At 44.3% G+C, this 57,671-nt stretch carries 41 protein-coding genes (2 of these 41 cut by a window edge); 21 read left to right on the top strand and 20 right to left on the bottom strand.

The genetic code is table 11. The annotated features are described in order from the left end of the window. The 6 genes from GWR56_RS18485 to GWR56_RS18460 all read right to left on the bottom strand — a co-directional run. On the bottom strand, positions 1–247 hold the 5' portion of the coding sequence (locus tag GWR56_RS18485) for a CDP-alcohol phosphatidyltransferase family protein (protein ID WP_162432679.1). The gene continues 467 nt to the left of window position 1, outside the view; the window shows 247 of its 714 coding nt (coding positions 1–247); it begins with the start codon at positions 245–247; its stop codon lies beyond the left edge, outside the window. A gap of 31 nt (positions 248–278) precedes the next feature. Next, positions 279–2,825 carry a DUF5686 and carboxypeptidase-like regulatory domain-containing protein gene (locus tag GWR56_RS18480; protein WP_162432678.1) on the bottom strand — a complete coding sequence of 849 codons (2,547 nt, stop codon included), beginning with the start codon at positions 2,823–2,825 and terminating at the stop codon, positions 279–281. Positions 2,826–2,838: 13 nt separating this feature from the next. Then, complete coding sequence (locus tag GWR56_RS18475) at positions 2,839–3,213, bottom strand: GtrA family protein (protein ID WP_162432677.1); 375 nt, start codon at positions 3,211–3,213, stop codon at positions 2,839–2,841. 280 nt (positions 3,214–3,493) lie between these two features. After that, positions 3,494–4,816 (bottom strand): inositol-3-phosphate synthase, encoded by a 1,323-nt coding sequence (locus GWR56_RS18470; RefSeq protein WP_162432676.1) that lies wholly within the window; start codon positions 4,814–4,816, stop codon positions 3,494–3,496. Positions 4,817–5,039: 223 nt separating this feature from the next. Then, positions 5,040–6,158 carry a hypothetical protein gene (locus GWR56_RS18465; protein ID WP_162432675.1) on the bottom strand — a complete coding sequence of 373 codons (1,119 nt, stop codon included), beginning with the start codon at positions 6,156–6,158 and terminating at the stop codon, positions 5,040–5,042. 60 nt (positions 6,159–6,218) lie between these two features. After that, positions 6,219–7,430 carry a pyridoxal phosphate-dependent aminotransferase family protein gene (locus tag GWR56_RS18460; RefSeq protein ID WP_162432674.1) on the bottom strand — a complete coding sequence of 404 codons (1,212 nt, stop codon included), beginning with the start codon at positions 7,428–7,430 and terminating at the stop codon, positions 6,219–6,221. A gap of 340 nt (positions 7,431–7,770) precedes the next feature. Here GWR56_RS18460 and GWR56_RS18455 point away from each other — a divergent pair, with 340 nt between their 5' ends. From GWR56_RS18455 to GWR56_RS18440, 4 genes are all read left to right on the top strand, one after another. Then, positions 7,771–9,123: a TolC family protein gene (locus GWR56_RS18455; RefSeq protein WP_162432673.1), complete on the top strand. Its 1,353-nt coding sequence runs from the start codon at positions 7,771–7,773 to the stop codon at positions 9,121–9,123. A 62-nt stretch (positions 9,124–9,185) separates the two neighbouring features. Beyond that, complete coding sequence (locus GWR56_RS18450; RefSeq protein WP_162432672.1) at positions 9,186–10,313, top strand: efflux RND transporter periplasmic adaptor subunit; 1,128 nt, start codon at positions 9,186–9,188, stop codon at positions 10,311–10,313. A 68-nt stretch (positions 10,314–10,381) separates the two neighbouring features. Next, the gene (locus GWR56_RS18445; RefSeq protein ID WP_162432671.1) at positions 10,382–13,561 is read left to right on the top strand and encodes an efflux RND transporter permease subunit; all 3,180 of its coding nucleotides are present in this window, start codon (positions 10,382–10,384) and stop codon (positions 13,559–13,561) included. 341 nt (positions 13,562–13,902) lie between these two features. Further along, positions 13,903–14,457, top strand: coding sequence for a hypothetical protein (locus GWR56_RS18440; RefSeq protein WP_162432670.1), 555 nt, complete (start codon positions 13,903–13,905; stop codon positions 14,455–14,457). 127 nt (positions 14,458–14,584) lie between these two features. On the opposite strand, the gene GWR56_RS18435 is transcribed toward GWR56_RS18440, so the two are convergent. After that, positions 14,585–15,778 carry a pyridoxal phosphate-dependent aminotransferase gene (locus GWR56_RS18435; protein ID WP_202925344.1) on the bottom strand — a complete coding sequence of 398 codons (1,194 nt, stop codon included), beginning with the start codon at positions 15,776–15,778 and terminating at the stop codon, positions 14,585–14,587. Positions 15,779–15,956: 178 nt separating this feature from the next. On the opposite strand from GWR56_RS18435, the gene GWR56_RS18430 reads away from it, so the two are divergent. The 4 genes from GWR56_RS18430 to GWR56_RS18415 are packed head-to-tail and all read left to right on the top strand — an operon-like array spanning position 15,957 to position 19,239. Further along, complete coding sequence (locus GWR56_RS18430) at positions 15,957–16,931, top strand: cation diffusion facilitator family transporter (protein ID WP_162432669.1); 975 nt, start codon at positions 15,957–15,959, stop codon at positions 16,929–16,931. Then, positions 16,924–17,370 carry an NUDIX domain-containing protein gene (locus GWR56_RS18425; protein ID WP_162432668.1) on the top strand — a complete coding sequence of 149 codons (447 nt, stop codon included), beginning with the start codon at positions 16,924–16,926 and terminating at the stop codon, positions 17,368–17,370. Before GWR56_RS18430 ends, GWR56_RS18425 begins: the two co-directional genes overlap by 8 nt. Continuing rightward, on the top strand, positions 17,367–18,632 hold the full coding sequence (gene bioA, locus GWR56_RS18420; RefSeq protein ID WP_162432667.1) for an adenosylmethionine--8-amino-7-oxononanoate transaminase: 1,266 nt from the start codon (positions 17,367–17,369) through the stop codon (positions 18,630–18,632). The genes GWR56_RS18425 and bioA overlap by 4 nt, the downstream gene beginning before the upstream one ends. A gap of 1 nt (position 18,633) precedes the next feature. Further along, complete coding sequence (locus tag GWR56_RS18415) at positions 18,634–19,239, top strand: hypothetical protein (protein ID WP_162432666.1); 606 nt, start codon at positions 18,634–18,636, stop codon at positions 19,237–19,239. A gap of 50 nt (positions 19,240–19,289) precedes the next feature. Here the strand turns inward: GWR56_RS18415 and GWR56_RS18410 are convergent, their stop codons facing one another. The 3 genes from GWR56_RS18410 to GWR56_RS18400 all read right to left on the bottom strand — a co-directional run bounded on the left by GWR56_RS18410 (position 19,290) and on the right by GWR56_RS18400 (position 22,485). Next, complete coding sequence (locus GWR56_RS18410) at positions 19,290–19,937, bottom strand: DUF4412 domain-containing protein (protein WP_162432665.1); 648 nt, start codon at positions 19,935–19,937, stop codon at positions 19,290–19,292. A 68-nt stretch (positions 19,938–20,005) separates the two neighbouring features. Then, positions 20,006–22,090 carry a ComEC/Rec2 family competence protein gene (locus GWR56_RS18405; protein ID WP_162432664.1) on the bottom strand — a complete coding sequence of 695 codons (2,085 nt, stop codon included), beginning with the start codon at positions 22,088–22,090 and terminating at the stop codon, positions 20,006–20,008. A gap of 59 nt (positions 22,091–22,149) precedes the next feature. Further along, the gene (locus GWR56_RS18400) at positions 22,150–22,485 is read right to left on the bottom strand and encodes a MerR family transcriptional regulator (protein ID WP_162432663.1); all 336 of its coding nucleotides are present in this window, start codon (positions 22,483–22,485) and stop codon (positions 22,150–22,152) included. Between the two features lie 137 nt (positions 22,486–22,622). On the opposite strand from GWR56_RS18400, the gene alaS reads away from it, so the two are divergent. Next, the gene (gene alaS, locus GWR56_RS18395; RefSeq protein WP_162432662.1) at positions 22,623–25,310 is read left to right on the top strand and encodes an alanine--tRNA ligase; all 2,688 of its coding nucleotides are present in this window, start codon (positions 22,623–22,625) and stop codon (positions 25,308–25,310) included. 69 nt (positions 25,311–25,379) lie between these two features. Here alaS and GWR56_RS18390 read toward each other — a convergent pair whose 3' ends face one another. Next, a complete protein-coding gene (locus tag GWR56_RS18390) occupies positions 25,380–26,006 on the bottom strand; it encodes a hypothetical protein (protein WP_162432661.1) in 627 nt (208 codons plus the stop codon). Positions 26,007–26,310: 304 nt separating this feature from the next. Here GWR56_RS18390 and gatB point away from each other — a divergent pair, with 304 nt between their 5' ends. The 3 genes from gatB (at position 26,311) to GWR56_RS18375 (ending at position 29,687) form a co-directional block, all read left to right on the top strand. Then, entirely contained in the window at positions 26,311–27,780 is a 1,470-nt protein-coding gene (gatB, locus tag GWR56_RS18385; protein ID WP_162432660.1) for an Asp-tRNA(Asn)/Glu-tRNA(Gln) amidotransferase subunit GatB, read from the top strand. Between the two features lies 1 nt (position 27,781). Continuing rightward, positions 27,782–28,897, top strand: a complete 1,116-nt coding sequence (locus tag GWR56_RS18380; RefSeq protein WP_162432659.1) for a TlpA disulfide reductase family protein — start codon at positions 27,782–27,784, stop codon at positions 28,895–28,897. Positions 28,898–29,000: 103 nt separating this feature from the next. Next, on the top strand, positions 29,001–29,687 hold the full coding sequence (locus GWR56_RS18375; RefSeq protein WP_162432658.1) for a response regulator transcription factor: 687 nt from the start codon (positions 29,001–29,003) through the stop codon (positions 29,685–29,687). A 48-nt stretch (positions 29,688–29,735) separates the two neighbouring features. On the opposite strand, the gene GWR56_RS18370 is transcribed toward GWR56_RS18375, so the two are convergent. Next, positions 29,736–30,284, bottom strand: coding sequence for a hypothetical protein (locus tag GWR56_RS18370; protein WP_162432657.1), 549 nt, complete (start codon positions 30,282–30,284; stop codon positions 29,736–29,738). A gap of 148 nt (positions 30,285–30,432) precedes the next feature. On the opposite strand from GWR56_RS18370, the gene GWR56_RS18365 reads away from it, so the two are divergent. Beyond that, a complete protein-coding gene (locus GWR56_RS18365; protein ID WP_162432656.1) occupies positions 30,433–31,152 on the top strand; it encodes an RluA family pseudouridine synthase in 720 nt (239 codons plus the stop codon). A 39-nt stretch (positions 31,153–31,191) separates the two neighbouring features. On the opposite strand, the gene GWR56_RS18360 is transcribed toward GWR56_RS18365, so the two are convergent. Then, positions 31,192–31,431: a hypothetical protein gene (locus GWR56_RS18360; protein WP_162432655.1), complete on the bottom strand. Its 240-nt coding sequence runs from the start codon at positions 31,429–31,431 to the stop codon at positions 31,192–31,194. Between the two features lie 166 nt (positions 31,432–31,597). Here GWR56_RS18360 and GWR56_RS18355 point away from each other — a divergent pair, with 166 nt between their 5' ends. Beyond that, entirely contained in the window at positions 31,598–33,109 is a 1,512-nt protein-coding gene (locus tag GWR56_RS18355; protein ID WP_162432654.1) for a lipopolysaccharide assembly protein LapB, read from the top strand. A gap of 149 nt (positions 33,110–33,258) precedes the next feature. Here the strand turns inward: GWR56_RS18355 and GWR56_RS18350 are convergent, their stop codons facing one another. Both GWR56_RS18350 and GWR56_RS18345 read right to left on the bottom strand, forming a co-directional pair. Further along, positions 33,259–33,696: an Rrf2 family transcriptional regulator gene (locus GWR56_RS18350; protein ID WP_162432653.1), complete on the bottom strand. Its 438-nt coding sequence runs from the start codon at positions 33,694–33,696 to the stop codon at positions 33,259–33,261. 63 nt (positions 33,697–33,759) lie between these two features. After that, complete coding sequence (locus tag GWR56_RS18345; RefSeq protein WP_162432652.1) at positions 33,760–34,044, bottom strand: SelT/SelW/SelH family protein; 285 nt, start codon at positions 34,042–34,044, stop codon at positions 33,760–33,762. A gap of 116 nt (positions 34,045–34,160) precedes the next feature. Between GWR56_RS18345 and GWR56_RS18340 the strand changes: the two genes are divergently transcribed. Further along, positions 34,161–35,798, top strand: coding sequence for a carboxylesterase/lipase family protein (locus tag GWR56_RS18340; protein ID WP_162432651.1), 1,638 nt, complete (start codon positions 34,161–34,163; stop codon positions 35,796–35,798). A gap of 54 nt (positions 35,799–35,852) precedes the next feature. On the opposite strand, the gene lpdA is transcribed toward GWR56_RS18340, so the two are convergent. Beyond that, positions 35,853–37,241, bottom strand: coding sequence for a dihydrolipoyl dehydrogenase (gene lpdA, locus GWR56_RS18335; RefSeq protein WP_162432650.1), 1,389 nt, complete (start codon positions 37,239–37,241; stop codon positions 35,853–35,855). Positions 37,242–37,573: 332 nt separating this feature from the next. On the opposite strand from lpdA, the gene GWR56_RS18330 reads away from it, so the two are divergent. Beyond that, positions 37,574–40,858, top strand: a complete 3,285-nt coding sequence (locus GWR56_RS18330) for a carboxypeptidase regulatory-like domain-containing protein (RefSeq protein ID WP_162432649.1) — start codon at positions 37,574–37,576, stop codon at positions 40,856–40,858. 71 nt (positions 40,859–40,929) lie between these two features. Here the strand turns inward: GWR56_RS18330 and GWR56_RS18325 are convergent, their stop codons facing one another. The 3 genes from GWR56_RS18325 to GWR56_RS18315 form a co-directional block, all read right to left on the bottom strand. Then, positions 40,930–42,111, bottom strand: coding sequence for an AIR synthase related protein (locus GWR56_RS18325; RefSeq protein ID WP_162432648.1), 1,182 nt, complete (start codon positions 42,109–42,111; stop codon positions 40,930–40,932). Between the two features lie 48 nt (positions 42,112–42,159). Further along, positions 42,160–44,013, bottom strand: a complete 1,854-nt coding sequence (locus GWR56_RS18320) for a chloride channel protein (RefSeq protein ID WP_162432647.1) — start codon at positions 44,011–44,013, stop codon at positions 42,160–42,162. A gap of 148 nt (positions 44,014–44,161) precedes the next feature. Continuing rightward, a complete protein-coding gene (locus tag GWR56_RS18315; RefSeq protein ID WP_162432646.1) occupies positions 44,162–46,336 on the bottom strand; it encodes a glutamine synthetase III in 2,175 nt (724 codons plus the stop codon). A gap of 569 nt (positions 46,337–46,905) precedes the next feature. Between GWR56_RS18315 and GWR56_RS18310 the strand changes: the two genes are divergently transcribed. From GWR56_RS18310 to GWR56_RS18290, 5 genes are all read left to right on the top strand, one after another. Next, the gene (locus GWR56_RS18310) at positions 46,906–47,946 is read left to right on the top strand and encodes an outer membrane beta-barrel protein (protein WP_162432645.1); all 1,041 of its coding nucleotides are present in this window, start codon (positions 46,906–46,908) and stop codon (positions 47,944–47,946) included. A gap of 71 nt (positions 47,947–48,017) precedes the next feature. Next, positions 48,018–48,599, top strand: coding sequence for a DUF4468 domain-containing protein (locus tag GWR56_RS18305; protein WP_162432644.1), 582 nt, complete (start codon positions 48,018–48,020; stop codon positions 48,597–48,599). A 173-nt stretch (positions 48,600–48,772) separates the two neighbouring features. Then, on the top strand, positions 48,773–49,591 hold the full coding sequence (locus GWR56_RS18300) for an energy transducer TonB (protein WP_162432643.1): 819 nt from the start codon (positions 48,773–48,775) through the stop codon (positions 49,589–49,591). A 207-nt stretch (positions 49,592–49,798) separates the two neighbouring features. After that, positions 49,799–52,027, top strand: coding sequence for a phosphoribosylformylglycinamidine synthase subunit PurL (purL, locus tag GWR56_RS18295; protein WP_162432642.1), 2,229 nt, complete (start codon positions 49,799–49,801; stop codon positions 52,025–52,027). Then, the gene (locus tag GWR56_RS18290) at positions 52,027–52,431 is read left to right on the top strand and encodes a VOC family protein (protein WP_162432641.1); all 405 of its coding nucleotides are present in this window, start codon (positions 52,027–52,029) and stop codon (positions 52,429–52,431) included. Before purL ends, GWR56_RS18290 begins: the two co-directional genes overlap by 1 nt. Before the next feature lie 221 nt (positions 52,432–52,652). Here GWR56_RS18290 and GWR56_RS18285 read toward each other — a convergent pair whose 3' ends face one another. After that, on the bottom strand, positions 52,653–57,671 hold the 3' portion of the coding sequence (locus GWR56_RS18285; protein ID WP_162432640.1) for an alpha-2-macroglobulin. It continues 591 nt past the right edge of the window; the window shows 5,019 of its 5,610 coding nt (coding positions 592–5,610); its start codon lies off the right edge, out of view — the gene reads right to left on this strand; it ends in the stop codon at positions 52,653–52,655.

Below are 57,671 nucleotides of genomic sequence, written 5' to 3'. Positions count from 1 at the left end.
CCAGCATATCAAATAAGCCTGCAAATAGTATTAAACCGCCTGCCCAGCCAACATAACTTAGATCGCCCCGGTTGCCGTCTTCGGCGCCTATGATAAATATTGCTGCAACCCCCACATTTAAAATAAAACCGATAGAGGTTACCGCATTTGGCGTTAACCCCACCTTAATCAGGAGTTTTACAAATGGGTCGATGATCTTATATATTCCTAATTGTAAACTTGTACGTACCGATGTTTGTGGCTCCATTAGCTATAAAAATAATTAAAAATAAAATATATCAAAAATCAAACTTAACCTTTACACGTATTCCCCACTTGGCTATGTCCGGATGATCCAGGTATGTGAACCGTTTAACGTAGTCAACCCGTATAAACTTAAAAATGTTTTCGATGCCCACGCTTGCTTCAACGTATGGCGTACCATTCATGGTGTAAGTAATCGGAACGCCATTTTCGTCGGCCGGGAACTGGTAAAGGTTTGGGTGTAAAGATGGATTATTACTACTGCTTAATCCGCTCCATAACGATTTGAACGATGCGGTTTCGCGAAGTTTGAGTTTCTTTAACAACGGGACCTTATTGAAAAAGAATCCGCCAAAATGATGATCGATAATGATGTTGACGGATTTATCGCTCACAAATTCTAAAAAATTCATGAGGTTATATGCGTCAATTACATAAGCAAAACTTTGGTTTGCCCTATGCATATTGAGCAATGGATAAGGCACCTGGCCAAATGTTCTTGAGCTTTCAACAACCACATCAGAGAAACCGGCGGGGGCTACATAAAAACGCTTTTCGCCCCTGAAGTTTAGTTTATGGTAACTATAGTCGCCATCTAACGGGCCTTTCAGGCCCGCGGTATAATCTAACGAAAACTTTGGATATTGGTTAATAATAGGCGAACGGTGCAGCTTGCCCTGGTAGTATTGCTCGTTGGGAGCGTAACGGATGCCTGCCGAAAGTTCGGTGACCGTTAAAGTGTTAAATACTTGATTGAATGTATTTTGAAAAGGATATAAACTGCCGGCAGGGGTTTGCATCAGTTTGCGGAAGCCAAGTTTATACGACAGGTGGTTTTCAAATTCGCTTACATAATCAATACGGTACGAATCGTTGTAGTAGTACTTGTCGTTTCGACCACGCTTAAACGATAACAGTACGTTATCTTCCTGTATAAAACCTAATTCCTGCCCCGGCACCTTGGTGTCGCGCTGAACGCTCGCGCGGATATAATGCTGCGGAAACCGGTAAATGCTTTTGTTATTTAATGAGTAGGAGGTGGCGAAATAACCTTTCCATTTTTTGTCGCGGAAGCCATAAGCACCATATCCTTCAAAATAAATGCGTTTGCTAAAGTCGGCAGTTGTGCGGCCGCCCAGCCTAAGCCGCAAACCTTCAACCGGGTTAAAACTGTAAAAAGTACTGGCGGGGCCAACTTCAAACTTGCCAAAATTTTTGTAACCGGCAAATAGCAGGTTAATGATATCGGCGGTGCGCCTAAACGATGGCATATGTACCAGGCTATCAATGTTTTTATACACCTTTGATTCGGCCGTGGTAAGGGTATCCAATCTGTTTTGGGCCCAAAAGCTTTCGGGCCGGTTTTTTAGCTCTTCGTCTACCAGTTCCGCGCTTGCCTGGTAAAGCGTATCGTTATGAGGGATATTTATAGCGTAATTTTTAACCGTTACCGTGCGCGTACCAAACAAGCCGCTTTTGCGCTTGGCGGTTATGCCAAAATCGGCGAAGGTGTTGCTTCGGCTTAAATGATAACGGCCATCGGCGTTAGGCTCGAAATCAAGGTCTACATTCATGCTGCGCACAAAGTTAACATTGATGTTTTTATTGATAACCAACCCGGCTTTTTGCACGGCGTAGTTACCGTCGAGTGTAATGTATATCTCGCCCTCAAAAAGTATGTCGTTGGTGTTGCGGGGCGTAAAGCTTAGCTGTACCAGCTTTTTGCCGTTATCGAGGGTAAGCGTATCGGTAATAAAAAACTTGTAGTAAGTAGGGGCTGTATTGGCTATAGGGCTTAAAAATTGCCTGCCTAATAACATAATGCTATTATCGTAAATATCAACCTTCTCGTACAGGTGCTTAAAATACTGCCCTACACCTTCGGTGTCAAAGCCAGGCCCAAAATCAACCGACTTTTCTCCCAATATCACGCTGCGGGTGGCTTCCGGGTTTTTACGGTGGTATACCTGAGCCAATTGCTCTTTTAAGTAAATGGGCAGCAATGTTTTACCGGGATAGGTAGTGCTGTCTTTATTTTCGAATATGAACTTGTATTTTCTGAAAAGCTTTTTCTCTTTTATTTTATCAGATATGTTACTCAGCGAAAACTGAATTTTGTCGTACTCTTTGTATTCCACAAAATCGTAAGCTTCGGGGCGGTTACGGGGTTTGTTTTCAATAACCTTACGTATTAAAGCTACTGCAGGGTTATCGTTTACATACTTTGTTTTTTTTGTTGATTTGATGCTTACCTCGTTCAACTGGGTAGACGAGGGGATCATCCGGATGTTGAGCACCTGTTCTTTTCCGGGTAACACGTTGTAAGTAGCCTCTTTAAAGCCTACGTAACTTACCTTTATTTTAGTGTACGGATGATTGGTGCGCAGCGTGTACATGCCATGCGTATCGGTAACAACGCCGGTAGTACTGCCTACAAACGCAACAGATACAAAAGGAAGGCCTTCTTTATTACCGCCATCGGTAACCTTACCGGTTACAACGGTTGTTTGCGCCGTTACAGCAGCGCTTATCAACAGGAAAAGTACAAGAAAAAGATACCTAAAAGTGTATTTTAAATTCATTAACCTTATCCAATTATGCAAAAACAAACTTTTTTTGTAAGAAATAATTATAAGTTATCCCTACAGAAAACGAAACTACCACCTTGGATATTTTGTAATCTAACCCTGCGTAGTGTGTTACCAAAAATACACCACCTGTATTAAGGGCAACATTGCCGCCCCAAACAAGTACATATTTTACGGCTTGTACGGGGATGGTTTTTTCTTTGCGTTTTTTAAATACCCAAACCCTGCCTAATGCAAAATTTGTTACGCCCCCCGCGATGGTTCCGATCAAGCTTGCTGTAACGTACCAAAGGTAAAAAAATTCCTTACAGACTATTGTGGTCAAAAAGTCAAATAGGGATGCTATAAAAGAAGACGCCTGCGCCTTAACAAATGTTGCCATTTATACAATAATTATCCGGCTTAAAATGTTTTCGGTTTGACCCAGCCGTGAGATCTTAGTTTAACTATGCACAATCTTTTTTAGTAGACGATGTAGGGAATAGTTTGTTACCATCTACGTAAAAAACACTGCAATTAGTTTAACTAAACAATAAAACCTTGGGGGAAGGTTTAAGTTTCGGTCGCGAATATCGTCATTTTAAACTTAAATCCCTGTAAAATAAAAAACTGGTTACCGCCACTTAAGGCAATAACCAGTTTTTATGGGTAATATGATGCGATTAATTACCCGCAAACATATCGTCGTAATAGTCGAGGCCCAGATGTGTTATCAGGTCTTCGCCCATTAGGTAACGCAGGGTGTTCTCCAATTTAATAAGCTGTTTAAAGATATCATTCTCGGCGTGTAAACCCGGCGCGGTTTGCGGCGATTTAAGGTAGAATGATAACCACTCCTGTATACCGCTCATGTTAGCACGTTTTGCCATATCGCAAAATAAAGCAAGGTCTAACGCGATAGGCGCTGCCAGGATAGAATCGCGGCACAAGAAGTTGATCTTGATCTGCATTTTATAGCCTAACCAGCCAAAAATGTCGATGTTATCCCAACTCTCTTTGTTATCGCCATGCGGAGGGTAGTAGTTGATACGTATCTTGTGGAAGATATCGCCATACAGCTCCGGGTTATCTTCGGGGCGCAAAATATCTTCTAATACGCCAAGTTTAGATACCTCTTTTGTTTTAAAGTTATCCGGGTCGTCAAGTACCAAACCATCGCGGTTACCCAAAATATTGGTCGAGAACCAACCATGTACACCTAACGAACGTGCTGCAAGGCCAGGGGCGAGTACAGTTTTCATTAAAGTTTGGCCGGTTTTAAAGTCTTTACCTGCAATTGGGGTATTGGTTTGTTTAGCCAGCTCTATCATAGCCGGGATATCAACCGTTAAGTTAGGGGCGCCGTTAGCAAATGGTACGCCAAGTTTTAAAGCCGCGTAAGCGTAGATCATGCTTGGTGCAATACGCTTATCATCGTCTTTTAAAGCCTGCTCAAATGCAGCAAGCGACTGGTGTATCTCCGATCCCTCGAAATATACTTCGGTAGAGCCGCACCATACCAATACCACGCGGTTAAGGCCGTTATCTTTCTGAAAGTTTTGTATATCTTCCATAACCTGCTGAGCAAGTTCGTAACGGGTACCGGTTTTAACGTGTGTACCGTCAAGGTTTTTTGCGTAGTTCTTGTCAAATGCAGCCTTCATTGGCACAATGGCTTCCAAACCCTCTTTAACCGAATCTAACAGGTCGCGTTCAAGTACTTTTGCGTTTACAGCTGCCTGGTAAACGTTATCAGAGTACACATCCCAGCCACCAAAAACAACATCGTTAAGGTTAGCCAATGGTACAAAGTCTTTGATTTTTGGATGACGCGCTTCGGTACGTTTGCCTAAACGGATGCTACCCATTTGAGTTAACGAACCAATAGGCTGCGATATGCCTTTTTTTACGGCTTCAACGCCGGCAATTAATGTTGTAGCTACTGCGCCTAAGCCCGGAATTAATATACCAAGCTTACCTTCAGCAGGTTTAATGTTAATTTTCATTACTTGTGTTTGTTTTTAAAGGATAATACAGCTTTTAAACCAATATAATATGGTTAAGCCGTTTAGTTCACTGTTTTGTATATAGTAGCGCCAGGCGCTGTACTATTTTAATTAATACAATTAAGCAGCAGGATACCGCTCAATTGCGCGACAAATAGAATATAATTTTTGGTTGAAAATTAATAATTCTATAAAGTTTACAGGCAGATGAATATTGACTGTGTTATATAGGCTTTTCGTATATCCTGTAAGTTTTGTACTGATCGCCGCCAATGGCTTCAATAGCGCGGTTCACCATGTCGTTGTTTTCAAGCGTCCACGATGCTTCGGCATATTTCAGGCCTTTGCGCCTGTACTCCTTTATAATGCTGCCATACAGGCTGGCCTCGATACCTAATTTGCGGTAACCATCAATTACACCCAAAAGCATAATACGTATACCGGTGATCTTCTTTTTATTTAACAACAGCTTGAAAATACCTGTGGGCAACAAACGGCCTTTTTTTATGGTTTTAAGTATCTGGTTAATATCGGGTATGGCTACGCCAAAACCAACAATTTTACCGTCCTGCTCTGCAACCAATGCAAAATCAGGGTCAAGTATCATCTTAAGGTCCTTGGCGGTGTAGTCAAATTCCTCGTTGGTCATCGGGAAAAAGCCCAGGTTTTTATCCCAAGCCTTGTTATATACGTCGCGCAGGGCATCGGCCTCCTGCTTAAAATTTTTCAGGTTTATTTTACGTATGGTGATATTGCTGTTGCGTTTTAAACGCTCCTGCAGCATATCAAGCATTTTTAACGATTTGTCGTTGTAATTTGGCCCATCCCAATACCAGGCAAGTAAATCAGTTTGTTTTTTAAAACCGGCGTTTTCAAGCAAGGTAATGTAATACTCAGGGTTATAGGTCATCATCACCACCGGCGGCCTGTCAAAACCCTTTATAAGCAGCCCGCAGGTTTCGTTGGTTGATGGGTTTACCGGCCCAACAATTTTATCAGCGCCTTTTTCCTTAACCCACTTAACGGCGGTATCAAAAAGTAAATTGGCGGTTTCCTGGTTGTTCTCACAATCAAAAAAGCCAAAAAAACCGTCCTTAACCTGGTTGAAATTATTGTGGTTGTTATTATAAATTGCTGCAATACGCCCAACTATTTTATCGCCATCGTACGCCAAAAAGGTTTGCAGCGCCGAGTGCTTATGAAAAGGGTGCGTGGTTAGCAGGTCCTTTTGGGCTATAAATAATTCGGGTACGTAGTTGGGGTCGTTCTTATACAGGTCATGCGGGAAGTCAATAAAAGCTGCGAGCTCTTTTTTTGACTGTACCGGTACAATTTTTTTCATTTGGGATGTTAAGGTTAATACAGGTGCCATGCAGGCGCGGCACCTGTATATTCAAAGAGCTTATATATTTTCTTTAATAGTACTATTGGTTACGCCTACATGTTTAAACGCCTGTATCAGTTTTTCAACGGCTTCGTCTATCTGTTCAAAAGTATGGGTTGCCATTAGCGAGAACCTTAATAAAGATGAATCAGAAGGAACGGCCGGCGATACAACCGGGTTAACAAATACGCCCGCGTTTTGCAGATAATTAGTTACCTGGAAAGTTTTGGCGTTATCACGTATATATATAGGTAGGATAGGGCTTTCTGATGCGCCGATATCAAAACCTTCATCGGTTAATAATTTTACGGCGTAGTTTGTATTGTCCCAAAGCTTCTGTATACGTTCGGGTTCTGCCTCGATAATATCAAGTGCAGCAATAACGCTGGCTACAGATCCGGGGGTCATGCTGGCGCTGAACATTAACGAACGGGCGCGGTGCTTAATATAGTCAATGGTATCGTAATCGCTTGCAATAAACCCGCCCAGCGATGCCAGCGATTTACTGAAGGTGCTCATAATAAGGTCAACCTGATCGGTTAAGCCAAAGTGTGATGCAGTACCCGATCCATTTTCGCCAATTACACCCAAACTGTGAGCATCGTCAACCATAATATTAACGCCGTATTTATCGGCAAGCTCAACAATTGCAGGCAGCTTAACAATGTCGCCTTCCATGCTGAATATACCGTCAACAACAATAACCTTTACCGCTTCCTCGGGCAGCATGCTTAGCTTGCGCTCAAGGTCGGCCATATCGTTATGGGCGTATTTAATAACTTTTGAAAACGATAAACGTGTACCGTCAATAATAGAAGCGTGGTCGTACTCGTCAAGTATCAGGTAATCGTTACGGCCGGTAATACACGACAGAACGCCCAGGTTAACCTGGAAACCGGTACTGAATAATACCGCCGCCTCTTTACCAACGTATTTGGCAAGGCGGTTCTCAAGTTCGATATGGATATCAAGCGTGCCGTTCAAAAACCTTGAACCGGCGCAGCCAGATCCGTACGTATCAATTGCTTTTTTTGTAGCTTCTTTTATTTTGGGATGATTGGTAAGCCCTAAGTAAGAGTTTGAACCAAACATTAACACACGCTTGCCGTTTATGATAACCTCAGTATCCTGGCCTGACTCTATAGGCCTGAAAAAAGGATACAGGCCCTGTGCCCTGATCATATTTGCATCCTGGAACTGAGCAATCTTCTCGTGTAATTTTTTAACCATTTATAAACGCTGCTTAAATTTTTTGTAAAAGTACCATGAATAAGCTTATAACTTGCATGGAGAGTGTAAATTTTTTGCACACTACCTTAATAGTATGTTAACATACTTACATCAGGCAAATTAATTAAATTTTTTATTTAATCACTACCACTATTTTACATTTTGTTTTAAAAAGTTGAAAAACCGTGCCAATTATCATTGAAATCTCCTAATTAGGTAAAATTTTTGTTGTCGATTTTTTATTAAAATAGAATAAGTTCATATTCGTGCTCCCTATAAAAAACACCGGAATTAAGTGAACCTTTCTGCTTATTTTCGTTTTAGTTGCACTTAAGTCTTTATGAAAAATCTACGCTGTTTACTTTTATCTAATATACTATTTTTTTCTCCGGCTGCATTGCTGGCTCAAACCGCCCCCGACTCGGCAGTTACCGTTGTTACCTTAAAACAAAGCATTGATTACGCCCTGCGTAACCAGCCGCTGGTAAAACAAGCCAGTATAGACGAGCAAATAAACGAGCGCGATATAAAGATAAGCCTTTCAAACTGGTTACCCCAAATTGGTACCACCGGGCAGTATCAGCATTACTTTCAGCGACCGGCGCAGGGCGCTGCCACAACAACTACCGGCACCGGGACAGGTACACAGCAAAATTTGGCAATTGCGCACAATGTATCTACTGTGGGGCTGCAGGCCAGCCAGGTTATTTACAATAACGATGTGCTCCAGGCTTCACGTGCATCAAAATATTCAAGGCAGTACTATAAACAGAACACCGAGAGCAGTAAGATAGACGTAGTAGCCGATGTAAGCAGGGCCTTTTATGATGTTCTGCTATCGCAACGTCAGCTTGATATTATTAAAGAGGATATTGTGAGGCTGCGCCGAAGCTTAAAAGATGCTTATTCGCGCTACCAGGCTGGGGTAGTAGATAAAACCGATTACAAACAGGCAACTATAGCCCTTAATAATTCGCTTGCATCGCAAAAGCAGATACAGGAAGCGATAAAAAGCAAATCGGCTTATTTAAAACAGGTAATGGGCCTTGATCCTGGTAAAACGCTGGTACTGTCGTATGACTCTACACGATTGGCGGGCGAAGCGGTTATAGATACCAACCAGGTTTTAAATTATACCAACCGCGTTGAGTACAGGCAACTTCAAACTCAAAAAAACCTGCTTAACCTTAATGTATCCTATTACAAATGGAATTTCCTGCCATCATTATCAGCGGTTGGCGGGTACAGTCTGGCGTATTTTAACGATAATTTTTCTAAACTTTATAATAACTCGTACCCAACATCATTTGCAGGCTTGTCATTATCTATACCGATTTTTACAGGTGGTAAACGTTTGCAAAACTTAGCCAAGGCACGTTTGCAGGTGGAACGTAACGACCTTGACCTGATCAATAGTCGTAACGCCATAAACACAGAATATACGCAGGCGCTGGCAAATTATAAAAGCAGCTATTTTAACTGGCAAACCCTTAGCGAAAACGTTGCGCTTGCTAAGGATGTATATAAGGTAGTTGACCTGCAGTATCGCGAAGGTATAAAAACATACCTTGATGTTATTGTATCGCAGGCAGATCTGCGCACAGCCGAGCTTAATTATTACAACGCCCTTTTTGAGTTGCTATCAAGTAAAATAGATTTACAACGGGCATTAGGAACGCTGCAACCCGAATAAAAATTAATCAAGGGATATACCCAAAAACTTTATCGACATTGAAAACACGACAACTTATAATAATGAAAAACACATACGCCTGCTGTATTGCCGCTTTGGCTTTATTAACAGCCTCGTCATGCGGCAACAAAGCGCCAAAACAAGACGCAGCTTTGCCGCCAACCCCGGTAAATGTTATAGAAGCAAAAAAAGCCGACGCCTTATATTACGACAAGTACCAGGGCACTGTAGTGGCCTTAAATGCCGTTGAACTGCGCAGCCAGGTAGGCGGCTTTATAACCGGTATATTTTTTAAAGAAGGGGATGTGGTAAAAAAGGGAGCCCCGCTTTATGAAATTGACCGCCGTAAATATGTGGCAGCTTACGAGCAGGCAAAAGCAAATTTACTTAGCGCAAAGGCTAACTTAAGCAAGGCACAGAAGGATATAGACCGTTATAATATGCTGTTGAAGAATGACGCGGTAGCCCGTCAGACGGTGGACCAGGCCACCGCTAACTTTCAAACCAGCCAAAGCCAGGTAGCTGTTGCGCAGGCGGGTGTAGCTTCGGCTGCAACCGACTTATCGTACGCAACAATACGTGCGCCGTTTACCGGCCGTATTGGTATATCGCAGGTAAAGCTGGGTGCGCAGGTGTCGCCCGGCACCACTTTGTTAAATACCATCTCAACAGGCAACCCAATTGGCGTTGATGTGGTAGTAAACGAGCAGGATATCAACCGCTTTTACAAACTGCAAAAGGCGAGCAGCGATACTACGTTTAAGCTGATACTGCCCGATGGCACCGAATACAGCAAGAACGGAAAGGTATTTGCTATTGACCGCGGCGTAAGCGACCAAACCGGTACCATAAAAGTTAGGGTGCAGTTCCCTAATGCCGATGACGAGTTAAAGGACGGCATGAGCTGTGTTTTACAGGTGCTTAATGATAATTCGGGCAACCGTGTGCAGATACCTTACAAGGCGGTTACAGAGCAGATGGGCGAATTTTTCGTATTCATTTCGCAGGACACTATTGCCGAGCAGCGTAAGGTAGTTTTAGGCCCGCGTATTCAAAGTAACGTGGTTGTGATGGATGGCATAAAGCCCGGTGAAAAAGTGATAACGGAAGGCTTTCAGCGCCTGCGCGATGGCGGTAAAATAACCCTTGGCCCGCCGCCTGCGGCCGCGGGTGCAGCTCCTGCTAAATAATGTAAAGGTGTTTCGTTAAAATTTATTGATGGGTTATCAGCCCAGTAATTAAGCAAAAGAACTAAAGAATGATCGCAGATACTTTTATACGCCGCCCGGTAACCGCTATTGTAATATCACTGGTAATATTGATAGTTGGTGTGCTGTCCATAACCAGCCTGCCTATTGGGCAATACCCGGAAATTACGCCGCCCACCGTACAAGTAACCGGTAACTATACCGGTGCCGATGCCTTAACGGTCGAGCAAACCGTAGCCACCCCTGTAGAGGTACAGGTTAACGGTACCCCGGGCATGACTTACCTGCAAAGTAACAGCACAAGTAACGGCCAAATGAGCATGACCGTTAACTTCGAGGTTGGTACCGATATTAATAATGCTGCGCTTGATGTGCAGAACCGCGTGGGTATAGCCCAGCCAACGCTGCCGCAGGAGGTACAGCGTTTAGGCCTGATAGTGCGTAAGCGTAACCCAAGCATATTAATGCTGGTTGCCATGTTTTCGCCAAACGGCACGCACGATGTAACCTTTACCGATAACTATACCAACGTATTTATTAAGGACGCGTTACTGCGTACCAAAGGTGTGGGTGATGTGTTTACCCGCGCTGATGATTTTAGTATGCGTATATGGCTAAAGCCTGATAAACTGGCAGCCCTGAATATGACCGCGGCCGATATTACCGCGGCCCTGCAGGAGCAAAACGCGCAGGTTGCGGCAGGTACGGTGGGGGCCACCCCACAAATGAAAGGGCAAACCTTTGAATATACCGTATTGGTAAAAGGCCGTCTTACTGATAAATCGGAGTTTGAGAATATTGTTGTTAAAACGCAGCCTAATAACGGCGCTGTGGTACATTTAAAAGATGTTGCGCGTGTAGAACTGGGTAAGTTTAATTATTCGGGTAACTCGTTTGTTGATGGTAAAAGGGCTTCGTACCTGCTGATATACCAGGCGCCGGGCAGTAACGCTATCGAAACCGCCGATAATGTTATCGCAACCATGAACCAGCTAAAAAAATCATTCCCTAAGGATATTGATTTTGTCGTTCCGTTCGAGTCGGTTACCGTAGTGAAGGTTTCCCTGCATGAGGTTATCGAAACGCTGGTTATTGCGTTGGCTTTGGTAATCATTGTGGTATTTTTATTCCTGCAAAACTGGCGCACTACGCTTATACCTGTGCTGGCTATCCCGGTATCTATTATAGGTACTTTCATTTTCTTTATTCCGCTGCATTTTACCATAAACACTCTTACGCTGTTTGGTTTTGTGCTGGCCATTGGTATTGTTGTGGATGACGCCATTGTGGTGGTTGAGGCCGTGCAGCATTATATGGATGAAAAGGGCATGTCGCCGAAGGAAGCGACCGAACACGCCATGCGCGATATATCCGCGCCGGTTATTGCCATTGCATTGATCCTGGCGGCGGTGTTTGTGCCCGTTGGTTTTGTGCCCGGCATTGTTGGGCGTTTGTACCAGCAGTTTGCCATTACTATTGCTATATCGGTATTGATATCGGCTTTTGTGGCGCTATCGTTAACCCCGGCATTATGTACTATATTATTACGTCCGCATAAAATTGACGACAAGTCGACCGGGTTAAACAGGTTCTTCTTTAAATTCAACCGTTGGTTTGATAAGGTTACCGGCCGTTACCGCAGCACCGTGGATAGGGGTATCAAACACTCCAAGTTTGTTGTGATCATACTGGTTTGTATCATCATCGGAACCGTACTGTTATTTAATGGTAAGCCGTCGGGCTTTATCCCGCTGGAGGATGAGGGGCGTGTTTACGTAACCTATGATCTGCCCGAAGGGTCATCCACCGAGCGTACCGTTTCTGTTTTGCACGAAATGATGGGTGTGCTTAAAGATGTACCGGCAATTAACCACTATGCCGCCCTGGGCGGACTGAACGCGGTTAACTTTGCAACAAAATCAAACAGCGCTACCATATTTATACAATTAAAGCCCTGGGACAAACGTGAAGCCAAGGAAGACCAGCTTGCGGGCGTTATTGCAACGCTGCAGAAAAAACTGGCCAGATTCAAAGAGGCCAGTGTGGTGGTCATTTCTCCGCCTGCAATACCCGGTTTAGGTAACACGGGCGGTTTCTCGTTCATATTGCAAGAGAAACAAGCTGGCGGCGATATCAAGAACTTTGAAAAGGTTTTGCAAAACTTTACCGCCGCGGTAAACAAACGCCCCGAAATAGCAAAGGCTTTTTCGTTCTTTACGGCGCATACCCCCGCTTATCAGTTGACCATCGATCGCGAAAAGGCAAAAAAATTGGGTGTAAAGATATCTGATGTAAACAACGCGCTGCAAACTTATATGGGTAGCGCTTATGTAAACGATTTTACCGTTTACGGGCGTAACTTCAGGGTAGTGGCCCAGGCCGATACTAACTACCGCACCAATATTCAAAATATAGGACAGTACTTTGTCCGTAACGAATCGGGTGCTATGGTGCCTTTAAGTACGCTAACAACCTATAAACTCATTGAGAACGCACCATTGATATCGCATTATAACTTATTCCGGTCGGCCGAAATCAATGGCAGCACCAACCCCGGTTATAGCAGTGGTGACGCTATTACAGCCTTACGCGAGGTTGCAGCGCAGAATTTGCCTGCAGGTTATGGTTACGAATTTTCGGGCTTAAGCCGGGAGGAATTGTTATCCGGTTCAAAAACGGTGTACATATTTGCCCTGTCCATCGGTTTTGTGTTCTTATTCCTGGCAGCTTTGTACGAAAGCTGGTCCGTACCGTTCTCGGTTTTATTGGCTGTTCCTCTTGGCGCCTTTGGGGCAATATTGTTCCTTACGCTTAAACCGGGGTTAACAAATAACGTTTATGCCCAGATAGGTTTAATAACATTAATAGGTTTGGCTGCCAAGAACGCCATCCTGATAGTGGAATTTGCCAAAGAGCGGGTGGACCGGGGGATGAACCTGGAAAAAGCTACATTAGAGGCTGTGCGCTTAAGGTTAAGGCCGATCATCATGACATCAATGGCGTTTATATTAGGCGTGTTACCACTGGTGATAGCATCGGGTGCCGGGGCTCAGGCCAGGCAAACCATCGGATGGACAGTTTTTGGCGGTATGCTTGCAGCAACATCGCTTGCTATATTCATAGTGCCGGTACTTTACTACATCATTACTAAGTACGCCTATGGCAAAGACAAACTTGCCGAACTGGAAAAAACATATAAACCCGATCCTGAAATCGATCCGGAAGTATAAAACTAAGCCCCTGATAGGGGCTTGTTTTATTGCGATACCTGCGATGTATGGCGTAACCCTATTACAAAATTGCCTATAAAAGCTACACTTTTCACCAAATCCTGACATAATTTCAAACGATAGCTCATCGAATAAACTGATATTAGCCAGCGGCTGACCGTGGCGTGTTAAAAGTCAAAAAGTCTTTTGATTATCAGGCGTTAAGGTATTGAACACGCCGAAAAGTGCTGTTTTTCATCCGTCATTAGATAATCATTTAACTATCACCGGCAGCAAAATGGCAAAGTATTTGATTATAGGGGGTGTATCACAATTAATATTTTATAACTAAAGACACAACAATGAAAAAGATGACAAAATTAATAGCCGTAGGTTTTACCGCCGCCGCTATATTCTTAGGTACTAATGTTAAAGCACAAACCATAGGTACAGGCGTACGCTTAGGTATCGGTGTAGAAGGTTTATTGCCTACAGGTAACTTACACGACGTATCAAACGTAGGTGTGGGTATTACTCCTCGCTTGCAATTCGGCGTAGCAGATAATATTGGTTTAACATTAACATCAGGTTATCTGAATTATTTTGGGAAAGAACTTGGTAATACAGGCGTAAAAACCAAATCTTACGGAATGGTTCCTGTTAAAGCAGGTATCAAAGCGTTTGTAAGCCAAAATATCTATTTAAGTGGTGAAGTAGGTGCTGCTTTTGAAACTTCGGGATTTGGTGAAGTCAAAGGTGGTCCTGAATACGACACCAATACCAAATTATTAGCATCTCCGGGTATTGGTTGGGCTAATCAAACTTGGGACGTTGGTGTGCGTTACGAAAACTATTCGGGCCAAAGCAATAACTTTGGAGCAGTTGGATTACGCATAGCTTACGGTTTTGCACTGTAACAATAGCCAAAACATACCAAAAAAAGTCCCTTGCCAATTGGCAAGGGACTTTTTTTGGTATGTTTTGCCTGATTTCCCACATAGCTAATGCTTACCGGGGCAATCATGTAAGTTATGGTTAAGGCGACTATGCTAATTTGGCAAGCGCCGTTTTTATCCTTTTCATGGCTTCTATCAATTTATCCTCTGCCGCCGCGTAGGATATGCGGATAGATTTTTTATCGCCGAAGGAATCGCCCCCAACAGTAGCTACATGGCCTTCTTCCAGTAAGTAAATGCTTAGTTCGTCGGCGTCGTTTATAGTTTTGCCGTTATAGCTTTTGCCAAAGAAAGAGGTAACGTTAGGGAAAAAATAAAAAGCGCCATCGGGCAGGTTCACCTGTATCCCCGGGATATCTTGCAACAGGCGGTAAACCAGGTCGCGGCGTTTCTGAAACTGCTCGCGCATTTTATGAACACTTTCCAGGCCGCCGTTATAAGCAGCAACACCGGCTTTTTGGGTGATAGAACAAGTACCTGATGTGATCTGACCCTGCATTTTATCGCATGCGGCCGCTATCTCGCTGTTAGATGCGGTGTAACCAATTCTCCATCCCGTCATTGCAAAGGCTTTGCTAAAACCGTTTATAATTACAACGCGGTCTTTTATACTGTTGAACTGGGCGATAGATTCATGCCCTCCAATGAAATTGATATGCTCGTAGATCTCATCGCTAAGTATGTAAATGTTTGGATATTTCTCAAATACTTTTGCCAGGCTCGCCAACTCATCTTTGCTGTATACGCTGCCGGTTGGGTTGCATGGCGACGAAAACATAAAAAGTTTTGTTTTTGGTGTAATGGCCGCCTCAAGCTGTTCAGCGGTTATTTTAAAATTACTTTCAACAGTAGTATCAATAAAAACACTTACGCCTTCGGCCAGTTTAACTACTTCTGAATACGATACCCAGTAAGGGGTGGGTATTATAACCTCTTCGCCTGGGTTTACCAGGCAAAGTACGGCATTGGCTATGGCCTGTTTGGCGCCTGTGGATACTACTATCTGACTATCGGTGTAATCAAGATTATTTTCTGTTTTTAACTTATTTACAATCGCCTTGCGAAGGTCGGGATAACCGGCAACGGGGGTGTAATAGGTAAAGTTTTTATCCATAGCCGTTTTTGCGGCTTCTTTTATATGTTCAGGCGTATGAAAATCGGGCTCACCGAAACTCAGGCTTATTACATCTACTCCTTTGGCAGCCAATTCGCGGCCCATTTTTGCCATTTTAATGGTCTGGGATTCTGACAGGTTGTTTATCCTGTTACTTAATGCGCTCATATAAAAGATATGTTATTGCGGCAAATATAAAAAATTAGTTTACTGATGGTTGTGCTGTGATTTATAAAAATTCATTAAAAAACGCGGGTTTATTTATAAAAATTGTAATAAATATTCCCTAATCTGAAAAAGCCGCGGGCGAAATTTTCCGTAAGTTTGGCCTTTGTAAAATTGAGTTTTGAAAGAACAAAAGAGAATAATTCTGATATCGCTGATCACAGGGGCCGTACTCATGGTAATGAAATTCAGCGCTTACTTTTTAACAAATTCAAACTTTGTATTAACCGATGCTGCCGAAAGCATTGTAAACGTGGTAGCCAGTTCTTTCGCGTTTTTTAGTATTTACCTGGCTTCGCAGCCACGGGACGAGAACCACCCTTACGGGCATGGCAAGGTTGAGTACTTTTCGGTATTTATAGAGGGTGCACTGATAGGCATAGCCGGGCTTATAATTGTCATTAAATCAACCTACAGCATATTTTACCCCGAGGTCATACATGACCTTATGCTGGGTGCCGCTATTATCGGTGTTACCGGCGTTGTAAATGGATCACTTGGCTTTTATATGATCAAGAAAGGCAAGTCGCTGCCATCTATTACCATCGAGGCCGACGGCAGGCATTTACTTACCGATATGATCACAAGCGGAGGGCTTGTTCTCGGACTTCTGCTTATATATTTTACAAAGATATTATGGCTGGATAGCGGACTATCCATTTTAGTTGGTTTATATATTTTGTTTACCGGCTATAAACTTATCCGCCGTTCTGTAGCGGGACTGATGGACGAAACTGATTTTAATATTGTAAGCAATGTAGTGAAGGTGTTAGGCGAGCAGCGCCGCGACGAGTGGATAGATATACATAACCTGCGCGCCCAAAAGTATGGTAACGAGTTGCACATAGATTGCCACTTAACCCTGCCTAATTACTTTGATCTTAACCGGGTGCACGAAGAAGTTAAACTGGTTGATAAGATGGTGAATAATAATGCCGGTATCACCACAGAGTTTTTCATCCATACGGACCCATGCCTGCCATATTGCTGCCACTATTGCAGTATGCCAAACTGCCCTATAAGGAGCGAGGCCAAAACAGAAGATATCCCCTGGACGATGGACAAAGTGATGCGCAACAAAAAACATTATGAGTAGTAAGTTTTTTAATGTACGTGTGTATGGCATACTTATTAATGCCGATAACCAGGTGCTTATAAGCGATGAGCAGGAGTATGGTGTAAGGTTTACCAAATTCCCGGGCGGAGGCTTAGAGTACGGTGAAGGCTTAACAGACGGGCTTAGGCGCGAATTTGTAGAAGAATGCAACACCGAGGTTGAAGTGATTAGCCATTTTTACACCACCGATTTCTTTGTAAAATCGGCTTTTAACGATTCGCAGATCATCAGCATTTATTATCTTGTTAAGGCATCGTCTGATATTAAATTTGCCACCAAAACCATCGTTTTTGATTTTGATGGCGAGGGCGATACCTTGCAATCTTTCCGCTGGGTAAGTCTTAGAGAACTACGGGCAGAGGATTTTACTTTTCCCGCCGACCAGTATGTTGCCAACCTGTTACTGAAAACGATATGAATTTAGTTGAACGCGATCTGCAAACCATCTGGCACCCATATACGCAAATGAAAACGGCGCAGCCGCCTATACCTATTGTTAGTGGCAAAGGCGCTTGTTTATATGCTGAGGATGGCAAAAAGTATATTGATGCTATATCGTCGTGGTGGGTAAATATACATGGGCACGCGCACCCATATATCGCCGAAATGATAGCAAAACAACTGCTGCAGTTAGAACACGTCATTTTCGCGGGCTTTACGCATTCTGGCGCGGTTGAACTGGCCGAACGGCTGCTGGCCATACTGCCATCCAATCAAAAAAAGGCTTTTTATTCTGATAACGGCTCTACCGCGGTTGAAGTAGCCATAAAAATGTGCCTGCAATACTGGTATAACAAAGGCGAAGAACGAACGAAGATCATTGCGTTTAAAAACGCCTATCACGGCGATACGTTTGGCGCTATGTCGGTTAGCGGCCGCAGTGCCTTTACAGCAGCGTACGATACCCTTTTATTCGAGGTAGAGTTTATCGACCTGCCCGGCGCGGAGAATATAGATGCACTAAAGTCTCAAATCTCAAATCTCAGATCTCAGGTTTCCAGTTTCATATTCGAACCGTTAGTGCAAGGTTCGGCAGGTATGGTGATGTACGAAGCCAAATACCTGGACGAACTGATGGCGCATTGCCGTAACGAAGGTATTATGCTGATAGCTGATGAGGTATTTACGGGTTTCGGGCGTACAGGTAAGCCCTTTGCCTGCGACCATGTACAAACCCAGCCGGATATCATGTGCTTTTCTAAGGGCTTAACGGGCGGTACCATGGCTTTTGGCCTGACCACCTGCACACAGCAAATTTATGATGCGTTTTTGTCGGACGATAAAATGAAGACGCTGTTTCACGGGCACTCTTATACAGCCAACCCGGTAGCCTGCGCTGCCGCGCTTGCCAGCCTTGATCTGTTTTTGGAACCGTCGACACAACAAAATATTAACCGCATTGTTAATAAACACGCTGCCTTCGCCGAAAAAGTCAGGGGGCATAAGTCGTTAAAAACAACCCGCCAAACAGGTACTATATTGGCCCTTGAATGGCAAACAGGCGATAATACATCGTACTTTAGCGGCCTGCGCGATAAATTGTACAATTACTTTTTAAATGCGGGTATCATACTAAGGCCGTTGGGTAATATCATTTACATTTTACCGCCATATTGCATAACTGATAACGAACTCGATTACATTTACGCCACCATTGCGCAAGCACTTGATGAGATATAACATGGAACTAAATACGATACTGCCAGAAATAATTGCCGATAACCATTTACACGCCCGCTGGTTAAATACGCTGTCGCTGATGGAGAATACCGGTGCCCGCAAAATATCGGCAAGCGAGGATCCCGCTACGGTTACTTATATTATACTAAAACACGCCGCGGAAGAGCATCGCCATGCATTTTATCTTAAAAAACAGATCGAGAAAACAGGGAGCGCATTGCCTACTTACTCCCCTGAATACCTGATAGCCCCTGCATTCAGCAAACGTTATTTGAACCAACTGGACATTGATGTATGCCGCTACCTGAAAAAGGAGTTGCATTTAACAGGTGCCGAACTGCGTTTTGCCGCCTACCTGCTGGTTACCTATGCTATTGAGGTGCGTGCTGATGAATTGTACCCTATTTATCAGGATGCGCTTGATCAGGCCGGTAGTAAGGTGAACGTTAAATCTATCATATTAGAAGAGGAGGGGCACCTGGAAGAAATGATAAACCAACTGCAAAAATTTTCGCCCGATTGGCAGGTACACGCTCAAAAGGCTGTAGATATGGAGACTAAGCTGTTTAAACAATGGGTAAACAGCTTGGGGACAGAACTGAATTAAAAAAGAAAGCCCGGTAATTTTACCGGGCTTTCTTTTTTAAAAGGCTTGGCTTAGTTACCGCCGCCGCCCAAAGCTTTCAGGTCATCCATCGTGATCTTCTCGAAGTCAGATGGAATACCAAATGTACCTGTTGGTAATTTTTGCTCAACAATACTTTTAACAGTTACATCGGTAGTTCTTCCGTCCTGGAAGGCTGAGTATTGAATTGGAACACCACCTGCATTTGCATAATATTTTGCAATACCGGTTGATGGCACGGAAATATCGTTAGTTACCCAGATATCATAAGTTTTACCGGTCTTAGTGTCTTTAGCAACTACTTTTTTACAGTTAAAGCCGGATATCACCTTGGTTTCGGTGCCTGGGGTAAAAGTAAGTACAGGTAATTTAGACATGGCTTCTTCTATCTCGGCAGGCGAAGCGATGGCCGCTTTTTTAATGGAAGCGACGGCAACATCCACTAAAATTGCCATGTAGCTGGCTTTGGCGTCGGTTAAAATGCCAATATTTGCGGGCCCTGCAGAAAATTCCATTTTGGCAGAATCGGCCCTAAAGTAACTTTTAGCTTCAACAGGCTGGCCTTGCATACTTGTGCTGACCGTCATAATGCCTTCTTTATAAGCTTTTTGTGCGCTTGCGCTAATGGCTGTTGCGGTAAGGGCCATACCCATGGCAACAGTAAATAATTTAACTTTCATGGTTTTAATTTAATGATACAATTTAATATGTAATTAACTGGTGTGCAAATATTTTGAGATATTTTTAATTATTTGTACGTTTTAGATGATATTATGAAGGCTTTGTTACGTTTTAGTACCTTGTAATTTACGTTTATTTGCGTTAAAGCTTTTATATAGCTATCTGTGTTACCCCCGGCTATAATAAGTGTTTTATTTTTAATTAATGCCGTATCAACAAAAGCATTATTGTTTATGAATAAATAATGAATGGTTAGTTGCTGGGGGATAGACTTGTAAAGTGGTGCATCGTTTAATACCAGCATTTTTTTATTCAGAAACTGAATAAAGTTACCGTGCTTTAAAAGATAGGAGAGCTCTATATTTTGATTTAAAGGATATACCGTATAATGATATATCCTGTTGCTATCCAATGCAGGCTGCACCGAATACTTGAAGCTTTTATCGTTCTCGGGCAAATCGCTTAATACAACGCCTTTAGGGCCGTTTTTAAATATTATCCCGGTATGTTTCCGCAGGTTCAGGAATGTTACAGATCGGGTAGTGTCAGCCTCAATTTTTTTAATGCTTACGCTGATGCAAAAAAGCAGCAGGCAGCTAAGTGCAGCCCTGATAAGCCATGCCTTTTTTGCATGCAGAAAATAAAAGATGAGAATGATAATTGCGTAAAGCAACAGGTATTCAACCTTGCTTAACCATATTTTATCGACAGCGGCGTATGGCGAATGTTCAATAAACGCCAGTACCTTGTTCATTATCAAGATGGAATGCTCTAACAGGTAGCCCAATGCCTTTGAGATAACCGCCATTTGCGGCAATGCCAAAAGGGCCAGACCGGTGTACATAATTATACTAACCGGGATGATAATAACAAGGTTGCTTAGCAAAAAATAAACCGGGAACTGGTGGAAATAATAGGCACTTAGCGGAAATGTAATTACCTGCGCGGCGATAGATACCGAGCATGCCATCCATAGCTTACTTGCCAACCTGTTTTTAAAGCTAAGCCAATTATAAACTATAGGCTGGAATATAACGAGTCCGCCGACGGCGAGGTACGAAAGCTGAAAGCCCACATCAGTTAGCAAGAAAGGGTCATAAACAAGCAGTGCGAATGCAGATGCGGCCAGCAAATTCAGGCTGTTGATATATCTGCTAAAGGTTTTGCCGCTTACAACCAGGCTGATCATTAATGCTGCCCGGCACACAGGCGCCGAAAAGCCGGTGAGCAGTGCATAACCCCATATCAGCGCGATGATGAGGACAGCCTTAAATACCTTACGTTTTTTATGGCCATTTAAAAAGCTCAGCGCCCAGTTCAGCAATAAATAAACGATAGCCACATGCCCGCCAGAGACCGACAAGATGTGGATGGTGCCCGTTTTGGAATAGGCCTGCAAAACATCGTTACTCAGGTCGGCTTTATAACCCAATATCAGCGTTGATGCCACAGCAATGGCAGTGGTATCACGCATGTTGGTTTTTAGCTTTTCAACCAGATTTTGCCGCAACTGCAATGCATAAGTAACAATAGCATTTCCCTTACCGGCACCCGCTATTTTATATTGCCCGGGGTAAAGAAAAGCCTGGTAGTATACATTCTTGTTTGCGAGGTATTGCTTATAGTTAAACTCACCCGGGTTAAATGGAGGGTCGATGGTGTTGTATTTGGCCGGTATCAACAGCTGTTCGTCGTAATAAAGGTTTTTAGCCAGTTCGTCTTTTATGGCAATCAGCAGCGTGCCGCTTGTGGCTTTGGCTTGCCCGTTATTAATGGTTTGTTTGATCTGCGCGGTAAACCTAACAAGGTCATCCTTTACTTTGGGCTCTGATGTGATGTTGGCAATGAGGTATTGTGCCGGTAATTTCGAAAAATGATTGACCTTGTTTAACTCATTATGCTGTATGGCAGCGAGCCATCCTGATAAAAACAGTACGGGATAAATGAGCGCACCGCCAAGCCAGCGTGCTTTATAAACGCTTAACGGGGTATAAGCCAGGTTTAGACCGATAAACAGCACGCTGCATAAAACAAGCGCGGACAGCACGAAATATATGTTGCTGCCTGGCCAGAAAAGCCCACTGCTTATACCTGCTAAAAAAGGCAGTAAAAGTACAACAACAGGTATTTCGCCTTTGTGGTTGGCAATCATATTATTCGTGCGCGGTGATAAGGCAATCCGGCAGATAAAAATAGAATATCTGCGGCTAATTACAACTCGTCGCGAACTTCAAGCAGGAATTTCTTGAGGTTTTCGAGCGAATCTATCACGCGTTGGTTATCGCGGGTATCGCCCATATTGTTTTTCAGATGGTCTTTGGCACCTTGCAGTGTATATCCTTTATCACGTATCAGGTGAAAGATGATCTTGAAATTTTCCAGGTCTTCGGGGGTGAAGTACCTGTTGCCTTTTTTGTTCTTTTTAGGCTGCAGTACGTCAAACTCTTTCTCGTAAAAACGTATCAACGATTGATTAACGCCGAACATGGTCGAAACCTCGCCCATGGTGTAGTACATTTTGCTGATCTCGCGTTCTTTATAAGGCATAAGCAAATGTAAGATTTTAGCAGGCAAGTCCGCAAGTCCGAAAGACGGAAAGTGTGGAAGATCATGGTTAAAAAGATTTTTAACTTACGGTCATTCGGACTTTCCGTCTTTCGGACTTATAATTACCTTTGCACACTATGACCGCTAAAGAAATACGCCAGGCTTTTCTTGATTTTTTTGCTTCTAAAGGCCACATGATTGTGCCAAGCGCACCAATTGTTGTAAAAAACGACCCAACGCTGATGTTCACCAACGCGGGAATGAACCAGTTTAAGGATGTGTTTTTAGGCGAGGCCCCCGCGAAAGCCCCTCGGGTAGCCGATACCCAACGCTGCTTGCGTGTTAGCGGCAAGCATAACGACCTGGAAGAGGTAGGTATCGACACCTATCACCATACCATGTTCGAGATGCTGGGCAACTGGAGCTTTGGAGATTACTTTAAGAAAGAGGCTATTGCCTGGAGCTGGGAATTGCTTACCCAAGTTTACAAACTCGATACCAGTCGACTTTATGTTACTTATTTTGAGGGTGACGAAAAGGAAGGCCTGGAAAAGGATACCGAAACTTACAACCTGTGGAAACAATATGTACCCGAAGACCGCATATTGCCCGGCAACAAAAAGGATAATTTTTGGGAAATGGGCGAAACAGGCCCCTGCGGACCGTGTTCGGAGATCCATTTTGATAGCCGCCCGGATAACGAGCGCAACCAGGTTAGTGGTGCAAGCCTTGTAAACGCCGATCACGACCAGGTTATTGAGATATGGAACAATGTGTTTATGCAGTTTAACAGGCTTAAGGATGGCTCGTTGCAGCCATTGCCAAACAAACATGTAGATACCGGGATGGGCTTTGAGCGATTGGTGCGCGTGCTGCAGGGCAAAACATCAAATTACGATACCGACGTTTTTCAGCCGATGATACAGTTCATTGCCGACAAATCAGGAAAGGTATATAACAGCGCTTCAAAACCGGGAGATGCCGATTGGAACGACGCCGTAGCCATGCGCGTACTGGCAGATCATATCCGCGCCATTAGCTTTGCCATTGCAGATGGGCAACTGCCGGCAAGTAACAAAGCCGGTTATGTTATCCGTAGGATCTTGCGCCGGGCGGTGCGTTACAGCTATCAAACTCTGGGTTTTAAAGAGCCGTTTTTTAATGAGCTGGTATCATTATTGGCCGAACAATTTAAAAGCGTGTTTGATGAACTGTGGGAACAGAAGGATTTTGTGCAGAAAGTGATATTGGAGGAGGAAGTTTCTTTCCTAAGGACTTTGGGTAATGGAATTGCAAAGTTTGAGGAGTATTTGCAACAGCGGGCAACCGAAATTAAGAAGCTTAAAAAAACAGGGGATTTACCAATTGTGGACGAAGGGCTAATTGAAGGAGATTTTGCTTTTGAATTATCTGATACATATGGTTTTCCAATAGATCTTACCGAGTTGATGGCTCGTGAAAAAGGGTTTTCTGTGGACATGGGTGGATTTAATGACTGTTTACAACACCAAAAACTCCGTTCCCGCGCTGCTACCGCTGTTGATACCGGCGACTGGACAGTTTTAACAGAGGACGACGGCGTTGAGTTTACCGGTTACGACGAAACTGAAAGCATAGCCCATATTGTTAAATACCGCAAAGTTAGCGCTAAAGGCAAAGAGCAATACCAGATTGTGTTAGATAAAACGCCGTTTTATGCTGAAAGCGGTGGCCAGGTAGGCGATAAAGGAGAGTTGATCTTCCCCAATGGCGAGATCATAGCGGTTACCGATACCAAAAAGGAGAATGGGCTTATCGTGCATTTTACCGACAGACTGCCCCTTACGCCGGGGGATGCGTTAACAGCGATGGTTGATGCATCGCTGCGTAATAAAACCAACAGCAATCACTCGGCCACACACCTTTTGCATGCCGCCATGAAGCAGGTTTTGGGCGCACATGTTAACCAAAAAGGCTCGTTGGTGAACGCCGATTACCTGCGCTTTGATTTTTCGCATTTTGCAAAAGTAACCGATGAAGAGATAGCCAATATAGAGGCCATAGTAAACGGTAAGGTGCGCGAAAATATCCCGCTTAAGGAAGAGCGCATGGTAGCCTACCAGGAAGCCATTGCCAGCGGTGTTACCGCATTATTCGGAGAAAAATATGGCGAGTATGTAAGGGTGATAACCTTTGACGATGCCTTTAGCAAAGAGCTTTGCGGCGGCACGCATGTAAAGGCTACCGGCCAGATAGGGTATTTTAAAATCATCAGCGAGAGCGCGGTAGCTGCCGGGGTCCGACGTATTGAAGCGATAACCGGGGTTGCCGCCGAAGCTTATATTACCGGGCAAGACAAGTTGATGCAGCATGTTAAAGAGTTATTAAAAAACCCCAAGGACGTTGCCAAAAGCATTGAAGGTTTGCTGGAAGAAAACAGTCGGTTAAAAAAGGAAATAGAAAAAACAGTTTTAGAAAAGGCTTCGGGTTTAAAAGATCAACTGGCTAAAACGGCAGAAGCTATCAATGGCATCAACTTCATTGCCCAAAAGGTGGACCTGCCAAATGCCGATGCCATCAAAAATTTAGCTTATAACTTGAAAGATATCGTACCAAATTTATTCCTGGTGCTGGCTGCCAATATCAACGGCAAGCCAAGTATTACGGTGATGATAGACGAGACGCTTGTAAAAGACAAAGGCCTGCATGCAGGTAATATTGTGAAAGAACTGGCTAAAGAGGTGAAGGGCGGGGGCGGCGGTCAGCCGTTTTTTGCTACAGCGGGCGGCAGCGATGTAAACGGCCTTGATAATGTGCTGGCCAAAGCCAAAAGTTTCGTTCAATAATCAAGCTTCGCCATTCCAAACAAAAAAAGACCGCCTATAAGTGGTCTTTTTTTGTTTAATACGCTATTATTAATGATGGCCTTTTCCGTGGCTTTTACCGCCATGGTGCGCCGGGCGGTTCACATGTGTAACCGTTCTTATTTTAGTATGCGAAGGCCTGTTCACTATACGTGTGCGGTTTACAACCCTTGAAGGCCTGTTTACATATTTGGTATGACGAACCACCTTCGCGGGCCTGTTCACATATCTGGTGCGGTTGATAACCCTTGTTGGCCGGTTAACATATCGGGTATGGGTAATTACTTTTGTTCTCGGGCGGTAATACCTGTCGCGTATAATAACATTTTTTACTCCCCGGTAACGTGCGTACTTTACCCTGTCGTAACGGTAGTACCGGTAGGGGTTCGGGCGATAAACGGCAACCTTGTAACCGTCGTTGATATTGTAATAGCTATAGCGTGCAGGCAACGTGTTGCGCCAAACCCAATTACCGCCGCTTAAATAAACGTATTGATGTGTAGGTACGTAGTAATAACTGTTCACATCCGGCAAATAGTAATAATTAGCATCTGCGTATTCTGCGGGTGGGGTCCATGTGCCAATGTTAAGGCTAACATTTACCTGGGCTTTTGTTTGGGTAACGGATGCGGTAAGTAAAAAACAGCTTGCCAGCATCCCTAAAATAATTTTTTTCATGGTATCTTGATATTATGTTTCTGCACAGGCAAATTGCATGCCTTATTTTAACAGACCAATACATTAACACAAGGTTTAATAAAAAGATTTACAAATAGGTAAATAGCCTCATGCATTTGGGTATAGACAAAAGCGTTTTAGGTAGAACCTGATCGCAGAATCACATAACGCAGCGTCTATACAACTGATGCATTTAAATTAGTAAGAGGGCAGAGACGCGGTCGTTTTAAATAATGCCCGCAAAAACATAAATAACACTATATTTGGCAGGTTTGATCAATGCTGACTACAGCTGAATATAAATATGACAGTTCTACAAAGCGGCGCGAGTGACAAGTACGAGTTAGTTGTTGGTTTAGAGGTACACGCCCAATTATCTACTTTAAGTAAGGCATTTTCATCAGATTCGGCGGCGTTTGGCGCCGGGGCAAACGAGCATGTTAGCCCCGTTTCGTTGGGCCATCCGGGTACATTGCCGCGTATTAACAAAAAAATGGTAGAGTATGCGGTAAAAATGGGCTTAGCCTGCAATTGTACCATCAACCTGCAAAATACTTTTGCCCGTAAAAATTACTTCTATGCCGATCTGCCAAAAGGATATCAAACCACGCAGGATCAGCAACCGATATGCCTGGGTGGAAGTGTAACCGTAAAACTGGCCGATGGCAGTTCAAAAGCAATCGCCATTCATCACATCCACATGGAAGATGATGCCGGTAAAAGCTCGCACGACCAGCACGATCAATATTCGCTTATTGATCTGAACAGGGCAGGGGTTCCGCTTATAGAGATCGTATCAGAACCCGATCTGCGCAGCGCCGAAGAGGCCGGGCAGTTCCTGACCGAGATACGACGCTTGCTGCGCTACCTGGATATTTGCGATGGCAATATGGAAGAAGGAAGCATGCGCTGCGATGCCAATATATCTGTACGCCTGAAAGGAGCCGCGGCCTTTGGCAACCGCTGTGAGGTAAAGAATCTTAACTCTATACGTAACGTTCAGCGTGCCATTGAGCACGAGTTTGAACGCCAGATAGCCGTTATAGAAGGCGGCGGCCATATAGACCAAAATACGCTTAACTTTAACGCCGATACCGGCGAAACATCTGTATTGCGCTCAAAAGAAATGGCAAATGATTACCGTTATTTCCCCGAGCCCGACCTGTTGCCGGTACAGTTGACCGAAGCTTACGTACAGCAAGTACGCGATAGCATGCCCGCACTGCCAAACCAGCTCTTCGAAAAATATACCACTAAGCTGGGTTTATCAGATTACGACGCGGGTGTTATCATAGCCGATAAGGAGTTCGCCGCTTATTTTGAGGATTTGATAAAGCATACCACAAATTATAAGTCGGCAGCAAACTGGGTTATGGGTGCCGTGCGCTCTTACATCAACGACAATAATATCAGTATAGCTGATATAGGCATAAAACCGGTTGCCCTTGCGGAGCTAATAAAACTGGTAGACGACGGTAAGGTCAACAATTCAATCGCCGCGCAAAAACTTTTCCCGGCTCTGGTGAAAGGAAATGACAAAACCGCCGACCAATTAGCCAAAGAACTAAACCTGATTATCAGCGAGGACACCGGCCAGTTGGATGGCTTTATACGCGCCGCGCTGGCTAAATATCCCGAGAAGGTAAAAGAATACCAAAAGGGTAAAAAGGGCGTTTTAGGCTTGTTTATGGGCGAAGTTATGAAGCTTTCTAAAGGAAAGATAGACCCCCAGAAAACCAACCAGCTATTAATAAAAGAATTAGAATCAAAATAATATGAAGAACCGTTTGATTACCGGCATTGCCCTTGCGGCACTGTTTTTTATAGTTTCGTGCAAAGAATCAACCACATTTACCATTTCGGGCAAATTAGAGAATCCCGGCGCGTTAAAAAAGATATACCTGCTTGCCGCGGATAGTACCCAGGTAAACGTTGTTGATTCAACAACCTTAGGTGCGAATAACGAATTTCAGTTTAAGCGCGCTACTCCCTACGCAAATTTATATAAACTGCGTATTGCAGGCAACGTGTACGATGTGGTAGCACAGAATGGCGATGCCATAACTTTTAAAACTGACCTTGCCGATGTAAATCACTCCTACGAGGTAAACGGATCAGAGACCTCGGAAAAAATCAAGGAATTCAACAAGATCAGCAATATTTATGGCGACAGGAGTACGAAGCTATCTGATGAGTACACCGCAAAGGCAGCTGCGCTGGGCAAAGAATCCGACTCGTTGCTGAAGGTGTATATCCCCATGTTTCAAAAAAACATGAACGATTACAGCGCCGAAGTTTTAAAATTTGTTGATCAGAATAAAAAATCGCTTGCCGGATTTTACGCCGCAACATCGCTTGATCAATACAAATACGAACAACAGTTAGTGGCTTATGCCGACGATATTAAGGATGATTTTAAAGACAACCCGGCTGTGCAAACCTTTTTGCGCCAAATGGCGGCTATAAAACCTATATCAGTTGGCCACAAAGCGCCCGAATTTACAATAAACAGTATTGATGGCAAGCCGGTAAAATTATCTGATTATAAAGGTAAGTATGTGATGCTTGATTTTTGGGCGTCGTGGTGCGCGCCCTGCAGGCAGGAAAACCCCAATGTGGTTAAGCAATACGCGATGTACAAGGATAAGGGCTTTAACATTTTGGGGGTATCACTCGATACCGAAAAAAAAGATTGGCAACAGGCGGTTAACGCCGACAGGCTTACCTGGACACACGTATCAGACCTGCAAAGGTTCGAAGGTCCTACCGAAAGGCTGTATCATATTGAAGCGATCCCTTCGAACTTTATAATTGACCCGCAGGGTGTAATTGTTGCCAAAAATGTTACCGGCGCCGATCTTGAAGATTTTTTAAAGAAAACATTTAAATAGTCTCAATTAAAAGTTAACTTAAGGTAGTATTTAACAATTTGTTAATATTGGGTTAACCATAAGCTTCTATTAAGCTTATACTTTTATGCAAAATTAAATATACATGAGCACCAGTAAACAAAAGATATTAATTGTTGACGATGAGCCGGATATTTTAGAGCTGATAGAGTATAACCTTAAAAAAGAAGGTTACCAGGTATATTCGGCCCGGAACGGGCAGGAAGCTGTTGCCGAAGCAAAGCGTACACAGCCCGACCTGATCGTATTAGATATAATGATGCCCAAGATGGACGGGATAGAAGCCTGCCGCATTATGCGTACTATGCCTGAGTTTAAAAATACCTTTATGGTATTTTTAACCGCCCGAAGCGAAGAGTACTCAGAAATTGCAGGCTTTAATGTTGGCGCCGACGACTACATAGCAAAACCCATTAAGCCACGCGCGCTGGTTAGCCGTATCAACGCCATCCTTCGTCGTAATGCGCCGCCCGAGGAGGTTATTGATAACAAACTGGAAATAGGCGACCTGGTGATAGACCGCGAAGCATACCTGGTTTATAAAAAAGGGGTAAAGGTGGTTTTAGCCAAAAAGGAATTTGAACTGCTTTACCTGCTGGCTTCAAAACCCGGTAAAGTTTACACCCGCGAGGTGATACTTAAAAACATCTGGGAAGATTCGGTAGTAGTTACCAACCGAACCATAGATGTGCATGTGCGCAAGCTGCGCGAAAAGCTCGGTGACGACTGCGTATCTACAGTAAAAGGCGTAGGTTACAAGTTTGAAGCATAATAAAAATGCCTCCCGATTTCGGGAGGCATTTTTATTATAAGCTAAAGTTTATTTAGCTGCAGCGGCTTTACCTTTTGCAGGCGCCGTTTTTGGCGCAGCTTTTGGCTTTGCGGCTTTTTTCGCGGCCGCGGTTTCTGTTTTGGCCTTATCAGTTATTGTTTTAGCTTTTGTTGCGGCTTTTGCTTTAACCTCCGTAGCGGTTTTTTTGGCAGCGGCCACGGTACTTTTAGCTTTATCGGTCACCGCCTTAGCTTTCGCCTCTGCAGATGCCTTAATATCAGCGGCTTCTTTTTTTGCTTTATTTGCTGCCACGCCGGCTTTTTTGGCTACCACTACTTTTTTTGCAGCCGTTGCCCGTTCAACAACTGTTTTAGCAGCAGCGGCTTTCTTGGTAGTGCTTGTTTTTTTAGCAGCAACTTTCTCTTTCAGGTCTGCAATTTTATCTTCAGCCTTATCCTTTAAATCGTCAAATTTATCTTCGGTTTTTTCTTTCAGGTCTTCGGCGGTCTCCTTAGTGCCATCCCAAAATTCTTCGATGGTTTCTTTTATCTTTTCAAAAAAACCCTTTTGTTCGGGCTGTGTTTTTTTTGTGCTCATGATGCTTTGTTTTAGGTGGATGATTATTAGGTGTTTAACATTGCATTATCAGAATTGTTTTTAGCCCGACGGGGGGCTGAAAATGCACCAGACGCCGATAAAGCGGTATATAGCACAATTAATTTAATTAACCGTATTTTTGCGGGCTATGAAATTTCCAAAGTTTTCCGACCTGATATTATTTGAGGATGACGATATCATTGTGGTTAATAAACCGCCGTTCATCAGTTCGCTTGACGAGCGCGAAGGTGGCGAGATAAACATGCTGCGCCTGGCAAAGCAGTACACCGCCGACGCGCAAATATGCCACCGCCTTGATAAAGAAACATCGGGCGCGCTAATTATCGCTAAAAATCCTGAAGCGTACCGCGATGTTTCAATCCAGTTTGAAAAACGCAGAGTAAAAAAGGTTTACCACGCAGTTATTGACGGCACGCACGTTTTTGAAAGCTTGCTGATAGATCTGCCTATACTGAATGTAGGAAAGGGAAACGTAACCATTAGCCGCCAGGAAGGCAAGCGTGCCGAAACCTGGTTCCAATCGCTAAAGTATTTCAAACACTACACGTTGGTAGAGTGCCGCCCGGTTACAGGTCGTATGCACCAGATACGCATACACCTGGCCACGCAACGCGCCTCAATTGCCGGCGACGAGATGTATAAGGGTCAGCAGGTGTTCCTTTCTAAAATCAAGCGTAAATATATTTTGGGGAAGGACCAGGAAGAGTTACCTATCATGAAACGCTTTGCCCTGCATGCCTACGAGGTGAGTTTTAAGTTGCCGTCGGGCCGGGATATTACCGTGCATGCGCCGTACCCAAAGGATTTTGAAACCCTGCTAAAGCTGCTGGAGAAATTTGACAGCTAAAAAAGAAGCGCCTTTGTTTATAAAGGCGCTTCTTTTTTTTTATTTATTTAAAAACTCGGGAGGAGTAGTATCTCTTACCGTGCTTTTTTTGAACTCAGGAGGAGTGGTGTCCTTTTTCACCGTTGTCTTAAAAAATTCAGGTGGCGTAGTGTCTTTTTTAAGCTTCATTGTAGCATTAAGGCCTTTATTTGCATTCGTGCCCGGAGCCGTATTGTCCTTTTGGCAAGCGTAAACGCTTACAATTAAAAAGGCCAGTAATATGTAAATAATCTTTTTCATGATGATATAAATAGTCCTTGTGATATTTTACAAATATATAGATAATTATATGTATTACAAATCTATAAATTAATTGTTCTTTTATACGCAAAAAAACTTTTCAAGTTGCATCAATATAAATTTGTTTTTAACGCAGGCAACTGTAAATTTAATCATTAAAACGTGTATGCTTAAAAGGCTTATCATCGCTCTGATTTTAATAGTATTTTCCGGCCAATTTGTACATGCAAACGCATGGCAAGTGGTTGGGGTACAGCCAAAAAATCAGATCATCAATAAAGATACGCTAAAGGAGATACTTACCCTGCAGGATACCTTTTTGCGCCAAAAAAGGTTGATCACATTTACAAAAAACTGCGTCCAGGGGGCAGATAGCAGCCAGCTTGTGGCTTTGCAGGATACTTTCGACAGCTATTTTCTAAAGTATAACCTGCCCAATAGAGAGATATTTTCGCTGTTTGTAAAAGGAGTATCCTACAACAAACTGCGGGATTATAAAAGCGCGGAAACCTATGTTACCCGGGCGCTGCAGATAGCGCAAAAAAACAGCCGGAACTACCTTTCTTTTTTGATGTTAAGCCATTTAGGGTTTATACTTACCGATAAGGGCGATTATATCGGCGCTATTTATAATTATCGCCTTGCAACTATCGAGGTAAAGAAACTGAAGGACAACTTTAAAGATAACCGCCGCGAGGCATCCCTGAATATAAACATCTCCGACCTTTTTTATAAATCGGGATTTTATTCACAATCCTTGAATTATCTTGACCGTGCCTGGAAGTTGTTATTGAATGATAGTACCAGCAAGCGCCTTTTATCGAGCGTAATATTTTATAATAAGTCTGAAAATTTCTTCAGGATGAATAAGTTAGATTCGTTAAAAGAGTACTACAAAAGGCTTAACGGGTCCGAGAACGAAAACTATAAGCTGTTTACTTACCGCAAACGTGTTGGATATTATATTACGTTGTTGCAGCATAACTATGATTTGGCTATCACACAGATCAAAGACCTGCAAAAAAGCAAAGATTATGTAGTCAGCAGCCTGGAAAACCAGCACCTGGCCGACGCGTATTACATGAGCGGACAATTAGATTCCGCCAAACATATTATAGAAAAGTTGCTGATAGCCGATACAGAGAACAACCACCCCGAAATAAAATACCATCTGTATGAAACCCTGGCATGGATTGCCGGCAAAAAGGGTGATTATAAAACATCATCATACAATTTTATGCTTGCGCTTAAGCAATCGCAAGAGAACAACATCCGGTTAACACAGGTAGGAAATATTTCATCGCAAATAAAAATTGACGAAACCGAAAGTTTGTATCAACAAAAAGCCGAGGTGTACAAGCGCGAGCGCTTATGGCTTTTGTTTATTGTATTGATAGCGGCACTGAGTATTATCGCCATAGGATTGTTTTACCGTAACGTTAAACAAAAAAGGCATTACGAAAGACTTTTATTTGAAGCGAAAAAAGAAGAGCTCGCATTTATCAACTCCCACGAGATACGCAAGCACCTTACCAATATACTGGGCATGATAGATATTCTGAAGAACAGCGAGAATCGTGTAGAAGAATATGATCAGATAGAATCCTTTTTATATCAGTCAGCTTCCCTGCTCGATGAATCGATCAAGAATATCTCGGAAAAATTGAACGAAGATTAGGGAGTAGTGATTAGAGATTGGGGATCAGAGGTTGGTCTAAACCCATACATGTCAGTTTTTAAAACCTGGGATCTTACTTCAGGATTTAAGTTCAGAATTTAAAGTTTAGAATCTAGCGTTTAAGATTTAGTGTTTAGCATTTATCCTGATTATTCATGACTTATAAGCGTGGTTTCGCGGGAAATAATATCGGCAATGCTGGTTTCTGATAGTATTTTTAGCGATGCATCGCGTACCTCGATGAACACGTCGCGTATGCCGCAGGTGTGTTCCTGGTGGCATTCGTCGCAGCGGTGATAAAAGTTCAAGCTGGCACATGGTACCATAGCAATAGGGCCATCGGTGATGCGCATAATATTTACCAGGAAAATATCCTTTGGGTCTTTGTTAAGGCTATAGCCGCCTCCCGCGCCTTTTTTGCTATACAGGAAGCCGGCGTTGCGCAGATCGAGCAGTATTTGCTCCAGGAACTTTTTTGGGATCCTTTCCAGCTCGGCGATCCTTGATATCTGCATGGGTGGCTTGTCCATGTTTTTACCCATGACCACCAGCGCCTTTATGGCGTATTTGGTTTTTTTAGATAGCATCTATAAATATAATTCACAAAGTTACATAAACAAATTTGTACAACATAATATGCACACATAGTATTATGCCGTGCTGCTATCAGAGTGGCCAAGGTGCTTTGCGGGGCAGGCCGCATCACGAACCAGTTGTTTCAGTTCTTTTATTTCGGGGAAGCGTCCCTGTTCCTTCCTGTCAAAAATAAGGGTGTCGTTCGTCCGGATACTATATTTACCCGGTGTTTCGCTGGGTTGCAGGGTTACACCGTAAACCTCGTCGCTAAATGTTGTTAGCAGCTCCTGTGCCATATAGGCTGCCCGCATAAGCCAGTTACATTTTGGGCAATATTCAATGGTGATGGTTGGTTTCATTGAACATAAATGTAGGTATATTTATATTCAATGTGTCGTTATGACATAATATTTGTTTTACGGGCAATTTTTTTCTTAAATTCATCAACTGAAACTAACCAATAGTAATATAACTCATGAAAAGAATATCGTTCTTATTGCTGCTGCAGTTTGCCTGTACGAGCCTGTTGGCGCAAACCGGTAAACAAATAAAAATTGCCGATGGCATTGTTGAAGGGGTAACCGAAAAATCGGGAGTTATCAGCTTTAAGGGGATACCTTTTGCGCAGCCACCCATTGGCGAATTGCGCTGGAGAGAACCTCAACCGGTAAACAGTTGGACCGGTGTGCGAAAGTGCGATGCCTTTGGATATAATGCCATGCAAAAACAGGTATTTGGCGATATGGGCTTCCGCACCCCGGGCATGAGTGAAGACTGTTTGTATCTGAACGTATGGATGCCCGCGAAACCCTCAAAAACCAAACTGCCCGTGCTGGTATATTTTTACGGAGGCGGTTTTGTTTCCGGCGACGGTTCTGAAAGGCGCTACGACGGTGAGAGCATGGCAAAACGGGGCATTATTGCACTTACGGTAAACTACCGCCTGGGGGTATTCGGCTTTATGTCGCATCCCGAGCTTACCAAAGAGTCAGTACATCACGCGTCGGGCAACTATGGCTTGCTTGACCAGGCCGCAGCCCTGCGCTGGGTACGGCAAAACATCGCGGCCTTTGGCGGCGACCCAAAACGCGTGACCATAGCAGGCGAATCAGCCGGCTCTATAGCGGTATCAGCACAAATGGTATCTCCATTGTCAAAAAACATGTTTGCCGGCGCCATAGGCGAAAGCGGCGCGATGATAAATCCAACGTTGCCTGCCATACCCTTAGCCGAGGGCGAGAAGAATGGTGTTAAATTTGGTGAGAAGATAGGCGCTACAACCCTGGAAGCGCTGCGTGCTATACCTGCCGATAAGCTGCTGGATGATGCATCGATGCCGGGCACTCCGCCGATGTCGCCCACTGTTGACGGCTATTTTTTACTGAAAAAGCCCGTTGAAAGTTTTTTAGCAGGCGAACAGGCCAAAGTGCCCTTGTTAGCCGGATGGAATTCCGCCGAGATACCCTACCAGGCCTTAATGTACGGAAATGCGCCAACGCCCGAAAATTATGCAAAGCAGGTTAAAATGCTGTACGGCGAAAAGGCCGACGAAGTGCTAAAACTTTATCCCGGTACAACGCAAACGGAGGTGATAAAATCGGCAACTGAGCTGGCCAGCGACCGCTTTATATCATATAGTACATGGAAATGGACCGACGCACATGCTTTAACGAGCGGCAAGCCGGTTTACCGCTACCTGTTCTCGAAACCACTGCCGCCGATGACGGCCAAAATGGCTAACGCCAAAGCGGGCCTTGCGGGCGGCGTTATTAAAGGCGATACAGCAAAACCCGAAACTAAAAAGGGGCCCCAACCTTACGCAGGCGCGGCACACGCGTCAGAAATTGAATACGCAATGGGAAACCTGGCAACTAACACAAATTACGCATGGACACCGGCTGACTACCAAGTATCGGCAACTATGGAAGGCTACTTCGCCAATTTTATAAAAACTGGTAACCCTAACGATGGTTTTTTACCCAAGTGGAATGCCAATGTAAAAGACAGCCCGGTAACCTTCATTAATATTGATGTAAAAACCGTGTTGGAAAAGGAAAGCATCCAACTACGAAACAGGTACCTGTTTTTAGATACGGGGTATATGAAAAAGTAACGGCATAAAAAAGCCGCTCCGGAATTTCCGGAGCGGCTTTTTTATATCAACGATTTATAAATGTATTACTTCGCCGTAGGCGTCAGCAGCGGCTTCCATAACTGCCTCGCTCATGGTAGGGTGAGGGTGTACTGATTTGATGATCTCGTGCCCGGTTGTTTCCAGCTTGCGTGCTGTAACCACTTCAGCTATCATCTCGGTTACGTTATGACCCAGCATGTGCGCGCCCAAAAACTCGCCATATTTAGCATCAAATATCACTTTAACAAAACCGTCCTTTGCACCGGCAGCGCTTGCTTTACCCGATGCCGAGAACGGGAATTTGCCGATCTTGACTTCGTAACCGGCTTCTTTCGCCGCCTTCTCAGTGTAACCAACAGATGCAACTTCGGGCATACAATAAGTACAGCCGGGGATATTGTTATAGTTTAAGGGTTCGGGGTTTTGCCCGGCTATCTTTTCTACGCAGATGATACCTTCGGCAGATGCAACATGCGCTAATGCCTGGCCCTTAACAATATCGCCTATGGCATATACGCCCTCAACATTTGTTTGGTAAAAATCATCAACCAAAACCTTGCCTTTATCTGTTTTTACACCGTTTTCTTCAAGGCCTATCCCTTCAATATTGGTTGATATGCCTATGGCAGATAAAACAATATCGGCCTCAAGCACCTGGTTGCCGGTGGCGGTTTTAACATTTACCCTGCAGCCTTCGCCGTTGGTATCCACAGATTCTACGGTAGAACCGGTCATGATGTTGATACCCTGCTTTTTAAGGATGCGTAAAAGTCCTTTTGATATCTCCTCATCCTCAAGCGGTACAATATTATCTAAAAACTCAACCACGGTTACCTGCGTACCAATAGCGTTGTAGAAATAAGCGAACTCGATACCGATGGCGCCTGAGCCTACCACAACCATTGATTTTGGCTGTTTTGGCAATACCATAGCCTGACGATAACCAATTACCTTTTTGCCATCCTGTTTAAGGTTAGGCAATTCGCGCGAGCGGCCTCCCGTAGCGAGGATGATATTTTTGGCGGTAAAATCTTTAGTGGTGCCGTCGGCTATTTTAACCGATACTGTTCCCTTTGATTTTAAAGAGCCATAACCGATAATTACATCGATCTTATTCTTCTTCATCAAAAACTGAACACCTTTGCTCATGCCATCGGCCACGCCGCGGCTACGCTTAACAACGGCCTCAAAGTCAACTTCGCCGCCGTTGGTTTTTATACCATAGTCAGCCGCGTGATTCAAATATTCAAAAACCTGGGCGCTTTTTAATAAAGCTTTTGTAGGGATACAACCCCAGTTAAGGCAAATGCCCCCAAGCGATTCTTTTTCAACAATGGCGGTTTTTAAACCCAGCTGCGATGCGCGTATAGCGGCAACATAACCGCCCGGGCCCGAACCAATAACAATTAAATCGTAATCCATATAGTATGTATCTTTTATGATTTTTTGGAATGCAAAGCTAACTAAAAAGCGGTGTAAATGAAAAATCGGGAGTGATTTAGAATCGAGGCCGGAAATTTAAGGTAATTAACTAATAATCAAAAGGTTTATTTTAAAATTTGACACTGGTATTGTAAATATTACACTTATTATTCATCAAAATTTCATTTTTAGTTATTTATGCTATTAAATGTTGAAAAGTATATAATTATTATAACATTAACTTAATATACCCAACGCCTGTAATACTTATCTTTGCGGCATTAAATCACTTAATGATTAATTCACTTATCAGTTAACAAAAAAAAACAAACATGAGAAAACATTTACTTCTCTCTATTATTTTTCTGTTTGCTGCCGTTGCTGCCTTTGCACAGGTAACAACAAGTAGTATGACAGGCCTTATCAAGGACGGGAAAGGCGAAACCTTGATTGGTGCAACCATCAAGGCCACGCACCAGCCAAGCGGTAGCACTTATGCTACTACAACAAACGCCGACGGACGTTTTACTATCAACAACATGCGTGTAGGTGGCCCTTACACTGTAGTTGTTTCTTACATCGGTTACGACGCTAAAACAGTAACTGATGTGTACTTAAAATTAGGTGAGGGTTTTGTACTAAACGAAACCCTGTCGCAAGGCGCTGCGGTACTTAGCGAAGTTAATATAGTTGCCACCAACCCCCGCTCTATCATGAACGGTGAGCGTAACGGCGCTATTACTAACATCGGTACCCGCGAGATCTTAACCTTACCAACTATTACGCGTAACATTAACGATTTAACCCGTTTAACCCCGCAAGCTAACGGTACATCAATTGGCGGTGGTAACTTCAGGCAAAACTACATTACCGTAGACGGATCTGACTTTAACAACAGCTTTGGTATTGGTGGTAACCTGCCGGCCGGCGGCTCTCCAATATCATTGGACGCGTTAGAAGAGATATCGGTAAACGTAACCCCTTATGACGTTACACAATCTGGTTTTATTGGTAGCGCATTAAACGCTGTTACCCGTTCTGGTACCAACGACATTAGCGGTTCGGTTTACACTTATTGGAGAAACCAGGAGCAACAAGGTATAAATGTTGGCCCAAATATGCTGCAAAGGCAACCATTGAACGATAGAACCTGGGGCGCAAGAGTTGGCGGCCCTATCGTAAAAAACAAATTATTTTTATTTGTTAATGCTGAAAGGCAAACAACAACAAGGCCGGGTCAATCGCGTGTTGCAGCTACAGCAGCAAACCCAACCGGCGGTAACGTTGCCCGCCCAACAGATACCAGGTTAAACGAGATAAGGGATTTCTTGAAATCTGAATATAACTACGACCCGGGTGTTTACCAGGGCTATGGTTTTCAGTTTGAGCGGACCAATTTGTTAGGCCGTTTAGACTGGAATATCAGCGATAACCACAAATTCAACGTGCGTTACAGCCAGGTTGAAAGCCGTGACCCTAATTTTGTTAACGGTACATCGGCTGCACCATCGAGCTTTACATCGGGTGCCGGCCGTACAGATGTAAACTCGTTAAACTTTAACAGCGCTAACTATTACCAGGAAGCTAACTTCTACTCGTTATCAGCTGAATGGAACGGTACTTTCGGAAGATTCTCAAATACTTTACGCGCATCACGCACAAGGCAGAATGACCCCCGTACAACAGACGGACCTTTATTCCCGTTTGTTGACATATTAGAAGGCGGCCAGCCTTATACATCATTTGGTACCGAGCTTTTCAGTTACGGTAACTTAAGGGATGTGTCTACTTATTCATTCGTAGATAACCTGAAATGGACTGCAGGTAAGCATAACTTTACAGTTGGTTTCCAGGCTGATTTTAGCACAACCAAGAACGGTTTCCAACGTTATGGTACCAGCTACTACAGGTATAACTCTGTAGATGATTTCCTGAATAAAGCCAATCCGGCAACATATGCCTTAACATATTCATTAGCGCCCGGATACGCGCAATCGTTCCCAAGCTTTAAATTTGCACAGTATTCAATTTACGGCCAGGATGATTACCGCGTAAACGATAACTTCCGTATAACAGCCGGTTTAAGATTAGACCGACCTACTTATCCGAAAGTATTGGGCCAGCATCCGCTTGTTACCCCTTTAACCTTTGCAAACAACGAGAAGTTAAACACAGCTACATTGCCAACCGCTAAAATAATGTTCTCTCCTCGTGTTGGCTTTAACTGGGATGTTAATGGCGACCGTAGCCTGCAGGTACGCGGTGGATCGGGTATATTTACCGGCCGCTTGCCATTTGTATGGATAGTTAGCCAGGCCAGCGATGCAGGTTTATTGCAAATTACCCAGATCAATGATGGTACCGCAGGTAACGAAGTACCGGGGATATTTAACCCTGATCCTAACGCTTACCGCCCTACTACTCAACCAAAAGCAGGTACAACTTTACCGTCGGCTATGACATTTATCTCGCCTGACTTAAAAATGCCGCAGACATGGAAAACCAGCTTAGCTGTTGATACCAAGTTGCCATTTGGCTTTGTGGGTACATTAGAGGGTATTTATAATAAAGATCTGCAAACGGCTTTCTGGAGAAATGCTAACTTAAGTGATCCTACAGATCTAAGTATTACCGGATACCCTGATCACAGGGCTTTTTATCCAAGCGCTAATGCAGATAAATACATAAATAATATTGCCGGTGGACAGGTTACACCTACAGCTACAGGCGCGTTTAATACTTATGTGCTTGATAATGCAAATAAAGGTTACTACTGGTCGGTAACTGCTAAGTTAGATAAACAGTTCAGCAGAAACTTCTCAGCATCACTTGCTTACATCAAATCTGAAGCTAAAAACCTTTACGACGGAAGTGGTGACCAGGCAGGTTCTGCATGGCAGGGAACACAAACCATCAATGGTTCAAACTCTCAGGAGCTGAGCTATGCAAACTATATCGCTCCAAACCGTGTAGTTGCATCTTTCTCTTATGCTAAAGAGTTCCTGAAACACGCAAAATCAACTTTTACGTTCTTCTACCAGGGTTCAATTGATGGCAGGTTCTCTTACGTTTATTCGTCAGACTTTAACCGTGATGGCGCCAATGCCGATTTGATCTATATTCCTAAAAACCCGTCAGAGATCACATTTGTACCGTTAACTGTAGGTTCGGGCGCTAATGCTGTTACCTACACAGCTCAACAGCAAAGCGATATGTTCTTCCGTTATGTAGATCAGGATGCTTACCTTAAAAACCATAAAGGCCAGTATGCGCAACGTAACGGCGCAAACTTACCTTGGCGCAACCAGGTCGACTTCAAATTCCTGCAAGATCTGTTTGTTAACGTAGGCGGTAAACGCAACACCATCCAGTTTAGCTTTGATATATTCAACTTAGGTAACTTGTTAAATAAAAACTGGGGCTTACACAAACTGGTTAATACACGTGGTTTACTTGTACCAACTAACAACACCGCTATCGCGGCCGACGGTACAACAGTGCCAACCTTCCGTATAGCAACAGACAGGGGCTTACCGGTGTCAACTACCTTTAGGGATGATGTTAGCATCAGCTCAACTTACTACATGCAGTTTGGCTTACGTTATATATTTAACTAAGCAGATATTGTTAATAACGAAGAAAGCCTCCCAATTCGGGAGGCTTTCTTCGTTTAAAGGTTTTGATATTTTTAATTATAAACAAACTCTCCGTAAGGTGATGTTACAGTCACCTGTTTTTTATCAGCAGCTTCTACACGGCCGATGATCTGCGCGTCTACGTTAAAGCTTTTTGATATGGCGATAATATCTTCGGCTATTTCTTGTGGCACATACAGCTCCATACGGTGACCCATATTAAATACCTTATACATTTCCTGCCAGCTGGTGTTCGATTCTTCCTGTATCAGCTTGAATAACGGCGGGATAGGGAACAGGTTGTTTTTAATGATGTGCAGGTTATCAATAAAGTGCAGCACCTTGGTTTGCGCGCCGCCGCTGCAATGCACCATCCCATTTATCTGGCTGCGGTACTTGTCTAAAATAGCCTTGATGATAGGGGCGTAGGTACGCGTTGCCGATAATACCAGTTTGCCCGCCGTAATACTTTGGCCGCCGCCAATATCAATTTTATCGGTAAGCGTTTTACTACCGCTGAATACAAGGTCATGAGGTACTGCCGGGTCATAGCTTTCGCGATATTTATCGGCAATGGTTTTATTGAAAACATCGTGGCGGGCGGATGTAAGACCATTAGAGCCCATACCGCCGTTATATTCTTTTTCGTAAGTGGCCTGCCCGTATGATGCCATACCAACAATAACATCACCAGGTTGTATGCGGTGGTTTGATATTACGTCGTCGCGTTTCATGCGGCAGGTTACGGTACTATCCACAATAATGGTACGTACTAAATCGCCCACATCAGCAGTTTCGCCGCCTGTGCTGTAAATGCCAATGCCGGCATCCCGCAGTTCGGCCAATATTTCTTCGGTGCCGTTAATAATTGCGGCTATCACCTCGCCGGGTATCAGGTTCTTGTTCCTGCCAATGGTTGACGATAGCAGGATGTTATCGGTTGCGCCCACACAAAGCAGGTCGTCAAGGTTCATGATAATAGCGTCTTGTGCTATGCCACGCCACACAGAAATATCACCGGTCTCCTTCCAGTAAGTGTAGGCTAACGACGATTTTGTACCCGCGCCGTCGGCATGCATAATGTTGCAATATTCGGGGTCGTTGGTTAAAATATCCGGAACGATTTTGCAGAATGCTTTCGGAAATATCCCTTTATCAATGTTTTTAATGGCGTTGTGTACATCGTCTTTTGATGCCGACACGCCCCGTTGATCATATCTTTGCGGAGAAGTCATGGGCAAATATAGCGCTTAATACTAAATAGTGATGTTGGCATTTACGCTTTATAGGTCTGAATGTTCTTTTAACACCTGGCGGTAACGGTTTAATACAACCGATTTTGATATAAAGCCTATAAAGTAGTTGTCATCATCTACTACGGGTAAAACCCAGGTGCCGGTTTCATCAAACTTGTTGATAATGGCTATCATATCCTCGTTATGATTAATGATTGAAACCGGGGGTTTCATTACATTAAGTATCTGAAATTTTTCGTGTAATTGAGGGTTGAACATGAGCGGCATAATATCGTCAATATAAATTATGCCGGCCAGGTGTTTTTCATCCAGTATGGCAATGATATTCCGATTTCCTTTTTTTACGATATCTAACAAATCGTTAAAAGACGAGTTAAGGCCAAGCGCCGGTGTGTTCTTTTCTATTACATTTCCCGTATTGATAAGCAGCAGCAGGTTTTTGTCGTGTTCTGTAGTAAATATCTTTCCTTCAGCAGCAAGCTGTTTCAGGTCGGGCGAGATGGTCGAGAACCATTTAGCCATTAAAAAGGATATAACGCAAACAATCATCAGGGGGATAAAAAGATCATACCCCGAGCTCGCTTCGGCAATTAAAAATATAGCGGTTAGTGGCGCGTATAATACCCCGCCTACCATGCCCCCCATACCAACAATAATGAGGTTGGTAACGGGTACATCGGCAAACCCGAGCTGGGTACACGTAATCGCGAAAAGATAGCCCATTGTGCCCCCAGCGAACAGCGCAGGGGCAAAGTTACCACCATTACCGCCCGCATAAATGGTTATCGAAGTAGCAAACGCCTTTAGCAGGCAAACCAGCGCTAAAAATAAAATGATCACCCACTCGCCATAGTTTAAATAGCCAAAAAAACTATGCCTGATAACCTCGTTTATATCGCCGTTTGTAAAGGATTTGATGCTTTCATATCCTTCGCCAAACAGGGGTGGGAAAAGCATGCATAACACGGAGAGTACCAGTCCGCCTGCAATAGCTTTGTTAACTTTAGAAAATTGCAGCTGATGAAAATAATGCTCAACGCGTTGAGATATCAGGATGAAATACCGGGCATATAGCCCGCAGAAAAAGCCCAGCACCAAATAATATGGTATGTTATGATAGTTAAACCCCTGCCTGGAGCTGAATTTGAATAACACCTCTTCGTTCAGTATAATGCGCGATAGCAAACTACCGCATACCGCGGCAACAACCAGGGGTATAAAGTCGGTAAAAATTACACCGGTAAGTAATATTTCAAAAGCAAACATTACCCCCGCAATAGGCGCATTAAATGCAGCCGCAATACCCGCGGCAGCCCCCGATGCCAGCAATAAAGTACGATCTTTATAGCTCAGCTTATAAGTTTGCGCGAAGTTAGAACCTATGGCTGCGCCCGTAACGGCTATAGGGCTTTCGAGCCCTGCAGAGCCGCCTAAACCTACGGTTACCGCGCTTTGTATCACTTGCGAGTACATCTTAACATGCGATACAAAGCTGGAGTTGCGCGCTATCTCGTAAAGTATGGCGGGTACCCCTTTGCGGTCTTGCCCTTTAAAAAAATACTTTACAATAAGGGCGGTAAGCGTTATACCCATTACCGGGAATAGCCCATAAAATATGAGCTGGCGCGAAAAGTGCACCTTGTTTGTAATAATGAAGTGAATATAATGAACCAGAAGTTTTAAGATCACCCCGGCCAACCCGGCCGTAAACCCAACCAAAATGCCCGATAAGATAAGAAACTGGCTGTGGGACAATTTTGTACGCAGCCAATTGAATATGACCTCGTAGCTTTTTGCCGTTTTTAATCCATACCGTCTGCTGGTTTTTAGCAGTTGTATAAATTCAAGATAATGTTTTATACGTGTGTATTTTTTTGACATTACGCGGCAGGGGCTGAAGTTTGTGAATACCGTATATTATGCACAACGCGGTGTATCAATAATGCACAACCGGTAAAGAATGTTTGCTATTGCATAAAACGACAGGCGCAAAAATAACAAAACCGCCGGTTTTTGGCGGTTTTTGTTTTTACTTTATAAATAATAACTCTCTGAACTTTGGCAGCGGCCACAGCGAGTCGTCAACCAGCTGCTCCAGTTTATCTACCCGGTAGCGTATGGGCTGAAAATAGCTTTTTACCTTTTCATCATAACTAATGGCGCGTTCGCGCAAGTCGTCAATAACGTTTGCCTTTTTGCGCTCGTTGATCATTTCCTGCACATTGTCCTTAATGAAGTTTACGTGCTCGGCAATTTGGTTGATAATATCAAGTTGGGCGGCATACGTGCTTTTATCAAGGCCAAGCTCTTTCAAACCCTTAACATTCTCAATTAGTTTCGATTGATATTCAATAGCGGCAGGGATAATAATGTTCATTACCAGTTCGCCCATTACACGGGCTTCTATCTGCAATTTCTTATAGTAGCTGTCCAGCAATATTTCATGACGGGCGTGGGCTTCGCGTTTGGTAAACACACCGGTTTCGGCAAAAAGTTCCTGCGACTTTTCGGATATAAAGGCATCAAGCGCTTTCGGCGTGGTCTTGATGTTGGCCAGACCGCGGCTTTCGGCCTCTTTTTCCCATTCTTCGCTGTAGCCGTTACCCTCAAAACGTATATTTCGCGATTCCTTAATATAGCGTTTGATAATGGTCATGAGCGCTACATCCTTTTTCTCGCCTTTTTTGATCAGCTTATCAACATCGGTCTTGAATTTTTTAAGCTGATCAGCCATGATCAGGTTCAGTACCGTCATAGGGCTGGCCGAATTGGCCGAGGAACCTACCGCGCGCAGTTCGAATTTGTTTCCGGTGAACGCGAAAGGAGAGGTGCGGTTGCGGTCTGTGTTGTCTTTTAATATCTGCGGTATTTTAGGGATGCCCTGCCAAAGCGAGTTCTCTTCTTTGATCTTTTTGCTCAGGCGCGATGTATCTATCTCGTCTAAGACCTCCGAAAGCTGACTGCCTAAAAATATAGATATAATAGCAGGAGGTGCTTCATTAGCGCCTAAACGGTGGTCGTTGTTTACCGATGCGATTGATGCCCTCAGCAGGTCGGCGTGTTCATGTACGGCTTTTATGGTGTTCACAAAAAATGTAAGGAACATCAGGTTGTTTTTGGGCGTTTTGCCCGGCGATAACAGGTTTTTGCCCGTATTGGTTATTAACGACCAGTTGTTGTGCTTGCCCGAACCGTTGATGCCGGCGTAAGGCTTTTCGTGCAGCAGCACTTTAAAGTGGTGGCGCTTGGCAACCCTGTCCATGATATCCATTAACAGTTGGTTATGGTCAATGGCCAGGTTGATCTCTTCGTATACCGGGGCGCACTCAAATTGCGAGGGTGCTACCTCATTATGGCGTGTTTTTAGGGGGATGCCTAATTGCAGCGCTTCGGTCTCCATATCCTGCATAAAGGCATACGCCCTGCTTGGTATCGACCCAAAATAGTGGTCTTCCAGTTGCTGGTTCTTGGCAGACATGTGACCAAACAACGTACGGCCGGTAAGCGACAGATCCGGGCGGGCGTTAAACAGCGCTGTATCCACCAGAAAGTATTCCTGCTCAATACCTAAGGATGCGTTTACCTTTTCTATGCTTTTATCAAAATAGTGGCAAACATCTACCGCGGCTTTATCCAAAACGCTTAAAGCTTTTAGTAGAGGCACTTTATAATCCAGCGCCTCGCCCGTGTACGATACAAATACTGTTGGGATACATAGCGTGCGGCCTATTATAAAGGCAGGGGAAGATGGATCCCATGCGGTATAACCGCGGGCTTCAAAAGTATTGCGAATGCCACCGCTCGGGAAACTGGATGCATCGGGTTCCTGTTGGGCAAGCGCGTCGCCGCTAAAACGTTCAATCGAACCGCCATCTGCTGTGGGTTCAAAAAAAGCGTCATGTTTTTCGGCAGTGGTGCCCGTTAGTGGCTGAAACCAGTGCGTGTAATGCGTTGCTCCCTTACCCATAGCCCACGATCGCATTGATGATGCCACCTGCTCGGCCATATCGCGTGGGATAGGCACTCCATTGTCAATAGAATCAACAATAACACTATACGCATCTTTTGAAAGAAATTCTTTCATTTTCTGCTTATCAAACACATTTACACCAAAGTAGTCGGATATTTTGGAAGACGGCAGCTTTATTTCGGGAGTTTCGCGGTTTAATACAGCGCTAAGGGCCTGAAAACGGATATTAGGCATGATAATAATAATTGGTTTCGCCCAAATTTATAAAATCCTTTAAATAGTATGCCCTTTTGAGTTATTTAAGTTTCATAGGCATTGAATGCTCAACTTCGACGGATATTCGCTCACTAATTAAATATTTCTTATACAAGTCCTCTGTTTTAAGATGGTTCCCCACTGCCTGTCGTTAAATTTCCAATTAAATTGTAATTATTCGACATCATAGACATTTTTTGTTGGGTTTATGCCTAATAATTCGCTTTATTCTCGTTTTTATTACGATTTACAATATAAATACTTGTATTTGTTGATAAAATTTGAATAAAATGTACTATTTAATGAAATTTATATTTGTTTTTGTGATTTATTATAGATTATTTAGTAAATAATTGCGGAAGCAATAAATTTTATGGCCGTTATCTGAATTATTTGTTATTAATATTAATAATAATTGAAATTTTAATTGAATTTTATAATTAATGCGACTTTAATAGAAAAGTGTTTGCACATAACGTCGCTTTTGGTGAATTAAAACAAAAATAATCAATTAAATAGTTAAATAATCAAACTTTAAATCCATTATCATGAAAAAAAGACTTTTACTCTTATCATTTTTTGCTTTTTCAGTATTTGCAGCGAGTGCGCAGGACACAACCAAGACAGATCCCCCTTTAACCATTTCAGGTTCGGTAGATACTTATTATAAGTATGATTTTTCCGGTTTTAAAGCCCCGGCCGGCGGATCTATCGCCCCGGGCTCGTCCAATATTCAAACCAGCTTTGCAAACGAGCAAAATTCTGTATCAATAGGTATGATAGACCTGGCCTTAAAAAAGAAAGTTGGCAAAGCGGCGTTTGTTGGCGAGCTTAGCTTTGGTCCGCGGGGATCTTACCAATCACTTGTACCCGGATCGGCCGGCGAAACCTTTAACATTCAGAATTTATATGTTTCGTATGATGTTACCGATAAGTTTAATTTAACAGGTGGGTTTATGGCTACATTTATAGGTTACGAAGTTATCTCGCCGGTTGGCAACTTTAACTACTCAACATCGTACCTTTTCACAAACGGCCCGTTCCAGAATGCGGGGCTAAAGGCAACCTACGCTTTTACAGATAAAGTAAGTTTGATGGCGGGTATCTTTAATGATTCGTGGAACTCTTATATATCCAATGTTGATGTGTCAAATTTTGGCGCGCAACTGTTTATAAGCCCTGTAACAGGCTGGACAGCTTATTTGAACGTTATAACAGGCCCGGTATCGGGTACTGAGTTCGATCTTACAACGGCTTATCAGATAACTGATATGTTTAAGCTGGGGCTAAACGCGGCTGATTATAAAACCGCCCACGGTGGTAACGGCTTTAGTGGAATTGCTTTATACCCGCAGATTTCAGCATCAAAAACCGTAGCCTTTGGCATAAGGGGCGAGTACTTTAAGCTGAAGAACGGCGGGCCCGATGTTAAAGCTTTTACCCTTACTTCGAACATAAAAGCGGGCCCTTTAACTATCATTCCTGAAGTTAGGCTTGATAAGGCAAGCAACGAGCAATTTGTAAAAAGGGACCTTACAGCTACCAAGTCGGCATCTCAATTTGTACTTGCCGCTGTGTACGCGTTTTAAGTTAATTAACCTAAACATTTGATCTGCATAAGCCATCCGTATTGCACGGATGGCTTATCTTTATAAAGTATATGAGAAAGATAATTTTAGGCCTGCTTTGTTTATTATGCATACAAACGGCATCAGCACAACGCGACTCGTTGGCGTTTGATGAAGGCAATAATTATGTTTACTACCGTATTGCAGATAAACCGGGTGTAACCGCAGATACGCTGTATCAACGTGCCTGGGATTTTGCAGCGGGTTTTAATCGCGCAATTACTCCGGCAAAAGGTAAGGCGGAAAATACGCTTAATACATCTGGTAAGTTTATGGTGTACAGCGGTTCTTCGCTGGTAAGGAAAGAGGCCGGGCAAATAACCTATGCCATCAATATACAGACAAAAGATCTGCGGTACCGCTACCGTATAAGCAATTTTGTGTTTACCCCTTACCAGCGCGATCGCTTTGGCAACATGGTGCCCATCCCCGGGATAGAAGTACCTTTAGAAAAAATGGCTGATAAATACAATAAAAAGGATGTCGGCAGTTACCTTGACCAGGTTGGCCAATTCTGCATAGTCACCGCCACAAAGTTACGGCAGGCCATGGATAAGCAGCCCTTAGCTGTGAAAATGGAGGCGGTTAAAAAGATCTCAACCCAAAACTGGTAAGCATCGCTTCGATCCAGGTAGAATAAACAAAATATAATTTGCAATAAACCAATATCTGCAATATAAAAATTGTATTAATTTGAATATCCAATTCATTATTTCGTAATAATTAGATTTTGTGCAACATTTTGTTTTGAAAATACGTTAATTAGTAAAATATAATTTCAAACACTATGCTTAACACAAAACTTAATTTATACAATCCCGATTGGATCGAGCTTGTATTTGCCAACCGCAACAAGAGTTATGGTGCCTTTGACCTGAGGCGGCATTATGGCGACAATATGGTAAAGGCTATGGGGATGGCTTTTACTTCGGTAATAGCTGCCGCATTGCTATATAACTTTTCGTTAAAAAAAGTTGAGGATATCACTCCAAAAGTTCCTGGGCATGAAATAGAGGTACGGATTGATAAATTAAAAATAGAACCACCTAAAGAGCCTGTAAAACCTGCAGCTCCCGAAAAACCAACTCCGCCGGTAGCTACTACCAGATTAGTGCCTATGGTAGTTACATCTGAGCCGGTAACATCCGACCCGCCAAGAAATATTGATATTACCGGAGAAATAGGGCCGATTACTGCCAAAGGCACCGGTACAGTTGCACCGGTTGAAGATCTACCGGTTACTACCGGCGGGGGCGGTGTTGAACCCGTTGTTGACAATACCATTCATGGTACTGGTGGGTTAGAGTTTATGCCCGAGCCTGTAGGTGGCGCTGCCGCATGGTCAAAGTTTTTGAACAAAAACCTGCACTTCCCGACCCAGGCGCAGGATGCCGGCAAAGGCGGCCGTGTATTGGTTAGTTTTGTTATCGAAAAGGATGGCCGTTTATCTGATATTACAGTTCAAAACGGAGCAGGTTATGGTATGGATGAGGAAGCGGTAAGGGTACTAAAACTTGCCAAGCCATGGAAACCCGGTATGCAAAACGGCCAGCCTGTACGCGTTAGGTACACTATACCGATGAATTTTCAACTAAGCGAAGAATAAAAAACATCTAAAGGGATTAGCGATTAGTGATTTGTGAGTAGATGTGTGTTGTGGCGATAAGATTTTCTTATCGCCATTTTTTTGAGATTTAGCTATGTAAAAGTTTTTGCTTTAACTATAACCTTTCTGCTTTTACCTTCTTTTCCTTTCTGCTTTTGCGCCTTTTTTGCTAATTTTGCGCATCCTTTCAACAAAAACAAAACTACATTGGAGAACCAGGAATTAACCACCGTTGAAACCGCCCGCGATCTGGGGCTTTTACCCGAGGAATTTGAACGTATACAAGAGATATTAGGCCGTGTGCCCAACTTTACCGAACTATCTATCTTCGCGGTAATGTGGAGCGAGCACTGTTCTTACAAAAACTCTATTACCTGGCTTAAAACCCTGCCTAAGGACGGCCCGCGTATGCTGGCCAAGGCGGGCGAGGAGAACGCCGGATTGGTTGACCTCGGCGACGGCATTGGCTGCGCCTTTAAAATAGAATCGCACAACCACCCATCGGCGCTTGAGCCTTACCAGGGCGCCGCCACGGGTGTTGGCGGTATAAACCGCGATATATTTACGATGGGTGCAAGGCCCATCGCGCAAATGAACTCGCTGCGTTTCGGTGATCTAAGCCTCGATAAAACGAAGTGGTTGGTTAAAGGCGTAGTTAAGGGTATCAGCCACTACGGCAACGCCTTCGGCATTCCAACGGTTGGTGGCGAACTTTTCTTTGACGAGTGCTACAATATAAATCCATTGGTAAACGCGTTTTCGGCAGGTATTGTTAAGGCCGGCGAGACCGTTTCGGCTACCTCGTATGGTGTGGGTAACCCGGTTTATATAGTAGGTTCGGCAACAGGTAAGGATGGCATCCACGGCGCGGCTTTCGCGTCAAAAGATATCACCGAAGATTCTGTTAACGACCTACCTGCCGTACAGGTAGGCGACCCTTTCCAGGAGAAATTGTTGCTGGAAGCTACGCTTGAAGTGATCAAAACCGGCGCCGTAATTGGTATGCAGGATATGGGCGCGGCAGGTATTATCTGCTCAAACTCCGAAATGAGCGCCAAGGGCGAGCACGGTATGATCATTCACCTTGACCGTGTGCCTATGCGCCAAGAAAATATGAAGCCATACGAGATCCTGCTTTCCGAATCGCAGGAGCGTATGCTGATCGTGGTTGAAAAAGGCAAGGAAGCTTTGGTTGAGGCCGTATTTGATAAATGGGACTTGAACTGCGCCATTATTGGTGAAGTTACCGATACCAAGCGCCTGGAGTATTTTATGAACGGTGTAAAGGTTGCCGATGTTCCTGCCGATGACCTTGTACTTGGCGGCGGCGCTCCGGTTTACCAGCGCGAATACCGCGAACCCGCTTACTTTGCCGAAAACCAGAAATTTAGAATAGAAGACGTTGCCGAACCTGCCGACCTGGTTGAAGTGGCCGAGCACCTGATAGGACATGCTAACCTGGCATCAAAACGTTGGGTTACTGACCAGTACGACTCGATGATTGGAACATCGACCATGACCACCAACCGCCCGAGCGACGCTGCTGTTGTTGCGGTTAAGGAAACCGATAAAGCTATTGTTTTAACCTGCGATTGTAACTCGCGCTACGTATATGCCGACCCGCAAAAAGGTACGGCCATTGCCGTTGCAGAGGCCGCGCGTAACATCACCTGCGCAGGCGGCGAGCCTGTTGCCATAACCAACTGCCTTAATTTTGGTAACCCTTACAAGCCGGAAGTTTACTGGCAGTTTGTTGGCGCCATCAAAGGCATGGGCGAAGCCTGTACAAAATTTGAGACCCCGGTAACAGGTGGTAACGTAAGCTTTTATAATCAATCATCAGATGAAGGCCCTGTTTTCCCAACACCAACCATTGGTATGCTGGGTGTGATGGACGACCGGACTAACATGATGACGCTTGACTTTAAACAACCGGGCGATCTCATCTATCTTATAGGCGAATCGCAAAACGATATTGCATCGTCGCAATATCTGGCATCGTACCACAAAATACTGAAGGCGCCTGCACCATATTTCGATCTGGAAAAGGAATATGCCATGCACCAAGTTGTGAAAGAACTTATTAAGCATAAGGTAATCCAATCTGCACATGATGTAGCCGATGGCGGATTGTATATGGCGCTGGTAGAATCGGCTATGCCAAACGGCCTTGGCTTTGATATCGAAAGCGACAGCAGCATCCGTAAAGATGCCTTCCTGTTTGGCGAGGCACAGGGCAGGGTAGTGGTTAGTATTGCACCTGACGACCATGAACGTTTTATTGAGATGATGGCCACCAGCGAAGTAGAATTTAGCCTGTTAGGCGCCGTTAACGGTATTGGTAATACCACCATTGATGGCGAGCTTTATGGCAACATCACCGATATAAAAATGGTGCACGATAATGTACTGCATGTGATTTTAGGCGACGAGTAATGCTAAAGCTGAACAGGATACACCATATCGCTATCATCTGTTCAGATTACGAACGCTCTAAACGGTTTTATACACAAGTACTTGGATTTAAAATAGTACGCGAAGTTTACCGCGAAGCAAGAAGATCATACAAGCTCGATCTGGAAGTCAACGGACTGTACCAGATCGAGCTTTTTTCGTTTCCCGGACCACCCGCCCGTCCCTCGCAGCCCGAGGCGCTGGGCCTGCGTCACCTGGCTTTTGAAGTAAATAACCTGGAAGAAGCCATATTTCACCTGAACGAATATGATGTGGCTACCGAACCGATCCGCACGGACGAAACCACCGGCAAACGCTTTACCTTTTTCACCGACCCCGATGGCTTGCCATTGGAGTTGTATGAATCTTCAACAAGCTCAGAATGACATCACAATTAGAATGTCATGGTGAGCCTGTCGAACCATTAGCAAGCGTACAAGTCCTCGACAAGCTCAGACTGACATCTGCGCGGGCGCGACGAGAAATCTTCTACGCCTTGCAATCGGCAACTTACAGCTTGTAGTAGATTTCTCGTCGCTGCGCTTCCCTCGAAATGACATGTAGGTAAGCTACCTGATCACTAATCTCCAACCTGTAACTCTAACACCTACTTCACCACTTCAACCCATTGCCCTTTTATCAGCGCGTTAATGTCATGGTTATACATGGCTTCGCAATAGGCTGCCGGCAGGTAGTATTTACCGGCGTAAGCCGCATTCAGCATTACGTAGTAGGTAACCTCGCGGCCTTCGGCCAGACTGAAATAAGTGTTCACCCGGTCATCGCGGATATCGCGGTAATCAGATGGGGATGATTTAAACGCCTCATCGTTGTTCAGCATCCTGCTGTTCAGTATCTCCCATCCCGAAGGGAAGATCTGCGTCAGCGCCAAATTATCATAACGCCCGCGTTTACCCGGGTTTTTAAGGGTAACCTGCGCCACAAAATCGCTGCCTTGTTTTAGCGATGTTGGGTCGATAGCCTTGCCGCCCAGCGTAAAGTAAGCCACACGCATTTGCATTACATCGGGGTTAACATACGTTTTTATGTCCTGCCCGGATGATGGCTGGCCTTGCTGTATCAGGCGTACATATAGCCTGTTTTTCCCCGTATTCTTCAAGGTAACCTTACCGCTGTTTGGCGCTAACTGCTGCTGCCACAGGTAAGCTGATGAATTGACATTGCCTTTTGCAGCGCCTGCGTTGTAATTGAACGACAGTTTACCACCCGACCGGTTAGCGCCGCAATACTGTGCTATCGCGATGAGCGAGTAGGCTGTAGTTTGCGTGCTGTACCAGCTATCCTGCGATAGTTTTGCAGCTACTGTGCGCACCATGCCCGATGCCTTTTGCTGCTGGCCAAGCAGGGTAAGTGTTTCCAGTATCATGGCTTCGTCGCGCAGGTCCGAGCCGTAAGTTCCATACATGCTGTTGTATGGTTTAATGGTGGTTGGCAGGCCGGCTATCATGCGTAAACCAACCTCGGGCTGGCCGGCAAGCTTGTAAGCGGCAGCCAATCGCCAGCGCGCTTCCACACTGATGTATTGGTATTCGCGCAGCCTGTTCATGGCGCCCAGCTCCGGCGAGCCCGATAGGGCAAGCAGGTATAAACGGTACGCCTGCACCAGGTCGGTATAGTAATAATAGCCATGGATATTGGTACGCGGGTCGGGCGACCAATTCACCGCTTTTTGTTTCTGGTACCGTTTCCACTCATCCAAAAATCCTGATGGCAGGCTGTAGCCTTTAGCCTGTGCAGCTATCAGGAAATGTCCCGCGTAGTTTGTTCCCCATTCGTCGGCAGTGCCTTCACCCGGCCAGTAGCTTAGTCCGCCGCCCTGCACCCTGAAACCATTTAAACGGTTAATGCTTAACTTAATATTACGCTCTGTTTCCGCTTTTTGCCTTGGCGATAGATCAAATAACTGGCCAAGGTACAGTTGCGGGAACCCTGCCGAGGTAATTTGCTCGACACAGCCATGCGGATAAGTGATCAGGTAATTTAACCGCTCAGCAAGGTTTAAAGGCGGTATGCTGGCAACCTCGAGCGTGGCCTTGTTGGTGCCGTTAATGCCGATTGCGTTGTAAGCTGTAGCGTATGATTCGCCCGGTTTCAGTTCCTTTTCAAATATGCGGGTTACCGGCGGGTTAGGGTTGCGCACGTTCAGTTCAACATCATAGGCCGCGGTTTCGCCGCCGCTTTTGGCAACTATTTTCACTTTGCCTACGCCTACAAAATCTTTAACATCCAGGTCAAAGGTTACCAGTTGATCGCCCGGTTTGGCAAACGTTACTGTTTTTGAATTATTACCGGCCAAATTGCTGAACATATTCGACTGCACCTGTACGCTAACCGACTTGATGTTGTTCTCCATCGCAAATACGGTTACCGGCAACTGGATCTTTTCAGACGGGCCGAGCACCCGCGGCAGGGTGGCTAATATCATTAACGGTTTTTTAACAGCCACCACTTTTTCGGCGGTGCCGTATGCGCCATTATGCCCGGCTATAACCATTGCCTTAACCGAGCCCACATATTGCGGCAGGGTAAATTTATGCGTTTGCTTATCACCGCTGTTTAAGTGATAAGGCCCCATAAATTTCACCACAGGTTTAAAGCGGTTTATGGTCACGTTTTTATTGGTGCCGTTTGTGCCGTCGCCGCCAATACTCAGGATGCGTTCCAGCCCGCCGCCAAACGCGCCGATCACGTAATCAAACAGGTCCCAGGTTTTTACACCTAAGGCTTCACGGGCGTAAAAGGCCCCATGCGGGTCGGGTGTTTTAAAGTTGGTGATATCCAGTAAACCTTCGTCAACAATGGCAATGGTATAGGTGATTTCCTTGCCCGATGCTTCGGATACCGTAATAACCGACTGCGTTTCGGGCCGTATCTTGTCCGGCATACTGATCACCGGCTTCAGTATCGTTTCGGGGTCGTCAACCGTTAGCGGGATAGCGCCGTACATGCGTATGGGCAGGTCGTTAACGGTTTGTGCATGGCGCTGCAACAGCGTAACGTTCACAAAAACATTTGGCGCCATGGTTTCATCAACCTTAAAGCTGTAGCGGGTTTCGCCTTTTTTGGTGTCTATCCAAACGGTTTTTAAAACCTTGCTTCCATTCTCAAAACTGATCAAAGCCCTGCCGTCGCCACCTGTAGGGATGGTCAGCGTAGCTTCCTCGCCAACTTTGTAATTGGGCTTGTCAGACGTGAACGATAGCATAGCCGCCTCGGTAGGGTCGGTGTTCTGCAAACGCTCCGACCAGTTTGGCCAGTCAACATAAATTATTTTACCGGTGGAGTGGCCGGTTTCGGGGTCTTTAATCCTAATCAAATAGCGTCCCCAATCCGCCTGGTTAATTTTAAGGTTCCATTTACCCTTGCCGTTCGTCAATTGTACCGTTTCGGTCTTGATCAGCTTGTTATAACGGTCCTGCGTAAAATTGCTTAGCTCGTTCCCGGTGTCGTCCCACCACCAGCGCCATTGTATTTTGTAAAGTTCCACCTCAACCGTGCGGCTGCCCGCCATGGCGTTACCTTTGGTATCAACATCGGCAATCGCTATCTCATGGGTTTTATCAGTCACCAGCATACCGCTCAGGTCGCTGCCTTTTGGTGTTTTAATGCCCACGTAGCCGCTGTAAACGTTGTAAGGCATACTGGCCTGCTGCAGGCTAAAGTTGCCACCCGGCTCAAATACCTTTACCACAAAGTTGGCCCGCAGTTGTCCCGGCGCTTGTTTTTCTACATTGATATCGGTGTTAATGGCTGCGGTGCCATTCTCGTTTAATTTGCCATCAAAAACCGTTTGGGCCTGTGTATTAAAGCCCAGGGTAGGATCGTCGAAATTATAATCCTCGTAGCCTTTAAAGGCGGTTTTCTGCGACGACAGGAAGGCATCGACCTTGGCTTTTAGATTTTGCGCTATGCCGCCGAACAGCCATTGCGCGTTTAGCGTGCCGTTTGCGCCGCTGCCTTTGGTTAATTCTGTAGCGCCGCCAAAATCAAGTTTCAGCTTCAGGCGGTTTGGCATAATGGTTTCTACCTTTATTTTCTTCTCGAACACCGCGCCGCCCACTTTAACCTTTGCGTTCCAGTTGCCGGTAGGCGAGGAGGTCTCGGTAGCCGTATGGAAACTGTAGAAACCATCTACAGAACTTGTCCTGGTAATGCGGCGATAAAGCTGTCCGTTGGGGTTATACAATTCAAATTCTACCGGGTGGTCTGCCGGCAGGGTCTTTAACTTATCCTCTAAAATAAAGGTCACAAATACGGAATCGCCGGGGCGCCAAACACCACGCTCGCCGTAAAGGAAACCTTTGAGGCCGTTTTGTACCTGTTCGCCGCCTACATTAAAGCGGGAAAGCTGGAGCGAACTGCCATCATCAAGTTTAAGATAGCCGCGTTCTTTTCCTTTTTTGGCTACCAGCAGGTAAGGCTTGCGTTTAAGGCTAAAGGTTGCCATGCCATCACCATCAGATGTGGTTTTAAACATCACCTGCTTTTGATAATCCAGCAATTCCAGGTCCACGCCGCTCATAGGCTCAGCGCTCAGGATGTTGGTTACCGCAATCATCATGTTGTTATCGTTACCACGTTTGGCTATCAGGCCAATGTTAGATGCGATGATATTACGCGTAGCCCAGCGCTGCTTGCTAAAGTACGATTCGGTGCATGGGTCGTTACGGTCACGCCAGTTAAAGTTTTCGGGATAATAATTATCGTACCGCTGCCAAAAGTCATCGTCCTCGTCGTTTACCTTGCTGATGTTATCACCTGCATATTCATTTTCATCATAATCATCGTCGTCATTTTTGGCTGCTAATTTGCCCACGCTGCAATTGTATAACGAGTATTCTTTACGGAAACCGATGATCACACGATATATTGCGCCCGGTTCGGCACGCATCAGCTGGTCAACATCCAGCATAAAACGGTTCTTTTTGTTAAGGTTTAAGCCCTTATCGGTATCCAGCCTGATAGTTTTTTGAACGATAGGTTTACCCACATGCCGCAACTCGTAACCGCCATCAAAACCATTGTTTTGAAAATATTGCGGCACGTTGTTTTCGTAAATCTTGATGATGCTCACATCTACAGCATTCAGGTTCACGGCCTCAAAAGGCATCATTAGCTTACCCGAATCGGGAAGTATCACGCCTTTGCCGGGGATGGTTACGGCCGGCTCGCGGTTCTCAAAAAACACATTAGCGGTAAAAGCCTTTTTTATTTTTCGGTGATAAATGTCTTCAACCCCCTCGTTTACAAAAACGCTGAAGTTACCTTGCAAGCGTTCGGGGGCATAAACCTTTACAACGCTGCCATCGATGGTGTACGCCAGGTCGGATGAGTTATTGATACCGATAAGTCCGCCGAGTTCCTGGCCCACCATAATAGGGTCGGAGAATTGAACGGCCACGTACTGGTCGTTATCCATAACAGCCTTAATATCAAGTACCTTAAACTCGCCAAGGGCCGGCACCCTAAACTCCTCGCTGCCTTTTTTGTCGATATCCAACTTGCCGCCATCCCAATCAACCGTGAGCGGGTTAGCAACATTGGTACGGGTGATCTTTGTAATGGTAAATTGGTGCGATTTGGCAATAGGGTTATGTACCCAGGT

The organism is Mucilaginibacter sp. 14171R-50, assembly GCF_010093045.1.
Taxonomy (GTDB): domain Bacteria; phylum Bacteroidota; class Bacteroidia; order Sphingobacteriales; family Sphingobacteriaceae; genus Mucilaginibacter.
Note: the sequence above shows the minus strand (reverse complement) of the source record. Positions and strands in the feature narration are given on the sequence as shown.

What these genes read in the sequence shown, in the direction of transcription:
- GWR56_RS18480 (WP_162432678.1), bottom strand. Translation starts at nt 2,825, where the DNA reads ATGAATTTAAAATACACTTTTAGGTATCTTTTTCTTGTACTTTTCCTG.
- GWR56_RS18475 (WP_162432677.1), bottom strand. Translation starts at nt 3,213, where the DNA reads ATGGCAACATTTGTTAAGGCGCAGGCGTCTTCTTTTATAGCATCCCTA.
- GWR56_RS18470 (WP_162432676.1), bottom strand. Translation starts at nt 4,816, where the DNA reads ATGAAAATTAACATTAAACCTGCTGAAGGTAAGCTTGGTATATTAATT.
- GWR56_RS18465 (WP_162432675.1), bottom strand. Translation starts at nt 6,158, where the DNA reads ATGAAAAAAATTGTACCGGTACAGTCAAAAAAAGAGCTCGCAGCTTTT.
- GWR56_RS18460 (WP_162432674.1), bottom strand. Translation starts at nt 7,430, where the DNA reads ATGGTTAAAAAATTACACGAGAAGATTGCTCAGTTCCAGGATGCAAAT.
- GWR56_RS18455 (WP_162432673.1), top strand. Translation starts at nt 7,771, where the DNA reads ATGAAAAATCTACGCTGTTTACTTTTATCTAATATACTATTTTTTTCT.
- GWR56_RS18450 (WP_162432672.1), top strand. Translation starts at nt 9,186, where the DNA reads ATGAAAAACACATACGCCTGCTGTATTGCCGCTTTGGCTTTATTAACA.
- GWR56_RS18445 (WP_162432671.1), top strand. Translation starts at nt 10,382, where the DNA reads ATGATCGCAGATACTTTTATACGCCGCCCGGTAACCGCTATTGTAATA.
- GWR56_RS18440 (WP_162432670.1), top strand. Translation starts at nt 13,903, where the DNA reads ATGAAAAAGATGACAAAATTAATAGCCGTAGGTTTTACCGCCGCCGCT.
- GWR56_RS18435 (WP_202925344.1), bottom strand. Translation starts at nt 15,778, where the DNA reads ATGAGCGCATTAAGTAACAGGATAAACAACCTGTCAGAATCCCAGACC.
- GWR56_RS18425 (WP_162432668.1), top strand. Translation starts at nt 16,924, where the DNA reads ATGAGTAGTAAGTTTTTTAATGTACGTGTGTATGGCATACTTATTAAT.
- bioA (WP_162432667.1), top strand. Translation starts at nt 17,367, where the DNA reads ATGAATTTAGTTGAACGCGATCTGCAAACCATCTGGCACCCATATACG.
- GWR56_RS18415 (WP_162432666.1), top strand. Translation starts at nt 18,634, where the DNA reads ATGGAACTAAATACGATACTGCCAGAAATAATTGCCGATAACCATTTA.
- GWR56_RS18410 (WP_162432665.1), bottom strand. Translation starts at nt 19,937, where the DNA reads ATGAAAGTTAAATTATTTACTGTTGCCATGGGTATGGCCCTTACCGCA.
- GWR56_RS18405 (WP_162432664.1), bottom strand. Translation starts at nt 22,090, where the DNA reads ATGATTGCCAACCACAAAGGCGAAATACCTGTTGTTGTACTTTTACTG.
- GWR56_RS18400 (WP_162432663.1), bottom strand. Translation starts at nt 22,485, where the DNA reads ATGCCTTATAAAGAACGCGAGATCAGCAAAATGTACTACACCATGGGC.
- alaS (WP_162432662.1), top strand. Translation starts at nt 22,623, where the DNA reads ATGACCGCTAAAGAAATACGCCAGGCTTTTCTTGATTTTTTTGCTTCT.
- GWR56_RS18390 (WP_162432661.1), bottom strand. Translation starts at nt 26,006, where the DNA reads ATGAAAAAAATTATTTTAGGGATGCTGGCAAGCTGTTTTTTACTTACC.
- gatB (WP_162432660.1), top strand. Translation starts at nt 26,311, where the DNA reads ATGACAGTTCTACAAAGCGGCGCGAGTGACAAGTACGAGTTAGTTGTT.
- GWR56_RS18380 (WP_162432659.1), top strand. Translation starts at nt 27,782, where the DNA reads ATGAAGAACCGTTTGATTACCGGCATTGCCCTTGCGGCACTGTTTTTT.
- GWR56_RS18375 (WP_162432658.1), top strand. Translation starts at nt 29,001, where the DNA reads ATGAGCACCAGTAAACAAAAGATATTAATTGTTGACGATGAGCCGGAT.
- GWR56_RS18370 (WP_162432657.1), bottom strand. Translation starts at nt 30,284, where the DNA reads ATGAGCACAAAAAAAACACAGCCCGAACAAAAGGGTTTTTTTGAAAAG.
- GWR56_RS18365 (WP_162432656.1), top strand. Translation starts at nt 30,433, where the DNA reads ATGAAATTTCCAAAGTTTTCCGACCTGATATTATTTGAGGATGACGAT.
- GWR56_RS18360 (WP_162432655.1), bottom strand. Translation starts at nt 31,431, where the DNA reads ATGAAAAAGATTATTTACATATTACTGGCCTTTTTAATTGTAAGCGTT.
- GWR56_RS18355 (WP_162432654.1), top strand. Translation starts at nt 31,598, where the DNA reads ATGCTTAAAAGGCTTATCATCGCTCTGATTTTAATAGTATTTTCCGGC.
- GWR56_RS18350 (WP_162432653.1), bottom strand. Translation starts at nt 33,696, where the DNA reads ATGCTATCTAAAAAAACCAAATACGCCATAAAGGCGCTGGTGGTCATG.
- GWR56_RS18345 (WP_162432652.1), bottom strand. Translation starts at nt 34,044, where the DNA reads ATGAAACCAACCATCACCATTGAATATTGCCCAAAATGTAACTGGCTT.
- GWR56_RS18340 (WP_162432651.1), top strand. Translation starts at nt 34,161, where the DNA reads ATGAAAAGAATATCGTTCTTATTGCTGCTGCAGTTTGCCTGTACGAGC.
- lpdA (WP_162432650.1), bottom strand. Translation starts at nt 37,241, where the DNA reads ATGGATTACGATTTAATTGTTATTGGTTCGGGCCCGGGCGGTTATGTT.
- GWR56_RS18330 (WP_162432649.1), top strand. Translation starts at nt 37,574, where the DNA reads ATGAGAAAACATTTACTTCTCTCTATTATTTTTCTGTTTGCTGCCGTT.
- GWR56_RS18325 (WP_162432648.1), bottom strand. Translation starts at nt 42,111, where the DNA reads ATGACTTCTCCGCAAAGATATGATCAACGGGGCGTGTCGGCATCAAAA.
- GWR56_RS18320 (WP_162432647.1), bottom strand. Translation starts at nt 44,013, where the DNA reads ATGTCAAAAAAATACACACGTATAAAACATTATCTTGAATTTATACAA.
- GWR56_RS18315 (WP_162432646.1), bottom strand. Translation starts at nt 46,336, where the DNA reads ATGCCTAATATCCGTTTTCAGGCCCTTAGCGCTGTATTAAACCGCGAA.
- GWR56_RS18310 (WP_162432645.1), top strand. Translation starts at nt 46,906, where the DNA reads ATGAAAAAAAGACTTTTACTCTTATCATTTTTTGCTTTTTCAGTATTT.
- GWR56_RS18305 (WP_162432644.1), top strand. Translation starts at nt 48,018, where the DNA reads ATGAGAAAGATAATTTTAGGCCTGCTTTGTTTATTATGCATACAAACG.
- GWR56_RS18300 (WP_162432643.1), top strand. Translation starts at nt 48,773, where the DNA reads ATGCTTAACACAAAACTTAATTTATACAATCCCGATTGGATCGAGCTT.
- GWR56_RS18290 (WP_162432641.1), top strand. Translation starts at nt 52,027, where the DNA reads ATGCTAAAGCTGAACAGGATACACCATATCGCTATCATCTGTTCAGAT.